The organism is Paenibacillus sp. LBL (assembly GCF_029893715.1).
In the GTDB taxonomy this organism is placed as follows: domain Bacteria; phylum Bacillota; class Bacilli; order Paenibacillales; family Paenibacillaceae; genus Paenibacillus_AQ; species Paenibacillus_AQ glucanolyticus.
The window spans coordinates 1-57,671 of sequence record NZ_JARXYU010000003.1 but is presented as its reverse complement, the minus strand read 5'-3'; the positions used below and the strand labels follow the sequence as shown (position 1 = coordinate 57,671).

The window sequence follows — 57,671 nt, the reverse complement described above, 5'->3', positions numbered from 1 at the left end:
CGTTCCCCGTCCGGTTACCGTTCCCTTCTCAATGAAAATGATCTGGTCGGCTCCCACCACCGTGGATAACCGATGCGCAATAATAATCGTGGTCCGTCCAGCCATGAGGTTCTTGAGTGCCTTCTGGACTTCAATCTCCGATCGGCTATCCAGACTGGAGGTCGCTTCATCCAGCATCAGAATCTTGGGATTTCGCAGCAGTGCTCTGGCAATCGCAATCCGCTGCCGCTGCCCGCCGGAGAGCTTCACGCCCCGTTCGCCCACATCCGTATCAAAGCCGTTTGGCAGCTCATCAATGAATCCGTCCGCATACGCCATCTCGGCTGCTCTTCTAATCTCGGTCATGCTCACTTCCCGGTCCATCCCATAACATAGGTTTTCGCGAATGCTTCCGGCGATCATCGGGCTTTCCTGTGAAACATACCCGATCAACCCGCGCCAGGAACGTAAGGAGAAGGTATCAATGGATGCCTTGCCTAAACGGATCTGACCCTTCTGCGGAAGGTAGAAACGCTCCAGCATGGAGAACAGTGTCGTTTTGCCTCCGCCGCTCGGACCGACCACGGCCGTGACCGTACCCGGCTCCATCTGAAAGCTGACATCGCGCAATACCGGCTCCTCCGGTTTGTAACCAAACGAGAGATTCTCGATGGACACCCGCTGATTCGCGTTCACGACCTCAGCACCGGCTGAGATGAGTTCTTCCTCTGCATCCAGTGTTTCCAATATTCGCTCTGTTGCTCCCTTGGCCTTCTGAAACTGGGTAAAAAACGTCGTTAACTGCGTCATGGGCATCACAATCTGGATCAGATACAGAATGAATGCAACCAGCTCGCCCGCCGTGAGTGCTCCTGTTGACACCTGAAGCCCGCCATATCCAATAACAACCACCAGCAGCATCATCAGCACAAAGGACATCAGCGGTGCGATACAGGCCGACACAACGCCTTCCTTAATACCGAAGTTGAGCAGGTTGGTAATGCCTTTATTTCCGTTCTCAAACTCTTTATCCTCCGCGTTAGAGGCTTTAACCAAGCGAATCTCCGACAAAACCTGGCTAATATTCGCCGTAAACGCAGCCGTCTCGTCTTGCATGCCAAGCGAGATTTTATACATCTTCTTCCCAAGTGGCACCAGAATCAGCGCAGCGATCGGTATGACGATAAACATCGTCAGTGTCATTTTCCAGTTAAGATATAACAACACGCCTATCGAACCGACTATCGAGATGATCCCGCTGAAGAATCCCGCCACGTGATCCGATATGAGACTTTTGATCACACCTGTATCATTCGTCATTCGACTGACCGATTCCCCTGAACGGTTATGATCAAAGTAACGGATCGGCAGCACAAGCAGCTTCTTCCACAGCCTTTCCCTAAGGGAAGCCACCATCTTCTGTCCCGTATAACTTAGCAGGAAAATCGAAACCCCGGCTGCAATCGTCTGCACGATAAACGCGACCCCAAGGCCGATGATATGCGTGCTGTTCATATCCGTTAAGGAGAAGCCGTCCACCAAGCTCTTGGTAAACATCGGAATGACAAGTCCAACCAGCGTCGAGACCACATTAAGAAGGATAGCCCCAATCAGCAGCAGCATGGGTGGTTTGGTTTCTTTTAATAGTCGAAAAAACGCCTGGGAACCTGCTTTCCTGCTCCCGGTCATCTCTTTCTGCGGTATTGTCTGAGTCGAAGCATTGTCCATCACACTCATCATGTTCTCTTCCCTTCCCCATATCCCTTTATATTGTCTATAAGGCAAGAATAAAACAACAAGTTAAACGGAAGTTAAACGGACAGCTTTCTTTGATCTAGACAACAAAAAAAGGCGGATTCCCCCGCCCCTTCTCTTAATCTATTCTTATGTACTATGAATCCCACGAGACTCAACATGAACTAGATAGTAAAAAAAGCCTTGCATTGACAAGACTTTTCTTATACTTGAATCACGGATGCAATTATTGATTCTCGAGTTCCTCTTTGCTCACCAAGTTCACGAGAGACGTAACCGCTTGCTCAGCGTCAGCTCCCTCAGCACTAATGTAAACTTCGGTACCTGAGCTGATCGCAAGGCTCATAATTCCCATGATACTTTTGGCATTTACTTTTTTATCATCTTTTTCAACAAAAATTTCGGATGAGTATTTATTCGCTTCCTGAACGAACAGCGCGGCCGGTCTGGCGTGAAGACCCGTCTTTAACCGAACGACTACCGGGTGCTTTGTCATGAAAATTACCCCCTATCTAATAAATCTGCTGCATTGAAAGCGCGATTGACATTTTATAATATTATACCATTTTACCATACAGGACACTAGAAGAAAAAAATCTTATGCATTCCGAATCTTTTCGGCCATTTCATCGATTTTGCGCAGACGGTGATTTACCCCTGATTTGCTGACGGTTCCTTTGAGAAGCTCTCCGACTTCCTTCAGATTCATATCCGGGTGAGCCAGCCTGATTTCGGCCACTTCCCGCAGTTTATCAGGCAAGTTTTCAAGGCCCAATTCCCTTTGGAGCAGCTTGATGTTCTCAATCTGACGAACGGCAGCACCAATCGTTTTGTTCAGGTTGGCGGTCTCGCAGTTGACAATCCGGTTGACGGAGTTGCGCATATCCCGCATAATCCGGACATCCTCGAACTTGAACAGCGCCTGATGGGCACCGATCAGATTCAGAAATTCGATGATTTTCTCGCCTTCCTTAATGTAGAAGATAAAGCCTTTCTTCCGTTCGATGCAGCGTGCATTCAGATGAAACTCATTAGCCAGATCCACCAGGGACTGACAATGCTCTTCATACATCGAGGCAATTTCCAGATGGTACGAAGATCCCTCCGGATTGTTCACGGACCCGCCTGCCATAAAGGCACCACGAAGATATGCCCGCTTACAACAGTTTTTATGAACGATCTGCTCATCAATGCGGGACTGAAACAGAAAGCCTTCGGATACAATGCGCAGTTCTTTGAGGATCTCCTGAACCTGGGCGGGAATACGAACGATATATACGTTATTCTTCTTCAAACGCATTTTTTTACGCACCAAAAGTTCAGTATGCGCCTGGAAATGCTTCTTAATTAAGGAATAAATACGTCTTGCAATCGCGGCATTTTCCGTTGAAATATCCAGGATTACCTTTTTGTTCGAAAGCTGAACAGAACCGTTCATCCGAATGAGCGCGGACAGCTCGGCATTTTCACAGCAGTTCTGGCTTTCGACCATCGTCAGTTCTTTCTTCGTCTGTGCCGCAAAGGACAAGGTACTCACCCCTTTCGTGTAGTCCAATCCTGCACCAGCTGAAAAATATGGTTGCTCAGCTTGTCAGCATCATGCCTTAAGTATGTTCTAAATAGCACAAGCTTATCTGCAATGAGTTTATATCCTCGGCTGGTCACCTCGTCACGATCCAGTACCACCGGCTTTGCACCCTTCTGGGCATACTTATCCTGAACCTGAGGCGGGATTTCTCCATCATTTACAATAACATAATCGAACAGATGAAGACCAATATGGTCATAAACGGCCTGCAAGTGGTCGCTCACCGTATAATTATCCGTCTCTCCCGGCTGCGTCATCACATTGCACACAAACATTTTGATGGCTTCGGACGATACAATGGCTTCTGCAAGCTTGGGAACAAGCAAATTGGGCAAAATACTGGTATACAGACTTCCCGGGCCGATCAGAATGGCATCGGCCTGTTGAATCGCCTCCAATGCCTCCGGCAGCGGCTCGACATGCTCAGGCTCCAGGGATATCCGCTTAATGCGACCCCCGGCCTCCGGGATTTTGGATTCACCCGTCACAATGGTGCCATCCTCCATCTCCGCATGCAGAATCACGGCTTCACCCGCTGCGGGGAGCACCTGTCCACGAACAACAAAAACCCGGCTCATCTCCTTGACTGCCGTGACAAAATCTCCGTGCAAATCCGTCATGGCAGCCAGGATTAGATTGCCGAGGCTGTGCCCGGCCAGTCCCGAGCCTGTTTTGAAACGGTATTTCAATATATCTGACAACAGCGGCTCCACGTCAGCGAGTGCTGTAAGTACGTTACGGATATCTCCCGGAGGCGGCATCTGTAACTCGCTGCGCAGTATGCCGGAGCTTCCTCCATCATCAGCGACTGTTACGATGGCCGTAATATCGAGCGGCTTCTCCTTGAGTCCCCGAAGCATGACGGACAGCCCGGTTCCTCCACCCATCACAACAATGCGGGGGCGCTTTCTAGCTTGCACAGCCACATTTATCACTTCCCTTAATTAATGCCGATCCCGATCAGAATCGCGGTGACTCACCGATACCGTCTCCGTTTCGCTGACCCCGAGCATTTTGCCAAGGTATTCAGCAATTGCCACGGAACGGTGCTTCCCACCGGTACAGCCAATGCCGATAATAACCTGACTCTTGCCTTCCTTCCGATACTGAGGGATCAAGAAATGCAGCATATCCAGCAGTTTGGTCAGAAAAGCTTGCGTCTCCGGCCACTTCATTACATATTCATACACATCACTGTTTTGACCTGTGTTTGGCCGCAATTGCTCAACATAATGGGGATTGGGCAGAAAACGAACATCAAACACCAGATCGGCATCGATCGGAATGCCATATTTGAATCCAAAGGATGTGATATTAACCGATAGCGTGCTGCTCTCCAGATGCGTAAAGCGTGAAATAATCTTCTCCTTCAAGCGGACAGGCTTCATGTTGCTGGTATCAATCACCTGGGTAGCTGAGTTCTTCAGCTCATCCAGCATTTTGCGCTCCAACCGGATACCGTCAAGCGGCATGCCTTCCGGAGCGAGCGGATGGCGACGGCGACTCTCCTTGTAGCGCTGAACGAGCACGGAATCCGTGGCATCCAGGAACAGAATTTCACAATGAATGGTGAAATGATCCTTAATGTAGTTCAGAGACTCCGATAAAGCGGTGAAAAACTCGCGGCCACGCAGGTCGATGACCAATGCAACCTTGCCGATCTTACCCTTCGATTGATCGATCAGCTCCGCGAATTTAGGAATGAGCACCGGGGGCAGGTTATCAACGCAAAAGAATCCAAGATCCTCCAGACTTTGTACGGCCAAGGTCTTACCTGCTCCCGACATCCCCGTGATGATGATCAGGGTGGCCATGGATGATGTGTTGCTGCCGCGGTTGGCTGCTTCCAGCATCAGCTTTCCCTCCCTTATGAGTTTAAATCAGACGATGTATGGTGAATGAATACTACGAACGTAAATGCAGACCGGCAGCTCCAACAACACCGGCATCGTTGCCAAGTTCAGCGGGAACGATGCGCACGCCGCGCTGCAGCGGTTCCGGTGTCAGCTTCGCGAATACCGTGCGAACCTCATTGAACAGAATGTCGCCGGCATTGGATACGCCGCCGCCAATAATAAAGGCTTCCGGGTTCAATACGGCGGCAACAGCAGCCATCGATTTGCCCAGGTAGTATGCTGCGCGATTTACGATGCGAATGGCAACTTCATCGCCCGCTTTTGCAGCATCAAACACTTCCTTCGCTGCAATGTTCTCAACATGCGCAAGGGAAGTGCGGTCACCGCGCTCGACAGCATCCTTCGCCATACGGATGATACCCGTTGCCGAAGAAACCGTCTCCAGACAGCCCATTTCGCCGCATCCGCATTGAATCGCTTCCAAATCCGGCACAACCGAGATGTGACCAAGCTCGCCAGCCATGCCGCCGAAGCCTTGATAAATCTTGCCGTTTACAATTATGCCGCCGCCCACGCCGGTTCCAAGCGTGTAGCATACGCAGTTCTCAACGCCGCGACCTGCACCGCTCCAGGCTTCGCCCAGTGCAGCCACGTTGGCGTCGTTATCTATTTTGACAGGCTTGCCGAGACGCTCTTCAAGCAGTGCGCGAATCGGTACATCTTTAAATCCTACATTCGGTGCCAGAATGATAATGCCTTCACGTATATTCGTAAAGCCGGCGAATCCAGCTCCAACACCAGCAAGTTGATCCCAGCTGTATGGCGATTCCTCTACGATGTGACGCACATATTTCTCAATGTTGTCAATAACCGTGTCAACGCCTTTGGCTGTTTCCGTCGGTCCCTCATACTTCTGCAGAAGATGCCCTTCTTCATTGCATATTCCAACTTTAATCGCTGTACCGCCTAGATCGACACCGACGTAGATGTTCTCAGACATGTTTCAAGCCACCTTTTTCCTTCTATATTATAGATTGCTCCTACTGTACCCACTATAATTGAAGGCACTGCTCCGGTCAAGAGAAGACCAAGGGATGGAAAAAGGGAAGCAAGCCTTTATCCACGCATATGTAAGCGGATACAACCCTCCTCCAAATCGCCCTCATTTGTTCATAATCCTACTTCCTCTCACCTTAGGTCGAAACCAACATGACAAAAGTCACTTCGAAGTGATGACATCCTGTACTAACGGGTGTTTCTTCTCTTTCGTATGATGAATTCAGATCATTTCGATACGAGAGGGTGCGATACCATGCCAGAATTCATCGGTGAGCCAGTTGCAGAACTGCGGAAGGTTACCAAGATGTTCGGAAGCAAAAAAGCCGTCAACCAAGTGTCATTTGCTATAGAAAAAGGATCCGTCACCGCGATTCTCGGGCCCAACGGAGCAGGGAAATCTACCGCTATTTCCATGATGCTCGGACTGAAAGACGCGAGCGAAGGTGAAGTTCTCCTGTTCGGCCGAAGCCCGAAGGACCTCAAGGTTCGCGAGCGGCTCGGCGCCATGCTCCAGGAGGTCAGCGTCATGGATGGACTCCGCACGCGTGAGATCATTAATCTCATTCGCGGCTATTATCCCAATCCGCTGTCGCTGCAAGACATCGCCTTACTTAGCGGGCTCACATCCGAGGAGCTTAACAAATGGGCCGTCAAAATGTCCGGCGGCCAGAAGCGCAAGCTCAGCTTTGCGCTGGCCATTGCTGGCAATCCCGAGCTGCTATTCTTCGATGAGCCTACCGTCGGGCTGGATACATCGGCACGCCGGTTATTCTGGCAGACGGTGCGCAAGCTCGCGAGCCAGGGCAAGACCATTCTGTTCACCACCCATTATCTGCAAGAGGCAGACGATATGGCTGACCGGATTCTGCTGTTCCATCAAGGTCAGGTAGTTGCAGACGGTACGCCGGCAGCCATCAAATCCAAGCTGACCCGCCGCTCGGTATCCTTTATCGTGGATGCGGATCACCGGCAGGTCAAGGAACTGCTTCATGAGGTGCCGGGTGTAACGGATGTATATGAGCAAGACGGCAGGCTGCACGCCGTCACCGACGATACGGACACAGCGCTTGCGGCTCTGTTCCGCACGGGGCTTGCCGTGCGCGATATGCGCATCGATCAGGGAAGCCTGGACGAAGCCTTCGACCAATTAACGACGAGTCAAGAGGAGGCCGTATAAACATGACAACCTGGAAACTGATTATCTTGCAGTGCCGAATGGAGCTGCTGCGCATGGTACGTAATCCGTATTATATTTTCTGGTCGCTTGCGATGCCCATACTGTTCTATTTCATCTTCACCCGGGTGGTCAATACGGGAGCGGACGACGCCGGACAATGGCAGGCGCATTATCTCATGTCCATGGCATCCTTCAGTGTCATGGGCACCGCTATCATGTCACTCGGCATTCGCCTCGTTCAGGAGAGAGTTCAGGGCTGGGCCATCTACATGCGGGTGACGCCGCTTCCCGGCAGTGTATATTTCTTCGGTAAAATGTTTGTGCAAACCGTCATGCATCTGCTTTGCATCGTCGTAATTTTTGTTGCCGGTTACCTGATGAACGGGGTGTCCCTCTCCTTCTGGCAGTGGGTGCTCAGCGGTCTCTGGATTCTGATCGCGTCCGTTCCATTCCTAGCTATCGGCACCTTGATTGGCTCCATGAAACGCGTGGACACGGCAAGCGGCGTCAGCAACGGCATCTACTTGGGGCTTGCTATTACGGGCGGGATGTGGTTCCCAATCGATGCAATGCCTTCCATCATGCAAGCCATTGGCAAATGGATGCCGTCCTACCATTTTGGCGGCGGTGCCTGGTCAATCGTGCGCGGAGAAGCGCCGGGGCTGGATAATTTCGTTATTTTAGCAGCTTATTTGGCTGTATTTATGGTAATATCCACCTATATCCGTAAAAAACAACAAGCCGACTGAAGGATAAGGTGATGGGATGAAACGCTTCCGGTTTGAAATATTTCCGCGTCATATGGGATTCTTTCCATATATGTGGCTCATCTATATGCTAATGCCGTTCTTTAACATGTTCCAGGCGGATGCCTTAAGGCAATGGATAGGATTTCCGCTGCTGGCGTTGTTTCTTGTCACGTACCGCCAGCTTTATTTTCTGGAGGGCAAAAAGCAATTCATGTACTGGCTCGTCCTCCAGATGTCCATTATCTTCATCCTGTCTGTCTGGTATCATCCAACCTATATGTATATGGGCTTCTTCACGGCTAATTTCATCGGCTGGTATGCCGATCATCGTAAATTCACGCAGGCCATGATTCTGTTCTTCATCGTCGAGGCGATTCCGCTTGCCCTTCATGTCCGAACCATGGCCCCGATGGATTTTATGATCATGCTGCCGTTCTTCCTGATCATGCTCATATCTCCGACAGGATTCCGTTCCCTGAGCAGGCGGCAGAGGCTGGAGCAGGAGCTCGCGCAAGCAAACGAGCAGATTCGCAACCTGATTAAGGGCGAGGAGCGAATGCGCATCGCGAGAGATCTCCACGATACGCTAGGGCATACGCTGTCACTTATCACATTGAAAAGTCAGCTTGTGGAGAAACTCGTCGTAAAGGATCCCGGGAAGGCCCAGCTCGAAGCCAGGGAGATTCAGAACACCTCGCGTGCCGCGCTGCGTCAAGTCCGTGAGCTGGTATCCGATATGCGAACCGCTACCCTGCCCGAGGAACTACAGGAGGCCCGGATCATACTGGAGAGCGCAGATATCCAGCTGATCTGCACGGGCAATCCGAAGCTGGAGGGAATATCCGACCTCGCTCACAATATCCTTAGCCTCTGCTTGCGGGAGGCGGTAACCAATGTGGTCAAGCACAGTCAGGCAAGCCAGTGCCGGATCGTTATCGAATCGCTGAACAATGAATGGCGTATTATGGTGGCTGACAACGGGATCGGTCTTGCAGACAAGGAACAGGGCAGCCCCGCTTCGGACAGCAATGGCCTGAAGGGCATGGCCGAGAGGCTGGCCCTCATTGGGGGTACCGTCGAAGCGAGCTCCGAACAACAAGGCACGATATTAAACATACGCGTTCCCATTGTCATCAAGAACCGGAAGGAGGACACATCCCATGAGCATCAAAGTACTGATAGCCGAGGATCAGCGAATGCTTCGCGGCGCTCTGGCTTCTTTGCTTGACTTCGAAGACGATATTGAAGTGATTGGCCAAGCGGGCGACGGTGCTGAAGCACTATCTCTGATTGCAGTGCACAAACCCGATGTATGTCTGCTGGATATCGAAATGCCCGTGCGCAGCGGCCTTGAAGTGGCGGAGGAAGTGAAGCAGCGCGGTTATTCAAGCCGGGTGATCATTCTGACCACGTTTGCAAGACCCGGTTATTTTGAGCGGGCCGTACAGGCGGGGGTTCAGGGATACTTGCTGAAGGATGAACCCAGTGAGCGACTGGCAGAAGCCATCCGCCGGGTGATGGAGGGGCGGCGGGAGGTTTCCCCTGAGCTGGTCTTCGGGACGTTATCAAGCGCAGGCGCCAATCCGTTAACCGAACGCGAACGGGAGGTGCTGCGGCTGGCTGCAGACGGAAACAGCTCTAATGATATCGCCTCGAAGCTGCACTTGTCCTACGGGACCGTCCGCAACTACATGTCCGAAATATTAAGCAAGCTGAACGCCAAGAACCGGATCGAGGCCATCACGATGGCGGAAGAGAAGGGCTGGATATAGCGTCTTGGCTGCTTTGATAAAGTTTGTACCCTCGTCTTTATAAGACGGGGGTTTTTTGAGATTCACAGTACAAACAGGCCCATTATGGTCTGTTTTTTCTTTTTTTAGTTGACACATCCTTCCACCTGGTATTATAGTATGTTGCAAGACTAACATACCGACAGGGTGATATCATGAATTCGATGTTTGACGAAGGGCAGCCGATTTTTCAGCAAATTGCAGACATGATTGAAGATGACATATTAAACGGGACTTACCAAACAGATGATCAGATTATCTCGATGTCGCAGTTCGCGAGTACTTTTCAGGTCAATCCCGCCACAGCTGTAAAAGGCATTGCCCTGCTTGTCAATGAAGGAATTTTGTATAAGAAAAGGGGGCTGGGCATGTTTGTTGCAGCGGATGCCAAATCCATCATATTAACGAAACGGCAGGATCGATTCTACAACGAGCTTGTATTGAAACTGCTGGACGAAGCGGAAAAGCTTGAGCTGACCACCGAGGATGTTATTGAAATGATCAAACAGAGGAATAGGAGATGAGCAAAATGGGCGCATTACTTACATGCTCCAACCTGGGCAAGCGTTACGGGAGTACGGAGGCAGTCCGAAATTTGGAACTGCATTTAGAGGAGAATACCATCTACGGTCTCCTTGGCCCGAACGGTGCCGGAAAGACCACGCTGCTCAACATGATGACCGGCGGAGCCTTTCCCGACTATGGCAGCATCCAGATCTCGGGCGCAACGCTGAAACGGGGAGAAACCCCGAGGGGCATCTGTTATGTAAGAGAGAAAAATTTATTCTTCGGCGGAGCAAAGGTTATTGAAGTATTGCGACTTGCATCAGCCTTTCATGAGAATTGGAACTGGGACTATGCCCAGAGCCTGCTGAAGACATTCAAGCTGAACCCTGACCAAAAAATCCGTCAGCTCTCACGGGGCATGGAATCCCTGGTTGGAAATATTATCGGCCTTGCCAGCCGCGCACCCATTACGGTATTTTGATGAACCGGTGCTTGGACTGGATGTGCTTATGCGAGAAAAATTTTATCGCGTTCTGGTTGAGGATTATGCCAATCATCCCCGGACCATCCTCCTCTCGACCCATCTGATCGATGAGATTGCTACTGTCGTTGAGAGGGTCTACATTATGGATTCCGGCTCCATTTTACTGCATGACGATGTCGATCACATCCGCGCTAACTCCCATCTGTTGACAGGGAATCAGGAGCAAATGGAGCAATTTACGAAGAAGCGGCATGTGATCTATAAAGAATCTTATGGCAAGGGCTCCATAACGGCTATATACGGGACTATCCATGAGGCTGACCGCATGCAAGCCAACAAACTCGGGATTGTCATTGACGGCTTGCCGCTGCAAAAGTTTTTCTCCTATTTAATAGAAGGAGGTCAGATCATTGAATAAGTCCACTGTGCTCATGAGAGCTTCATTTCTGCAGCTTCGACCTTATCTCTGGTCGATTCTTGGCACTATTGCCATTAGTATTCTTGCAAATGTTATCGTAAGCCTGTCTCTTGGAGATAATGGTGAGAATACGCAAGTGTCGGCGGCCAATCTTCTCACCGTGTTCCTGTTATTCATAGGCAGTGTGCTGCCAGCAGGCTTATTCAGACGGGTGATGAATTTAGGAGCTACACGAAAAGAATATTATGCTGGCATGCTCCTTGTTTACGCCCTATGGTCTGCCATCTTTGCCATGCTTAATATCATCTGGCTTCAAATCGAAATCGGCTTTATACGAAACTACGAAAACACCTTTAACATCCTCGAGATATTCGGGTGGAGCCAATTCGGTATCGTTGGCATGTTTGTCTATCAATTTGGCGCCTATCTGCTTCTTATTTCATTGCTGAATCTGCTGTTCTCCGGCCTCCGTCACGTTCTGGGCTGGGTAGTTTGGGTGGTGTTCATAGCAGCAATACCGATCTTTACATCCATCCCTTCCCTCCGGCATACACTGGCCGATGGCTTGCAGGCCCTTCTGTTTAACGATTCACTTCTGCAGGGATTCGGACTCACGCTGCTCATATCACTTGTTCTCCTTGCAGGTGGCTGGTGGTTTACGGCTAGACGTACTATCTCGTAGTCCCAATTCACATAACAGCGCGTATATTAGATCAGTCACTCTGGAGAGGAATGATAATTCACATGAAGAAGGATGCTGTTCCCCATGAGGTATTCCAGTCCTTTCTGTTATGGATGATTGCCATCGGTGCAGGCATATTCGAGATGACGGTAGCGGTCATCGACTATATTTCCACCCATGCAGGATCTGAAATCGGCGGTATTCTCATTCATATAGCCACACGATCCATGTTATTCGCTGCCCTTGTCTACATCATGTTCAGAATGCTTCGAGGAAAAAATTGGGCGCGCATCGCATTGGCCCTGCTATTAGGCGGGATTGGCCTCCTCTCCTTAACCATTGACCCCATCCAATGGCTTATGTCAGGAAATTCATTGTGGGAGGCCTTCGCTCATGCAGACAATATTTCTATACTGTTTGCATCCAGCCGAGTCCTTCATATCATCGCTGTTATTTCCGCCCTCGTCTTTATGTTCAAACCGGCGGCGAACCGGTACTTTAAAGCCGGGTTGTAAATCAATCCAGCCGCAGGTTCATCAAAGGACTCAACCGCATAACAGCCCCTGGCCTATTCAAAGCACGGGGCTGTTTTTATGTACTGCTGGATCCCTTCGAGAGTTCTTCCTCAATCAACCCCATCATTTCAAAGGCTCCGCCACTGCCATTGGACGTGACCACCAGGGTATGGCCTGTGGCCGGATAATAGGCAGACCGAAAATTCACACCTGGGTCGTATCCCATCACATGGTATTTGAACAGGTCCTCATCCTTCTTGGTGATCCACACGCCAAGCCCGTAATGCAAGCCACTGCCCGGATCATATTGATGCGGAATGAGCAGCTGCCTTGTCATGGATGGAGTGAGCAGTTTGTTTGCCAGCAGCGAACTCCATAACTTCATCATGTCCGGAGCTGTCACATATGCTCCTCCATCGGCATAGCCTTGGACCGGAATAGCATACTGATTCGTTCTCCACGTACCGTCCTTCTCATCGATATACCCTATAGCTGTATTCGCAGGCAGGCGGTCCAGCGAGAAATACCCCGAATCCAGCATCCCGCACGGCTGGAAAATACGTTGCTCGATATAATCCTGGAATGGCATGCCCGCATGCTGCTCAACGATCAGGCCGAGCACCACAAACCCTGCATTGTTATAATGAAATCTCTCGCCCGGCTGAAATTTCATGCCCTCATTCTGGAACAATGGAAGAAAATCCGTTCCGTTCCGAAAAGTATACATCGGTACGGCCTTCCACAGATCCTCAAAGTCATCCATGACCTCTTCGTCATAATAATCCGGAATACCCGAGCTATGACTCAGCAAATGATGAACCGTAATCTCCTCGCTGAAATCTGGCAGCGGAATATCCAAGCATTCGCTCAGCTTGCTGTCCAGGGACAGCTTGCCCTCTTCTATTAGCTGACAAATGGCAATAGCGGTAAACAGCTTGCAGCCTGAGGCTATGCCAAATCTTGTGCCCACCTGATTAGGCAGACGGTCAGCCCGGTTGGAATAACCGAATGCCGCTTCCCATACGATGTTGCCGTCTTTATCGTTTAAGAGCACGGCTCCTGAAAAACGAATGCTTGCCGCAAACTCTTCAATTTTATGATTATCCACCTGACCCCATCCTTTATCATGATAGGGATATTTTAACATACTCGTTCATGAGCATCCCGGAAGAAGATAATTATAACGGAATGTTCCCATCGCCCTCCCCGAATACGCTGCGAATCCAGAGGAAATCATTTATGCTTGCACGACAGCAGATTCGTGACCGTATCGCTGAACCGTTCCGGATCTACCGGCTTTAATAAATAATTCTGTGCATTCTGTTTGAATACTTCCAGAGCATAATGACCATAGGCCGTCACATAGACGATATGGACATCAGGGTCAAGCTGTGCAAGCCTTTCACCTGCCTCAAGTCCACAGAGTCCAGGCATTTCAATGTCGAGAAATACAACATCCGCCATACACAATTGCCATTGATCTATGGCATCCTGGGCCTGGGTAAAGGTTCCTGCAACCTCTAGGCGCCCATCGCGTTCGATGAGCCGCAGCATGTGCACCAATGCCGGATTCTCATCATCAATCACAATTGCTTTCATATCGTCAAATACTCCTCCTTATTCCAATCTGTTGTCGAGCTTGGTCGACAAAGGCACTTCAAAGCTGACGGACGTGCCGAATCCCAACCGACTTTCGATCTGAAGTCCTTTACCGTATAGCGTGAGCAATCGGGCGTGTATATTTCGGAGTCCTACACCCCCTGTATGGTGCGCCCCGGAGAGCAAGGAATTGACCTTGTCCGGACTCATGCCCACACCGTTATCCGTAACGGAAATCGTTATCCGTTCCTCCCGTTCATGGATCTGAATACGAACCGTTCCCCCGGAGAGCTGCCTCGTCACCCCATGCCGCACCGCATTCTCTACGATTGGCTGTATGCTAAGCGGCGGTACCAAACGGTCTAATGGGGCATGAACATCATATTCGATGGTCAAGCGATCCTCGAAACGGGCCTGCTCCAAGAATAGATAGGATTGAACCAAGGCGGTTTCCTTCTGCAGCGTACCAAGCTGATCCCTGTTCTGAAAATCAAAGCTTCCGCGTAAATAATGGCTAAGCTCGATGAGCAGCCGTGTCGCTTTATCCGGATCGGTATACAGCACGGCAATGATGGTATTCAGCGCATTGAACATAAAATGGGGCTTGATCTGCGCTTGAAGAAACGCCATCTCCGCCGAAATCGTCTGACGTACAGATCGGCGAAGCTCAAGCAGATTGCGGACTCGGGCCCGCAGCTCATCAGCATCCACCGGCTTTCTTAAGAAATCATTCGCCCCGGCCTGCAGTCCGGTACGGACGTCCTCCGGCAAACTTCGTGCGGTCAGCATCAGAATGGGCAGCTCAAAGAGTGTGTGCTGCTCCCGAACCGTTCTGCATAATTGCAGTCCGGACATCCCCGGCATCATCCAATCCGTAATCACCAGATCAATCCCTTGCCCTGAACGGATATGCTCCAGCGCCTGGACTCCATTGCTTGCTGTGAGCAGATTATAATTCTCCGCAAAGAGCAGACTCCGAAGCACCTGCAGATTCACAGGATCGTCGTCAACCAGCAGTACGGTGGGACCCTTCGGGTACGTTCTGGAGCCACTCGGATCGCTCACATGCTCCGCTGCTACCGCAACAGAAGCTGTCGCGGATTGCGCAGTGCCAATCCATGAAGTCTGGGGCGGAATTAGTGTAGATGGTAGCGTAAAGTGAAAGACCGAACCAACACCCGGCTCAGACTCTGCCCAGATCTCCCCGCCCCCCAGTTCCACCAGCTTTTTCGTAATGCTCAGGCCGATGCCTGTGCCGCTGTATTCCCGATCGGAGGCATATCCAATTTGATCATAGGATTTGAAGATGTCCACGAGACGCTCCTCTGAGATGCCAATCCCCGTATCGCTGACCGATATTCTTACATGCCCATGGATTATATCTGCAGTCACTCGCACCGTCCCTGACTCTGTGAATTTCACAGCATTGCCGAGCAGATTGTACAGAATCTGTCTTAATCGATCTTCATCGGTGTCAAGCCACGGCAAATTCTCCGGCCACTGCTGCTCCAGGCTAAGCGGCTTGCCCGCCGACAGATGTGTAACCACCTCAAGCACGGATTGTGTCACGGCTTTCAGATCAACGGGCTGCCGATGCAGCACAATCTCCCCATTTTTCAGCTTACTAAAATCCAGTATGTCGTTAACCAGCGTGGATAAACGGTTACCGGTTGACACTATCATGGACAGTTCCTTGGACTGCTTAGCGCTTAACGAACCCGAGGACCCATCCAGCAGCGACTGGGCAATATTCACAATGCCATGCAGAGGAGTCCGAAGCTCATGGGATGTATTCGCCATAAATTCGTCCTTCAAGCCATCCAATGTCAGCAATCTCCGGGAGAGCTGATCCACCTCAGTAAATGTTGTGGAGAACCGCTGGGCGAGCAGCAGCGCCTGTGTTACTACAAACAGCAGCATCTCCAGCGGCACGATGATCAAGTTGCTGTATATCCCCATCAAGTTGAGCACATGAACGGTAATCACAACCATGATGCTCAGGATGCCTATCAGCATAAAGCCGGTGTCTTCCGAGCGCCGCCAGATCCCCCGTCCCATCACCGTAGTGATATAGAGAATGATAAATACGGAGAATAGGTAAATGACCGGTTCCAATTCCGAGAAAACAACCGTCGGCAGAATGAGACCGCTCCCTACTGCAATCAGTGTTGCCGCGTTGCTCAGATAAAGTGCCCACCGGTGAACAAGACCTTGAACGGTCTCGGCAATATAGCGCAGCAAGAAATAATAGACGAATGCAGAGAAAATCATCTGAATCCGAATGAACCACTCATACGGAAGATCCGGCCATACAGCAGATAGCAGCTTCTCGCCGTGTGTCGCCACATAAACCATAGCAGACAGGCAGAATAACCCCAGGTACTGAAGCGACTTCTCATTTCGCTGCATGCGATACAGTAACAGAAAGTACATAGCCGGAATCAGAAATCCCGCCAATGTCATCAGGTCTACAAAAGCCGTGGTTTCCCGGCTCTTCATAACCGCCTGCTTGTCGCCAAATACAAGCGGAGAATAAATTCCGCCTGAGGAATAGATGAAATTCGATACCTGCACAAGGATCTCAACTTCACTGCCGTCTACTTGGGCGTATCCAACGTATGGGATATTGTTGGGAACACTCCCATCGTCCGATAATCCGGGGGAACCGCTGGCCCCAACCTCCTGACCATTCATAAAAATCCGGTTAGCCGTCCGTATGTTTCCGGTATGAATGCCGTAGATGCCCTCGGCTTCCCTTAATTGAACGACCAGCCTGAACGTCCCGGCTCCTGCTGCCCCAGGCTCACCATCTTCATCTATATATTGATTCCACTTATCGGGGACAGATACGATGCTTGTAGGAGAAGGAATCTTCTCATCCGGATGCTGCTGTTCAAAGCTTTCCGGGGTTAACAGCTGCCCTCGATAAAACTCCCATTCCCCGTTGAGCTCTACGCCGCCTTGCTCTGAGAAATCCCACGCGGTTAAATCAAGTCTGCCCTGGACGGCTTCAGGACTTACATCGGGTGTCATGATAAACCGAACAATAAACCATATGGGCAGAAGTATAACCAATGCCAATCCCGCAATCATCACACGCCGCTTCTTATTCATTGTTGACCTACTTCTCTATAGAATGTTAGGATTCTACGGATGAAACACCACTTGAGATACCCAATATATCGGCATTTGGCATAAAGATTTAAGAATCCACCTTAAACTATTCTCTGCAGACATGAAAAAACCCCTCCTGCAAGCCGTGTGGAATTCATAAATTTATGAATTCTTCGATCACGGCCTGCCGTAGGGGCATATGATATAGCGGGTTATTTGACGTTCACTCGCTTAATAAAGAATGAGGCGATTAAACCGATGATGGACGCTACAAATGCAAGCATAAAGGCATTCTGCACACCGGAGGTTAGCGCTTCTGCCATAGGATTGGTAGTCCCTGCCGATGGCACGTAACTCGCCTGGCCGGCTACCATAATACTGACAGCCACTGCGGTTCCGATGGCACCTGCTATTTGCTGAAGCGTGTTCATCACAGCAGATCCATCCGGGTAATAGGCTCTTGGCAATTGATTCAAGCCGTTGGTTTGCGCCGGCATCATGATCATCGCTACACCGATAAAGATACAGGTGTGCATGATAATAATGGTGGTCTGCGGTGTTTCCGTTGTGACATTCGTAAATAGATACGACAGAATCGTTGTGATAATAAATCCGGGAATGACCAGAAATTTTGGACCGAATTTATCAAATAAACGCCCTGTAACAGGAGACATCAAACCGTTGATGATGCCGCCAGGCAGCAGCACGAGCCCAGCCGCGAACGCAGTTAACAGCAGCCCTCCCTTTAAATACATAGGCAGCAGAATTGAAGTAGACAGAATGAGCATCATGCAGAGAAATACCATCAGCACGCCGATGGAGAACATCGGGAATTTGAACACCCGCAGGTTCAGCATAGGCTGCTTCATGCGAAGCTGACGGACAGCAAACAGAACGAGCGCAATCGCTCCAATAGCAATAGGAATGAACACGCCTGGCTCTCCCCATGACCCCGCGCCTTCACCTGCACTGCTAAAGCCAAAGACGATGCCTCCAAAACCTATGCTGGATAGAATAATGGACAAGATATCGATTTTGGGCTTGGTGATCGTTGACACATTCTGCATGTACACCAGACCAAAAACAAAAGTGAGCGCAAGCAGCGGCAAAGAAATCCAGAAGATGGATTGCCAACCGAGACGATCAACGATGAACCCTGATAATGTGGGTCCGACAGCTGGTGCAAACATAATCACCAAACCCATCAGTCCCATAACCGATCCGCGTTTATGCGGCGGAAAAATAACGAGAATCACGTTTGTCATTAATGGCAACAGCAATCCGGTCCCGATGGCTTGAATCACTCGGGCTACGAGCAGAAGCTCAAAGTTCGGAGACAGGGCGGCAACGATGGTACCTATGATCGAGAAGATAAGCGAGGCATTAAATAATTGCCTTGTTGTAAACCATTGAAGCAATAGGGCGGAGACTGGAACCAGAATACCCAGAACGAGCAGATACCCTGTGGTCAACCATTGTACCGCGTGTGCATCAATTTGAAAATCCGTCATGATATTGGTGAATGCCATATTTAATGCAGTTTCACTGAATAACCCAATGAAAGCTCCAATCATCAGCGATACCGCAATAGGTATAGGCCTAATCTTGGTTTGTTCGATAGATGTTGCTGCAAGACCTTGTTTACTCAACCCCATACTCCTCTCAAACTCTAAATTAGCACTAGACCAGTCTATATAATATGGACATTGAAATAGAATATTTTATTTATTTATTTTTTAAGTAAAATAGGGATGTATTCTGCTATAAGCTGCAGTGGTTCGCCGTTTTTGTTAGTCAGCGATCGCGTGATGGCTCCCTCAATCATGCTATTAATCACAATGCCCAGCTTCTGTGCGGATGCGGGATCATAGCCTGCCTCGATCAGCCTTTTGGCATATAAAAGCTCCCAGCCTTCGAAGGCTGCTTGACAAGCTTTCCGTAACGGCTCGCTGATCAATGAAGTCTCGGCGGCCATTAATCCGATGGGGACACCATCCAGCTCATCGGTATTGTTGAATTGTTCCGCTATGTGTCTGATATGCTCCTGAAATGCCGTCATTACATCCACATCATAGCGAAGATAAGTCTTGATATCATTCTCGATATATATCGCCATAGCTTGTACAGCTTCTATAGCCAACTGCTCTTTTCCCTCGGGAAAATGATAATAAAGCGATCCCTTAGGGGCTCCGCTCTCTTTAAGAATCTGATTCAAACCCGTGCCATGATACCCCTGCAGATGGAACAGGCGCGTGGCTGCGGCAAGTATGCTCTCTCTGGAAACATTCTTAGTACTCAAGAAATACACCCTCTACCCATTATATAGTGACTGGTCTAGATAATGCGACGATTCATTTATTGTATAAAATGTAATGCAGCAAGTAAAGACATAAAAACAGGGATCCCCTGGCCCCCTGTTTTTATAATCTTCCCTTATTCTTTTCTACCCATCAATACAGCCAGCAGAAGTCCAATCAGCATGGTTCCGATACTGGCAGCCATCATGCCAGACCCCGACGGAATGCCGGGAAACACAACAGCAATGGAACCCAGAATGAGACCGGTAATGACGGAATACGTCAAGCTCGGGTACTGATCCAGCAGATAACGAATGAGTCGGCTGCTGACCACAAAACCGATCACGGCTCCTGCTCCGATTACAGCAATAATACCAAAATTCAGTGAAGATAGGGCTGCAATCGCCGTAGAGTAAGCCCCCAGAAGCAGAAGTACAAACGATCCGCTGATCCCCGGAAGCAGCATCGCCATACTGGCCAGCCAGCCCGATAAGAAGAGGCCGATGCCGCTGGCCCAGGTCAATGTCGTTATCGGATCTGATGTGGCATCCGTTCTAAGAAAAGCCGTTGAGGCCAGCAATCCGGCTGCCACTATCAGCACAACCACATGCACGGTTTTGAACTTGGTTCGAGCCTCCGCTTTACGCAGAATCAAAGGCAGAACCCCCAGAATCAACCCTGTGAAGAAAAACTGGGTGGGCTCATAATAGCTTGTCAGCAAATACTCAATCAAGCGGCTTAATGCCAATAAAGCAGAACCGATCCCGATACCAAGCGGAATCAGAAAGCCCAGATGTTTCTTCCATTCCCTGCTGAAGAATCCACTGATAGCCTCCAACAAACGGTCATAGATGCCCAGCACAACGGCAATCGTGCCGCCGCTAATGCCCGGAATCAGGTCACTGACTCCCATCAGCACGCCCCGATACAGGTTCTTCCATTCCATAATGGCAATAATCCTCCCGCCTTACATAGTGAATCTAAACGTGATGGCCCAGCGAAGGAAGTCTTATTTGTTCTTAGCATGCAATACCAAATTGCCTACTCCGCCAATCGCAAACAGCAATGAAACGACTCCAAATCCCCATTGCCAAGAGCTTCGATCTGTAATAAAAACAACCACCAGGAACGCTATCGCAGCCAAAAAATTGAGCAGCGCAACGATCAAAAATTCCTTTTTCTTCATCATTCATCCTCTACATTCCTACAGAATCAAATCTGTCCAGTCTACTAGCCACTGAGGTGATCATATCATATTTTGGACTAGACTATGAAGTATGATGGGTTCCTTAAGCTTAAGGCACAAAAGTGACCGTCTGTTCGGTCCACAATGCATCGTGGAATGCCTTAGCAATCCCTTGCTCCTCAATACTCGACTTCAGCACATGTTTCCACTTGATCGACGCCGACCATTTCCGTTCAAACAAAAACGGGCTGATTTGGATTTCATGTTCGCTGGCCCAGGTCGCCACGACTCTTTGCCCGTCGATCGACATGTTGAAGCCCTCTCTGAACCACGGATGCTCCTGATCCTTGGATGCCCCTGGCGGATTCATGTTTACATAGAGCGAGAGGTCATCGCACAATTGCAGCAGTCCAAACTGCCTGGTCACGGTATCATCGTCAGGGAATGAAAACTGATCCCGCAGCTCTTGTTGCCGAGCCTGCTCGGCACGGTAGAAATCCGCAAAAGGCGCTTCCGTCGTATTTTTCATAAAAGACGCATAATGAAGGCTGCAGAGATACCCTGCATAAGGACTCATGGCTATGGTCTCCTCAACACCCTTGCTGTACATCAACAATTTCGGCAGTGGCGGATAATCCATAAAAGTGAACGGAGTCCGGCTCTCGTCATTCCAGATCGGCATATCATCCATCAGCAGCCAGGCCCGATCATGCTCCGCTATAGCAAGCAGCACTTCCTCCAACACAGACTCATCCATAAACAGCTCTCGGCGAAATCCCCGGGCGATCTCGCCGGAGAACCGGCCATGGTCGTCCTGGGTGGTCATGACAAAAGCATCCTCTGTCTCGCGAATGATCATCCCATCTTCTCCCTTCTGTTTCGATCCTTACCCCAGATACGCTCTGCGCTTCATGACGGCAATGATGTCCCTGGACTGTCCCTGATGCACGCTGGTATCAAAGCATGAGATCAATTCCCACCCATCAATGCCGTAGCTATTCAGTAAATCCTCGAATTCTTCCTCATTTACCTTGCCCCCGAGGAACCCCCCGGTTTTATATTTCAGCGTTTTGTATTCCCATTGATCCATGGATTGTTTCCTCCATCATCCCATTGAATTTTGACGGCCATTCAAGCCGGTATATCCGGAAGCTCGGAATCAGTTCGTGTCGCCAACATAGCAAACCGCCGAGTGCTCGGCCTGATCCATGAGCGGCTTCACCAGTGAATGCGGGTATATTCGAATCTCGTTCAATGCGGACAGATCGATCCATTCCACGCCTACTTGGTATTCATCCGGATTATGGCCCTGGAAGGTGTCACCGACATCCGCCAGACAACATTCAAAATAAAACTCCACTTGATGCACGTCCGAATCCCATTCGGCAAACTCGTGATTAGATCCTATGTATTCACGGACATGCAGTAAATCCAAAACCTCCACTTTACGCCCGATTTCCTCCTGACACTCCCTGATTACCGCTTGTACCAAGGTTTCGCCTTTCTCCTGCCCGCCGCCGGGGAACAGGTAGAACTCCCCCAGTTGGTCCAAATTTTTTGTCAGCAGAATTTGATCATTGCGCATAATTACGGCCTTGGCCGAGTTCCGAATCGGTTTCATAGGCAGTCTCCTTATCGTAACGTTTCATGTTCTATATTCTATTGTAGCAAAAATAACCCCACTGTCGCCCCCATACACCTAATTATGCATATACTTCCTTTACACAAAACAAACGAAAAAAGCCGGCATCCTTGAAGGTTTCTGCAAGAATTCCGGCTTCTTTTGCGGCTGGGGAAATGGGTCTTAGCCTGGCTATATGGCTATCCATACGATCCATAAACTAGTGCCTATATGAGCCATCCTTCATCTTCTTGCGCACAACAACCGCCACGCAAACAACAATCAGCAGGATCAGTCCCGCAGCAATCCAATCCTTGATGACTTGCCAAGGCGTGTGGGCTCCTCCGCCATACTCACCCTCATACTGAGCTAACAAATAACCTTCCGTTGTCTCTACAGCAATAGCTGTTTCGGTGGCGATTCCCTTAACGGCATAGTATTGGGTTCCCTTAGGGTAGGCATTGGAGAAATTACCGCTATAAGTCCCTTCCCTGTCCGAATAGTAGGTGACCTTTCCCACCACGTCTCCAAGTGTGGATGCTTCCACTCGATCTTCCGACATGACGTAGATCTTCCCGTCGTTTACGACAAACGAATATGCCCATGAAGCAGCCGCGGTTGAAGAACACACCGGCAGCAATAACAGCGATATCAGCCATATTTTCACATACCAATTCATGTGACGAAGTCCCACCACGGTTCACCTCAGGCATCAGGATGATGTTTCTCTTCAGAATGGGATAGTTATTCCATCACCTTGCTTCTGCCATCGACGGTAAGCTCGATGCCCGGCTCCCTTGCTCCGCCCGACATACTCATGGGAGAGTCTGGCTGCGCCACGGAACCCTCAAAGGTCTCGCTTACTTTTGTTTTGTCCCGCGGCCGAACGGCAACAACCTTACGCTCGAATTCCACCATCTTGCCTCCTATTTCAGAACTTAGCGGGCGCACCGCAACCTGCGACTCGTTGCCATAGCTGTAGATATGGATCTGGCAGTCCGCCAGAATCGTTTCGTTCCTTGTACGATAATCGCATTTGCTGTCTTTTTTGGAGTAAGATACAGAGGAGATTCCACTTGCATTGTATTTCACAAGGTACATAACTTGCTCGGATACAAATGGAAAAAGGACGATCCAAGCAACACAGCCGATCAGCACCCGGCCCATAATCTTCGGATAACGGGGACGATACATTCGGCTTACCCACGGAATTCCGACCATCAACAAGATAAGTCCTGCAATGACAGGTAAATGAAAACCATAAACGCCTTGCTGAGTCCAGGGAGGTATCCCTACCCAGCGAAACAAATCATCCCCGAATGAATAGCCCAGATGGTGATTAGATATAAACAGCAAACCAACAATAATTGCGGAAATGGAGAGGATTCTACTCTTCAACTGCTTCTCCTCCTCGCCTGATTCATTTACCACATTATAGCAAACAGGAGCTTGGGTGGTAACCCATATTAACCAGCCTTATTTATGGAGTGGTTGTCTACAATCGCAAGCCTCGTTCCACTCTTGGCTTCATGCAGCAGCTTGCGGTCGCGGTAAATCAGACATAACAGCACATGAAGAAACACAGCCCCATCAAGCAGCACTACCCCCATCACATACATGACCAGCAGGATATGGGAGCCCGCCGTATTGACGGTAATCAGCAAGACATGAAATCCGCCCCACACCACATACAGCAGCCCGTTGCGAATCATTACTTCCTTCAGCTTCAGATGCTCACCCGCCCCGCGGATTTGAACCCGTACGATCCAGGTACCCAGAGTCTGCCCCTGCATCATGTACGGCAGCACGATATAATATGCAATCACCACTATAAAATAGGCGCCTTTCAAGTTCAGCACAGTCAACACGCCGATAAGCGGCAGCACGATCGCTCCGTCCATGCAAAAAGCGATGGTCCGGCGCGTATAACTGACCCGCTTCTGCGAAAGATCCACCTTCTCGTCCAGACGATCCAGGCGAGGCAGGTGGTTTTTCATCCAACCGGCAAGCATGAATCCGACCATCCCCCCCATCGTATTCAGCAGCAGATCGTCCACATCAAACAAGCGGTAAGGATAATCATAGAAACCGTAAATGCCCGTCACCTGGGTAACTTCGAAGAACAGCGATAAGCCAACCGAGGCCACAAGACACGTAATCCAGGTCGTCCGCACGTAATAACGCAGGAACATACCGAACGGAACCACGAGAAACACGTTAAAGACAACCTGCAAGAAGGCTCTTTCCTTAAACAACAGCATGTAAGTGGACGGCTCGCGCCACACCACCTTGGTTTCCTTCAATATATCCTGTATGAAATTCAGCGGAATCCACTGCATGACCGAGACAACATTCATCGGGGCATTGTGCCGCGAGGCTGGTAAAGGAAGCAACACCAGATAGACCGCGTTCATCATGTAGAGCAAGAACAAATACAACAGAAATCCCCGGAATTTATTAAAATACCCATACTTGCGATACTGCACGATCAAAAAGGGAACTGCGCACAGCAAAGCCGCTATGGGAAAGGTTAAAAATGCATACGATATCGGAAACAGATAGGCTTCGAGCATTTTTTTCTTCACTCCCTTTGTGATGTTCTGCTTATAATGTACAGGACCAAGTTTAAATGCCAGAGTCCCCTGGGTTAAAAAGCGTTTAAAAAAACAAAAACCTCATCATCATCTGCTTCTCAATTCCTTGGCCATATTCCAATGGCAAATAACCCACACCAATAGTGTGGGCAGGATCACCATAAGCAAGACGCTATTCAATCGGTTATCCTAAAATGGCTTATATGAGTTTATAACGATCATAAGAGCAGAATGGTTTTTCATATTTTCACATCATCCATTCTCTGCCCTCCGATACACCCGTTCCGGCCTGCCTACCGTGCCATATGAAATATCGGCCACCAGCACGCCTTTCTCCACGAAATATTCCAGGTATCTTCTGGCCGTTGTACGGCTGAAGCCGCCTCGCTTGCCAAGCTCCTCTGCTGTCCACACATCTTCCGACTCCTCGATATAGGACAGAATTTTCTCACTCGTCAGTTTGTCGATGCCTTTTGGAAAATACGTCTCCCGATCCAACCGTTCTCCTGCACGCCATAACAGCTGGTCGATGCCCTGCTGATCGATCTGCTTGTTCGCGCCGCCGAGCTGCCTCATATGCTCGTAATATTTCCGGTAGGCTTTCAGCTTCTCCTGAAAACGGTCGAATACGACCGGCTTGATCATAAAATCGTAGACTCCGCCGCGAATCGCCTCTCGCACTGTATCGAATTCCTTGGCTGCCGTTATGATAATAACGTCCGTATGCGGATACCCCCGCTGAATATGCTGCAGCAAATCCAGACCCGACATGTCAGGAAAATATAAATCCAACAAAACCAGATCCGGCGCCAATATGTCCAGCTGTTCATGCGCCTGGGCCCGATCCGTTGCGATGCCAACGACCTCGAAGCCCTCCACCTTCTCTACGAACCGTTGGTTAATGCTGGCAATGCGCACATCATCCTCAATGATTGCGACCCGAATCATGGACATCCCCCCTTGTTTTTGGAATTATAACCGTGAATACCGCGCCGCCCGCAGGCACATTGTGATAAGCAATCGTGCCGTGCAGCTGCTGTACGGTACCGTTTACGATAGACAGACCAAAGCCTCGGTTGCTCTCACCCTTGGTGGAATACCCCAGATCGAACAAACGCTCCGTGCTCTCCCCGGTAACTCCGGTGCCACCATCGGAAACTTCAATACTCAATTCGTCACCCTTGTCGTGTAATCTGACCTTGACCCATCTGTTATCGGGATGTGAGGCCAAAGCCGCTTCCATGGCATTATCGATCAGATTACCGATGATGGTAACCAACTGATTACGGCTGATATGACTTGGGATATCCTTGAAGGAACTGCTCCGGTCGATTTCGACCTTTACCTTCAGCTCGCTTCCGCGATTAAATTTCCCGATCAGAATGCCACCGATAATCGGGTCCGGTATTTCCTGCAGCAGGAATTGAATCAGATTCTGGTGCACATCCGTCTCATGCGTAATCAGATCCATAGCCTCCTGATACGATTCCAGCTGGATCAGGCCGTAGATCGTATACAGCTTGTTGGAATATTCATGCGTCTGCGCGCGCAGCGCTTCCGTATACCTCTTTACCTGCGTAAGTTCTTCGGTCAGGCGCAGCAGCTCGGATTTGTTGCGAAAACTCGATACCGCCCCTACAATCCGATGCTCATGGTCGTAGATAGGCAGTCGATTCACCACAACCGCGTGATCATTAATCACCATCTCCTGATCCTTCTCCGCTTCCCCGGTTTGCATAACCTCCAGCAGTCTGGTGCCCGGGATTACATCCTGTATATACTGTCCGGCGACCAGCTTGCGCTCCTCCGGATCCATCATCATCATCGCGGTATGGTTGGCCAGGGTTACGACACCCTCGCGATTAACAGCGATAATGCCTTCATGAATCGTCTCCAGAATGGCCCGTTTCTCTTGGTATAATAATCCGATTTCCTTCGGCTCCAGACCGTGAATGGATCTCTTGACGCTGGACGAGATCCATATGGCACCGCCGCAGCCCAGGATAAGGGCAAGACTCGCTAATAACAAAACACGATTACGATACGATTGTGCTGATGTCTCAATATCTTTCATCAGAATGCCGACCGATACGATACCGATAATCTCGTTCTTATCATTATAGATCGGTGTTTTTCCCCGAAGCGAGGGCCCCATGGAACCGATGGCCTTCGAGATGATACTCATGCCCTGCAGTACCGGCCCATTATCTCCACCAACCATTTCCTTGCCAATTCGATCGGTAAGGGGATGCGCATACCGGATGCCGTCCCGGTTACCGATAACGATGTACTCCGCGTCCGTTTCCAGCCGAATTTCCTCCACAACGGGCTGAATAATGGCAGAGGGATTCTCTTCCTCGAATGCATCCTGAATGACGTCCATTTCGGCAACGGCCTTTGCAAGTTTCAATGCCGATGCGCCGATGCTCTTCTCCAGCGTATTGACCAGCAGCCGTTCAAAGCTGAAGGTCAAAGCAACAATAACGGCAAACAGCAGCGTGCCAATCAGCAGAATCAGCCTCGTCTGTAAACGCATTCAATCTCCCCCGTATGCTTGTCGATATACTCTAGATTCTGATTTTCTTATTGTATTCTAGATCACACCTCTAACATAGCCCCTGACAAAAATTGGCCGTAAATTTTATGAACAAAATTAGCGAAATGAAGCTTTTTCAACTTATGGCGCAATTCTATTCAAGCCTTACGCACGATGATAGTATTAATACACCCCTTGTAGTAAGCGCTTACAGTTTGAGCGCACTCTTGGCTAAGAACAAAGGAGGAACTTATCCATGCGTAAACAAAACGGCTTAAAAATCATAGCGGCCGCGCTTGTCCTTGCGATGAGCCTGACAGCCTGCAGCACCACCGGAAGCAGCACCGGCGATTACCCGACAAAACCCATTATTATGACGGCCCCATCAGGTGCCGGCGGTGGCTGGGATAAAACCGCTCGCTCCCTCGCCAAGGTATTAACGGAAACGAAGCTCATTGACCAGACCATGACCGTCGAGAATAAACCCGGCGGCGGCGGTACCGTATTCCTGGCGGAGTTTGTGGCAAAAGACAACGAAGATCCTTACAAACTGTTTGTCAGCTCCCCGCCGATTCTCATCAACAATCTGAAAAAGGAAGGGAACAGCCCATTTGGTTACAAGGACGTGACCCCTCTCGCCCAGATGACCAAAGACTTTGGAGCGATTGCCGTACCGGCCAACTCCAAATTCACTGACCTGCAAGCGTTAATCGACGCCATCAAGGCTGATCCCACCTCCGTTACACTTGCGGGCGGTTCTGCACCAGGCTCCATGGACCATTTGATCAGCGTTCTGCCTGCATTTAAATCCGGTGTGGATCCAAGAACCGTGAAATACCTGTCCTATGATGGAGGAGGCGAAGCCATCGCCGCACTCCTGGGCAACAATGCGGACGCCATCGGCACGGACATCTCTTCGCTAGGCAGCTATCTGAAAGCCGGTAAAATCAAAATCCTGGCCGTCACCTCGAGTGAGCGCCTCGGCGGCGACTTCAAAGATGTGCCTACGCTGAAGGAGTTGGGCCTTGACGCTGAATTCACGATTTGGCGCGGTGTATTCGGTCCGAAAGGACTGTCGGAGGAGCAGCTTGCCTTCTGGGACAAAACGCTGAAGGACCTCTCCGAGAATGAAGTGTGGCAAAAAGAGCTGGTTGCCAACGACTGGGCAAGTGAATACCGCAATGCTGCCGACTTCAAGGCATTCCTTGAAGAGCAGGAAAAAGATGTCCAGGAGCTGCTCACAGCGCTTGGCATGCAGAAGTAATACAGGGGAATGAGGGAGCGAAGGTTCCCTCTCCCTTTTCATCCTTGAGGAGGTGTCACCCTTGAACAGAACGTTTGACCGCTACGCCAGCATCGTATTCCTGCTCCTGGGCATCGGCTTCATGTGGCAGAGCGCCAAGATCAGCGCATCCGCATACGGCAGCACCGTTGGGCCTAACATATTCCCTTTTGGTCTCGGATTGGCGCTTGTACTGCTAAGCATTCGTTTGTTTTATGAAGCTTTGAAGGCAAAGCCGACAGAAAGCCAGAAGGAGAAGCTGGATTACAAGCGATTCTTTATGATTTTCGCTGCAGCCTTTCTCTACGCCTATTTCCTGGAAGTCATCGGTTATATCATCGGCACATTCCTGTTCCTCCTGTTTGCGTTCCAGACGCTGGAACGAGGGAAGTGGCTGAAATCCATTCTAATCTCCGCGCTGTTCTCCGGCGGCGTGTATGTCATCTTTGTTGTCTTGCTGGAAGGCTCCATGCCGGGCTTCCCGTCTTGGCTATCATGAGCATGGGAGGAATCTACAATGAACGTTTTGGATTATTTGGCGGATGGCTTTATGACCGCCTTGCAGTGGCATAATCTTCTCTTCGCCTTCATCGGCGTGCTGATCGGCACCTCCGTCGGCGTGCTGCCCGGCATCGGTCCGATGAGCGGCGTCGCGCTTCTGATCCCGGTGACCGCCTCCATGACAAGCGGCCTGCCAGCGGAAGCAGCAGCCACCAGCTCCATCATTCTCCTTGCTGGCGTATATTACGGGGCCATGTATGGTGGCTCTACAACCTCGATCCTGCTCAATACGCCCGGGGAGTCCTCGTCTGTCGTGACAACGCTGGACGGCTATCAGATGGCAAAACAGGGCAGAGCCGGCCCGGCACTGTCCATCGCTGCCATCGGTTCGTTTGCTGCCGGGCTCTTTGCGCTTGTGGCATTGATTCTGCTGGCACAGCCGTTATCCAATGTTGCGATTAAATTCGGCCCTGCCGATTATTTCTCGCTCATGCTGCTCGGACTCTGCGCGGTGAGCGGGCTTGCGGGGAAATCGATCACGAAGGCACTCATTATGACCGTTTTCGGCCTGCTTCTGGCCACCATCGGCATGGATACCGTATCCGGCGTCGCCCGATTCACCTTCGACATTCCAATCCTGTACTCCGGTCTGGAATTCTTGACGATTGCCGTTGGTTTGTTTGCCCTTGGTGAAGTGTTCAAATCCATCCTGGAGAGAGACTACATTGCGGGTCAAACGTCCAAGATCGGCCGTATCCTGCCAACACGCAAGGATCTGAAGGATAGCGCCGGACCGATTGCCCGAGGTTCCGTTCTCGGCTTCTTTATCGGCATTCTGCCGGGCGCCGGTGCAACACTCGCTTCCTTCTTCAGTTATATCGTTGAGAAAAAGATCAGCAAAAATCCGGAATCCTTCGGCAAAGGCAACATCGCAGGCGTAGCCGCTCCGGAGTCGGCCAACAACGCAGCATCCGGAGGCGCTATGATCCCGCTGCTGACGCTCGGCATACCGGGCTCCGGCACCACCGCCATCCTGATGGGGGCGCTCATCATGTATAACATCCAGCCGGGCCCGCTTCTGTTTGAGGAACATCCTCAAGTCGCATGGGGGCTGATTGCCAGCATGCTCATCGGCAACCTGCTTCTGCTCGTACTGAATATGCCGCTGGTCAAAGTATTTGCCAAGGTCATCCAGACCCCGGCTAAATACCTCATCCCGATCATCATTGCCATCTCCATATTCGGTGTTTATGCCGTTCAAGCGCAGATCTTCGACCTGATCCTGCTGCTCGGCTGCGGCATTGCGGGCTTCCTGCTTGCTCGTAATGACTTCCCGCTGGCCCCGCTCGTGCTCGGACTCGTACTGGGCCCGATGATTGAGAACAATATGCGCCGGGCACTAACCACATCCAACGGCGACTTCATGATTTTCCTGCAGAAGCCGATGTCGCTGACATTCCTCATCATTGCAGTTCTCTGGATTCTCGTTCCGATTCTGCTGAAGCGCAGAGGCAAAGAAGTTGTCGTGAATGAAGAAGGCTAACTATACGTATACCGATAGGTCAAGGAGGCAGTCATGAATACCAGCAAACTAGGCGGCAAAAGTGTCATTGCCCGAATCGAAATGAATACGGAAGAAGCAAGCTTTGGTCAAGTGACGGCCGCTATCTTTGAGGCTGGCGGCGACATCGTAGCCATTGACGTCATCCAGACCAGCAGTCATACTACGATTCGCGACGTCACCATCACCGTCATCGATACCGTTGACATCGACATCATTGCCGAGCGCATCCGCACCTTGCGTGGTGTTCGGCTGCAGCATCTGTCCGATCGCACCTTCCTGCTGCACCTGGGAGGAAAAATCGAGACCAAGCTGAAAGCGCCGATCCAAAACCGTGACGACCTCTCCCGCGTGTATACACCGGATGTCGCACGCGTATGCATGGCCATTCATGAGGAGCCGCGCAAGGCGTTTACGCTCACCGTGAAACGCAACACCGTCGCCGTCATCTCCGACGGCAGCGCTGTCCTGGGACTCGGCAATATCGGTCCATATGCTGCCATGCCGGTCATGGAAGGCAAATCGATGCTGTTCAAACAGCTGGCGGACGTGGACTCCTTCCCCATCTGCCTGGATACGCAGGATACCGAGGGCATCATTGCGGCGATCAAAGCCATTGCCCCTGCGTTCGGCGGGATTAATCTGGAAGATATCTCCTCACCGCGCTGCTTCGAGATTGAACAGCGGCTGCGCGAGAAGCTGGACATCCCGGTATTCCATGACGATCAGCACGGAACAGCCGTCGTCCTGTACGCTGCCCTGATCAATGCGCTTAAGGTCGTTGGTAAATCGGTCGAGGATCTGAAGGTGGTCGTCTGCGGCATCGGTGCTGCGGGCATAGCCTGCAGCAAAATACTGTTGTCGGCAGGCGTGAAGAATATCATCGGTGTTGATCGCATTGGTGCACTGACGGCAGATCAGACGTATGACAATCCGATGTGGCAATGGTACGCCAACCATACCAACCCCGATCGATTGTCCGGAACGCTGCAAGAGGTCATCCAGGGTGCTGACGTATTCATCGGCCTGTCGGCCGGGGGAATCCTGAAAAGAGAGCATGTTCAAACCATGGCGGAACGTCCTATTGTCTTCGCAATGGCAAACCCGGTACCGGAGATTCTGCCGGAAGAAGCCGAGGATATCGTGGGTGTAATCGCCACAGGACGATCAGATTATCCGAACCAGATCAATAACGTGTTATGCTTCCCCGGCATCTTCCGCGGCGCCCTGGATTGCAGAGCTTCCGCGATCAACGAGGAGATGAAGCTGGCAGCAGCGGAAGCCATCGCTTCTGCTGTCTCGGACAAGGAACGAAGCAGGCACTATATCATCCCGAGTGTCTTCAACCAGCAAGTCGTAAGCGGTATCCGGGACCTCGTCATCCGAGCAGCCATCCGGACAGGAGTAGCCCGCAGAATTCCAAGAGAATATCGTTAACGATTATCGACTCCATTCCATGAAGCGGGGAGGATTCACTAATGGGAAGCAGCATAAGGGCCATCGTGGACATTAATATGAGGGCAAATGATTTCTCATCAAGCATCGTACTCGTCCTGGGGCCGGATCATTATATTGACGTAAAAAGCATACTGGGCCTAAGCATGACGCTGTACCGCAATCAAACCTACCTTCTGTACGTTTACGGCCCAGACCAATTGGAAGCGAAAGCCGCCATGCAGGAAGTATTCGCGAAGCATCATCTTCAGCTTCAGCTGAAAGAGGATTAGAGCTTCTTATATTCCGATAAAAAGCGCCCCCGATTATGCTCGTGGGGCGCTTCATTATGTTTATAATGGTTCCTCGGATGAATTTGATTGGTGGCGTTTCCCCCTATATTCTATGATCCAGCAGTCCCGAAGCTCTCCCTCATGCAGTTCATGCTTCTCCAGCATTCTTACCTTACGGAACCCGCACTTCTCATAACAAGCGATGGCACGTTCATTCCAGGTTTGCGGATCCATCACGATACGTTCGGCCTGCCGGTGATGCACGAGATAATCCACCATGGATGATACGAGTTTCGTGCCGATGCCCTGATTCCAATAAATCGGCTCTCCGATGAACTGATCCATCCCGAACGCTATGGAACCGGCTTCAGCCTTCTCATACCCGTAATGATATAGCCCCTCTTCATCCAGGGGATAAAACTGAATGTATCCGATCGGCTTCCCGTCATATTCGATCAAACACCGAGTCTCCTCATCATCCACGTAGAAATGCTCCCTCACCAGCGCTGGGTCATGGGGATGGTCCCTTCCCCCGTAGTACTGCAGCACATCCGGGTTGGATAGCCAGAACACCAAAGATGACTCATCTCTCTCCTCCAGCTCGCGGACCGTGATCGGTCCTGCCTCGTACACCAGCATCGTTATCCACCCTTCTCCATCATGAGTCGTTCAAGATTCCTTGTTTTAGACCACATCTGCAACCATCGTGATAGAGGTACCGCTCACCCCCACCTCCTGAAATCCAAAACGTTCATATAGTCTCATAGCCGCCGCATTCCCCGGATCTACGCTAAGCGATACCTTGTGAATTCCCTTCTCCTTCATTCCCCTGAACAATTCCTTCATGAGTGCGGTCCCAATTCCTTGTCCGCGGGATTCCGGAAGCAGCGCCATCCCGAGCTCCGGGATATCATCGCTGACATAACCGAATCCCTTGTTCCCTTCATCAAAATAACGGATATGGATCGAGCCTATCGGCTTGCCGACACCATTTTCAGCAATGTAACCCAGATCGCCGGCTCTGCCCCAGTTCTCCACATATTTTTTCATGAACGGCTCTTCAAGCACGTCCCGGCTAAAAGGCTCCTCTCCTTCAGTCACGTACAGGGACTCATACAGCATATCCCGCAAGAATGCCCCGTCCTCCATTCCTGCAGCGCGAATCTGATACGAATTCATATGCATTTCCTCCTTTCTCCTCTTCTGTTAGTTGATCATGTCTGTCAGTGCAGTCCATATAGCCAATCTCTCCGCATCGAAGTGGGTACGTCCGTAATGATTTAGGAAAATATCCTTGTAGTCATCGCAACTCAGATTATATCGCAGCGTCCAGATGCCCCAATAAAGGTCATAATGAAGGTCTCCAATCCCGCCATAACCCAGGTCAACGAATCCCTCGAGGCGGAAATCCCTCATGATGATATTCGGCAGACAGTAGTCGCCATGGAGAAGCACATCATGAACTGCCGTTCCTCCCAGCTTCTCAAGATCTGACAGAGCCCGTTCCCTTCCACCGGGAAAGGCTTCAATTTTATCTGATTTGCTCATGAGGCTTTCCTGATACTCTTTCAAAAGTTCAGCAGTTCGATTCGGAAATGGACAATCCGCAGCAGATAAAGAATGGAGATAACGAAGACTCTCCCCGAATACAGCAGCCAGCTTCTTCGGATCCTCCAGATGCCCTCCGGATACACCGTCATCCCCTTGCAGCGCTTCGGTCAGCAGGTAATCGTGCCCGTTATCCTGTTCATAAGCCATGACCTTGGGAGCCAGACCCTTTCCATATAAATAATCTGACATCATTCCCTCTCTCTTTAGTTCATCCCTTTTCGCTATCTTCAAAAACATACGTTGGCTCGCTCCCTCGATGTACAGGGTCTTGGCCTGTTCCGAGGAGCTGCTGTCATAGACGGCAGCTGCCTGGATATAGGGCTGCAAGCTGACAGGCAGCGTCTTTATATCAAATGGAATACGTACTCTTTTCATAACTCCTCCATACCTGCCATCCAATCGGCCGGCCTCAGTTCGATAGAATAAAGACGTCCCCCTCGGAACGCCTTCGGATCTGTACAGTATGAATTGGCGATTCACCGGTCTAATCCTTCCCTTGCAGCCGGTATTTTTTTGTTTAACCTATTTTTGATCACCAAAACGCCCTCTTCCATCACACCTTCTGCGCAAGCATCTTGGTCATGGCATGCCGATGCGGTATGCCGGACGAGTTGCAATCAAATATCACCTCCGGGCAGCTGTGAATCAGCCAATCGTGGTAATGCATCGTCAGCTCCCCGGATCTCCAATCATAAGCGTATGGCTCATTCTCCGGAGGAGGTGCAATGAACGGCTTCTGCACAAATACATTGAGGCAATGGAGTCCCTCTGTCGAAGTGAATGTTTTGTAATTGGCAAAGATCTCTTCACGATACTCCGGTCTGATATAATGCAGCACGCCACTGGAATACAGCACATCAAACTCCGAGTCCAGACGGTAATCCGAAATATCCGCCTTGAATACGTTCACGTGAACCCCAATCTGATCGGCCAGTCTCTTGGTTTTCTCAATCCCCGCATCCGAAATGTCGAAGGCAGTGACATCATAGCCATTACGGGCAAAAAACACCGCGTCCTTCCCTTCCCCGCACCCGATGTCAAGCAGTTTGATCCTTCTTGTCGGAGGAATCATCTCAAGCACCTGATAGCAGGCTGCGCCCGGCTCCGTGCCCCAATAATAGTCCGGCGTTTTGTACTCCTCCTCATAGATGCTGAGGGATTTGCCTGTTGAGGAATAACCGAACAGCTTATCCATACTGACTTCCAGCAGCTGCGACAGCTCCGGAAGCAGTGCGACATCGGGCATGGTCTGCCCGGTCTCCCATTTGGATACCGCCTGAAACGTCACGCCCAGCTTGTGCGCCAAGGCTTCCTGGGTAAGACCGCGCTCTTTGCGGTAACGGTTGATATTTTTGGCTAACATGTCTCTCATATGTATCACGCTCCTAATAACCACATTGTAGGGGCGTTCCGGGGGACGTACAATAACTTGCTTATTGAATCCCGGAGGAATTCAACCGCAAGTTGAATATCATCCAAATACAGGAATGCGCTGTAAAGACATGTTACAATAAACCTGTTTACATTACTGATGAAATTCTTAAGGGAGAACATTCGTGAACATTAGAAAGCTCAATACCCATGAAATGCCCCCCATGGACCTGCTGTTGCTTGCGGATCCATCGCCAAGACTCGTTGAGGATTATGTGAAGCGCGGCCATTGTTATGTAGCTGAAGATGAATCGAATATGATCGGTGTCTACGTCCTGCTGCCCACCAGGCCGGATACAATCGAGCTCGTGAATGTCGCCGTGAGCGAGAATCTCCATGGCCGAGGATACGGCAAGCTGCTCGTGCACCATGCCATCGGGCAGGCCCGAATTCTTGGATATGCCACGATAGAGATCGGAACCGGCAGCACCGGCGTCGCGCAGCTGGCACTGTATCAGAAATGCGGATTTCGGATGACTGGCATTGATCGGGACTTTTTTGTCCGGCATTATGATGAAGAAATCTATGAGAATGGAATGCGGCTTCGTGACATGGTACGACTGTCACAAGATTTATAGCATGGAGGAGGGCTATGTCATGCATGCAATCATGCAATGCACCATTCGCCCATCTCCGGAATAGGCTAATGCATCATACTTAATGGAGGAAAACATTGTGAGCATAAAGCCAAACCCGAGCCATCTTGCATGGCATGAAACAATGAAGCTGCATGAAATAACCGCTTCGCAGACAAACAGCCTGATCGGCTTCAAGATGTCCATTCATAACATCAAGGATAAACATCTCCATGCACTGTATGCCGAAGCGATTAGAGACATCGAGCAGAACCTGAGGGAATTGCTGCCTTATTTTCCCGAAGCTCCAACAGGAACCCGCAGCCTTTCGGACTCGGAACTAACCGCTTTCTACGCAGGTCAGCTGCTGGGTTATGCCAAGTCCTCGATCCTCGGCTACGCTTCTGCCATTACCGAGACCGCAACGCCAAGCCTAAAAGAAACGTTCCACAAACAGATGCACAGAGCCATTGAGCTCCACACCAAGATATTCAATTATATGCTGGAGCGCGGACTGTATCCGGCTTATAACCTGAAGGAATTGCTGGAGAATGACGTGAAGAATGCCAATAAGGCATTGGGCATGTAAACTTCAGCAGCCAACGACGAAAAGCCCCCGACTGTACAGCAGGAAGCTAAGCGAGATATCGTCTCGCGCAGACTTCCTTCCGCTGTATAGCACAGGGGCTTTTTTTATCCATATACATCCTTAAGAGCAAGGGATTTATTTATTCAACGTTTCGCTCCAGTCATGCACCATGTGACCCTCCAGATACTTCTCGCAGTCCATTGCGGCCATACAGCCAGTGCCTGCAGCCGTAATCGCTTGGCGATAACGCGTATCCTGAACGTCGCCACAAGCGAATACACCTGGAATGTTGGTCTCCGTAGTTCCTGGCGTAACCAGAATATAGCCGGTTGGGTCGGTTGTGATTTGATTGCCGAGGAAGCCCGTATTCGGGGTATGCCCGATCGCTACGAACACGCCTTCCGCTTCAATCAGCTCTTCCCCGCCTGTCTCATTGTTGCGGACCTTCAACCCTTTAACACCGGTTTCGCTGGTAACCACCTCAACAGGCGTACGATCCAGAGCCCACTCGATTTTCTCATTCTCACGTGCACGATCCTGCATGATTTTGGATGCACGCAGTTCGGTACGACGGTTCACGACCGTTACGCTGGAAGCAAAACGCGTCAGGAAGCTGGCTTCCTCCATTGCAGAATCGCCGCCGCCGATAACAACGATTTTTTTCCCGCGGAAGAAGAATCCGTCACACGTTGCGCACGTGCTTACGCCGCGTCCAACATTCTCCTGCTCTCCGGGTATTCCGAGATACTTCGCGGAAGCACCGGTCGAGATAATCACGGACTCAGCCAGAAGCTCACCCATTCCCTCGACATTCACCTTGAACGGACGCTCGGAGAAATCAACGGACTCCACCCATGCACTCTTGAACTCTGCACCGAAGCGCTCCGCCTGTTGACGCATGTTATCCATCAGCTCGGGACCCATAATGCCTTGCGGGAATCCAGGGAAGTTCTCAACCTCCGTCGTTGTCGTAAGCTGGCCGCCTGGCTGCATGCCTTCGATCACAAGCGGCTTCAGGTTCGCGCGCGCCAAGTAGATGGCTGCCGTCAATCCGGCAGGTCCAGTTCCGATTACGATTGTTTTGTACATATATACAGCCTCCTTAATGGTGATGATTTCTGCTGATCACTACATCCTATTCAGGACTTGCGGAATTTTCCGTACCAAGATCTCCTAAGTATCCGAATATGGGTTGTTACTTAAATGTTTTCCGTAAATGGCCGGAAATTATCATCCGGCTGCACTTTCGTTTCACATACGCTATCAATTTGACGCGCGTAGCGGCTAACCGTGGATGGCGAAATGCCGTAACGGACCGCAACCTGTTCATAGGTCAGGGTGCGTCCACGCTTCTTGGCAGTTAAATATTCCAATGCCGCTGCCCAGCCCTCCACATTCCGAATACTCGGAATATCAGGATACAGCCGGCTGAGGAAATCGGACCAGAGATTCTCCAGCTCTTTTTTCCAGAAGGCATCTACACGCATGTCCATCGTCTGTTCGGCCTTCTCCAGCACCGCCTTCCAGGACGGCAGCCAGTCGGGCAGCACCTCGCGGATCTTGCCGCTGGACGTTTCGCGGTCATCGCGGCGTTCCTTCAGCCGATTGCTGGCGGCCTCCATCTGCTGGAGCACCAGACGAGCGGCATCCTTCAGCTCCGCATCCTCTCCCGGTTCCTGAAGGAACGATTGCAGAGCGTGCTGCACCTCTTCATCGGCAATCAATTCCAGGGTTCGGATCACTTGAAGCTTGGTCTGCGGATCGCCATGTCTCAGCGCCCAGAAGAAAGAAGAGCGAATTAGCGGATTCTGCTTCGCTTCCTCCGTCAATTTATCGCCATCATGCTCCCAGCGTTTGAACTGCTCCTCGAATGGAAGATGATAGTGGTAGCTTACCTTCATCTGGTCTGTTCCAGTCTCTTTGCGCTTCTGCAGCTGAGCCAGATAGAAATTCGGAATCACCGAATCTCCGTCCAACTTCAGCGCCTGCCGCCAGTATTTCTCGGCCCTGTCATAATCACCGCTGTTGCAAGCCGCAACGGCCGTGTAATGGTACAGGCTTGGATCGCCGCTGAACTCCTCATCCTTCAGAAGCCGGCGGAAATGACCGTACGCAATTTCATGCTGCCCCAGTATTCCCATCGTCGTAGCCAGCTTGAACACATGCTCCAGATGAAAAGGTACCGTCACTGTTAGCATGTCCATTAAACGGTCACGCTGCTCCTGATTTCCTTCATGCTGAAAGAAGATGGCCAGATTGCACAATCCGTGCAGATTGCCCGGCTCCTGATCCAGCACCTCGCCAATGGTACGCTTCGCTGTGTCGAAACGCCCCATATAATAATAAGCCAGAGCCAGATTATTGCGCGCAGCCAGAAAATCCGGGTAATCCTTGACGATCTCCTCCAATAGCTTGACCGCTTGTGCGAACTTGCCTTCCTCAAGCAGTGCCCGCGCATGCTCATGCTCGACCACGCCTTCACGACTCTTGATCCGGTTCAGCTTGGCAGGACGGTTAAGCTCATAATGAAGCAGTTCCATCATCTCTTCCGCCTCATCCAGAAACTGGCCGTTCGGATCTTCCTCCAGATAAGTGACAAGCGCCTCTTCCGCCTTCTCAAACTGTTCCATATTAGCGTAATTGTTCGCCATATAGAAATAGCATTCTGTCATCAACGGGTCCACCTGCTCCAGGATGTGAGCCAGAACATCGTTCGAAGCTTTATAATCTCCCGTCTCTGATAATATACCCGCCATATTGCAATGATTCACCGGATTATCCGGTTCATATTCAACAGCTTTGCGAAAATACTTCAGAGCCTTGTCATATTGGTAACGATCAAGCGAACGAACCGCGCGATCGAAGAAAAAATTGGCATTCATCTCGATAGATATAACATTGTGGGGGTCACTGGACCCATATGGATTACCATTCACGAAAAGCAAGGCACCTCCTTTAACTTGCTCCTCTATCCAGAACAGTATAACACAAGTTACAATGTCATTTGCAGAAAAAAGACACCAGTTTACACACCGGCGTCTTTGAATAAAGTGGCGATCGATCCGCCCTCGATAATGATATGAGATGCCTGTGCCAGCATAGGCGCAATGGACAGCACCTTCAGCCGCATCTTACAGTGATGCTCAGGGAGCGCAATCGAGTCTGTAATAACAATTTCCTCGATATGTGCATGATCAAGCCGGGTCAAAGCTTCCCCGGAGAAGAGTCCATGGGTCGCGCATACAATGGCATCTTGGGCCCCGCGCTCCTTCAGACCTTCTACCACTTGTACGATCGTTGATCCCGTATCAATCAAGTCCTCGATAATGATCGGCGTACGATCCGCCACATCCCCAATGACATGGGTGATGACCGCTTCGTTATGGGCAGGGCGCTGCTTCACCATCATGGCAAACGGCGAACCCAGGCGGCTTGCGAGCTTCTCCGCTGTCTTGGCCCGTCCCGCATCCGGAGATACAATGACAGGCTTCTCGATATTCTTAGCTTTCAGGTAATCCGTGATCAAATCCAGCGCAGTCAGATGATCCACCGGGATATTGAAGAAGCCCTGTATAGCTGGCGCATGCAGATCAATTGTGATGACTCGGTTGGCCCCGGCGGTGGTAAGCACATCAGCTACCATTTTTGCGGATATCGGCTCGCGCGGGGCCGATTTGCGTTCCTGTCTGGCATAACCGTAATAAGGCACAATGATATTAATCGTTCGGGCGGAAGCACGTTTGGCGGCATCAATCATCACCAGCAGTTCCACAAACATTTCATTGATCGGGTGAGAAAAGGACTGGAGCAGAAAGACATCGCAATTGCGGATGCTCTCTTCATAATGCACGTAAACTTCGCCACTCTGAAAGCGGGAAATTTTGATCTTCCCGAGTTCAACTCCCAACTGCTGGCTGATGCTTGCCGCCAGCGTCGGATTGGAAGTTCCGGCGAACAATCGTAGTGAACGATACATGAGGACCTCCTGACGAGAGTGGTTTATATGGTCGGCTGACGCAACGATGGTTTGAAAGCGCTATATCGTCAAATCAGGCCGTTCCCATCTCCTGCACCCGTCGATGAGGGTCTTCTGGAGAGGAAAACAGCCGTCTGCAATGAACCTGTTTGCAATTAGTGCTTGTCTTTATTATACATTGTTTTCTCCCACATTCAAAAGCACCATCTCCCGCTTCCGGTTACGGAAGGTTGCGATTTCCCGAACACCCAGCTCGGATAACAGTGCCCGTGCCTGATCCAGATGTTCACCGAGCTTCTTCGGCTGATGGGCATCCGACCCTAAAGTCAACGGGATGCCGAGTCGGACCGCTTCCTCCAGCATGCGGCGGCTTGGGAACATTTCCTCGCATGCCTTCGATAATCCGGAAGCATTCAGCTCCATGGCAGTCCCGCTGTGAGCTACGGCAGCAAGCGCTGCTTGTTCCAGAGCGATCACGTCCAGCTTCTGATCGGGACCTGGTCCATATCCGAATCGTTTAATCACGTCCAGATGGCCCATAATATCATAGAATCCGGTTGCGGCGGCTTTCTGTACCGCATCATAATATTGACCGTAGACCTCAAGCGGATCCTTGCCATCCCAGCCGTGGGTCTGGCGATAATCCGTGATGTCCCATTCTCCCAGAAAGTGTACGGAGCCTATCACATAATCCCAGGGATAGTCCCTCACGATTCGCTCGATTTGTTCTTCATATCCCTCGATATAATCGCCTTCAAGTCCGATCCGAATGTCGATTTGTCCCCTGTAACGATCCTTTAGCAGCAAGCATTCCTCCACGTAACGCGGCAGCTCGTCCATCGGCATCGCCATTTCAGGGTAATAGTCCTCTGGATTGACGTGGATCAAGGGCATGTGATCCGACAAACCCAGTTGATCCATCCCAAGCTCAACAGCGCGCCGCACATACTCCTCCAGCTGGCCTTCAGCATGTCCGCAGCGGGCATGGTGGGTATGGTAATCTATATGCATGGGCAGCCCCTCCTAATCGCGGCGCGGCCGTTCATGGCGGCGGCTCAGCTCACCCATGATCTCATCCAGCGGCAGCTTCCGTTCCTGCAGGAGCACCAGCAGGTGGTAGATCAGATCGCTGATTTCAAGTTTAAGCTCGGCATTGTCTTTATTTTTGGCGGCGATGATCGTTTCCGAGGCCTCTTCGCCCACCTTCTTGAGGATCTTATCAACGCCTTTATCAAACAAATAGGTCGTATAAGCGCCTTCCGGACGCTCGATCTCACGCTGGGCAATGACCTCTTCCAGCTCGGCAAGAACGGCAAAGCGCTCCCCAGATTCCGCCGCCGTACCCTGATTGGCAGGCTCACTCTGTTGACCCGGAACGGTAATCTCATTATGGAAGCAGGTCGTTTGACCGGTATGGCAGGCCGGTCCGTTCGGATTCACCTTCACCAAGAGGGTGTCCCCATCACAGTCATACGTCATGGAAACCACCGTCTGCACGTTCCCGGAGGTGGCCCCTTTATGCCACAACTCCTCACGCGAACGGCTCCAGAACCAAGTCTCGCCGCTTTCCAGCGTTAATCGCAGCGATTCCCGGTTCATATAAGCCATCATCAGCACCTCCTTGCTCTGTGCATCCTGTACGATCGTCGGTACCAGGCCTGCCCCGTCCCATCGAATATGCTCGCTGACCTGCTCCAGAGATAAATCTTTCAACATATCGTCGCTCACCGTATCTCCACTCCTTTTTGACTAAGATGCAACTTCAGATGAGGGATCGAGATTTCTTTATAGTGGAATATCGTTGCCGCCAGACCCGCATCCGCTTTGCCTGTTGTGAACACATCATAGAAGTGATCCTCACGCCCAGCGCCGCCGGAAGCGATGACCGGGATCCCTACCGCCGAGGATACAGCCGACGTCAGCGCCAGATCGAACCCGTCCTTGGTGCCATCGGCATCCATACTGGTTAACAAAATCTCGCCCGCACCTAAACTCTCCGCCTGCTTCACCCAATCCAGCGCCTTGATGCCGGTAGGCGTACGTCCGCCATGCGTGTATACTTCCCATTCTTCCCACGTTTCGTTGTACTTGGCATCAATCGCCACAACGATGCATTGGGAGCCGAATTTGCGCGCTCCGGCCGAGATGAGCTCCGGCTGTCTTACCGCTGCCGTATTTATCCCGATTTTATCCGCGCCTGCCCGCAGAATCCGCTTCATGTCCTCGACAGACGAAATGCCTCCCCCAACGGTAAAAGGTATGGCGATTTCTCCGGCCGTTCGGCGAACAACTTCCTCCATCGTTGCCCGGCCCTCTACCGATGCCGAAATATCCAGAAAGACAAGCTCGTCTGCGCCTTCACGGTCATAGAGCGCCGCCAATTCAACCGGATCGCCCGCATCGCGGAGATTTACAAAATTAACACCCTTCACCACCCGGCCGTCTTTCACGTCCAGGCAAGGAATGATCCGTTTTGCCAGCATGCCGTTCCCCTCTTCCCCTATATGAACTCAATTTATCGTTAATCCGAACATGCCCGATTCCAGCATTAACCGATTCGTGTAACAGCCTCATACAGATCGATGCTGCCTGTATACAGCGCTTTGCCTACAATGGCTCCGCCTACACCGTCCCCGCTGTGCGCGCTGAGCGCCAGCAGATCGTCCAGCTTTGTCACGCCGCCCGAAGCGATAACCGAACGGCCGCTGGCTTTCGCAAGCGAGACAATCGCTTCCACATTAGGTCCCTGCATCATGCCGTCACGCGAAATGTCCGTAAAGATGAAGGTTTCCGCCCCTTTGGATGCCAGTTCTTTTGCCAGCACCTCGGCCTGCACCTCGGATGTTTCCAGCCAGCCACGTGTTGCGACATATCCGTTACGGGCATCGATTCCGATAGCCACCTTATCACCGTACTTGCCCAGCACCTCTTCCGTAAAGACGCGATCCTCGATGGCAGCTGTACCGATAATGACCCGGCTTACGCCTAGTGTGAGCAGCCGCTCCACATCCGCCAGCGTGCGAAGGCCTCCTCCTACTTGAACCGGAACCTGGACACTTGCCGCGATTCTCCCAATGATATCGTGATTGATCGGTTGACCCGCCTTCGCTCCGTCCAAATCCACCAGATGAATGAATCGGCCGCCCTGCTCCTCCCACGATTTTGCCACCTCTAGCGGATTGTCATTGTATACCGTTTCTTGATTATAATCGCCCTGAACGAGCCTGACGCACTTACCTCCGCGAATATCGATTGCCGGATATATGATAAAAGAGGACATCCCCATTCCCACTTTCCTTTGGTCTATTTGGTAGCCTTACGTCGTTAAAAGCAAGAAATTACGAAGCAAACTCATACCGAGCTCCCCGCTCTTCTCCGGGTGAAACTGCATGCCGTACACAGAACCCCGGCCTACGATGGCCGTCACTGGTTGGCCATAATCGGTAGCCGCCAGCAAATCGGTCTGAACCTCAGGAAGAACATGATACGAGTGGACAAAATACACATGACCTTCCTCAAGCCCCGCAAACAGCGGATGCTCCCGCTTCTCGAACTGCAATGAATTCCAGCCCATATGCGGCACTTTATAGTCGCCACCCGCAAACCGCACAACCGATCCGGGCAAAATATTCAGCCCTTCATGATTCCCGTGCTCTTCGCTTCGGCTAAACAGGAGCTGCATGCCAAGGCAGATCCCAAGCAGAGGCTTCCCTGCGTCCGCAGCTTCCTTCATGACCGAGTCCAGCGAGGTTTCGCGCAGCTGCTCCATGGCATCTCCGAATGCGCCGACGCCGGGAAGGATAATACCATCTGCAGCTAAGATTTCATCCCGCTCCCCGGTGACAAGCGGCTTATACCCAAGCCGCTCCACCGCTTTGCCAACGCTGTGCAGGTTGCCCATGCCGTAATCCACGATTGCAATCGCCATCGATTAGAGCACTCCCTTCGTGGAGGGCACGCCGGTCACCCGCGGATCCACGCTGGTCGCCTCATCCAATGCACGGCCCAGTGCCTTAAACACCGCTTCAATCATATGGTGTGTATTGTGTCCGTAATGAACGATGACATGCAGCGTGATCCGGGCTTCCAGCGCCAATTTCCACAGAAATTCATGCACAAGCTCGGTATGGAAGGAACCGACCTGCTGCGAAGGATACTCAGCCCGATACTCAAAATGCGGACGGTTGCTGATATCCACGATGACTTGAGCAAGCGCCTCATCCATCGGTACAAACACGCTGGCGTACCGCTTAATCCCTTTTTTATCGCCCAACGCCTCGCGGAACGTCTGCCCCAGGCAAATCCCGATATCCTCCACCGTGTGGTGATCATCAATCTCGATATCCCCTTTTGCCTTCACCCGAAGATCAAAGTGACCATGCTTCGTAAACAAATCCAGCATATGATTCAGGAACGGTACATCGGTTTCCAATTCGGAGATCCCGGTGCCGTCTACATTGAAATCCAGGGTAATGTCGGTCTCATTGGTTTTGCGGCTCACGCCGGCTGATCTTGCTGCTGCATCCAAACTACTCACGATTGATTGCCTCCTCTATACGGATATCCATATTAAATGGATGACTTTTGTTCTTCTCTGCTGTTTATCGTTCATGATCAAGCCGAATCTCGATTGCCCGGGCATGACCCTCAAATCCTTCACGGCGGGCCAGCTCCATAATCTGCTCACCGTCACGCAGCAAGGCTTCTTTGCTGTAGTAGATCAAGCTGGATTTTTTAATAAAATCGTCCAGATCGACCGGCGATGCAAACCGTGCCGTACCATTTGTCGGAATGATATGATTCGGTCCCGCAAAATAATCGCCCACCGGCTCGGAGCTGTATGGTCCTAGGAAGATAGCTCCCGCATTCTCAATCTGGCCCACGATCGCCATCGGCTCCTCCGTCACAATCTCCAGATGCTCCGGCGCCAGCCGGTTAATGACTTCGATTCCTTCCCTCAGGGACTCAGTTATGATCACCGCGCCGTAACTGTCCACGGAAGCACGGGCAATATCACGTCGCGGCAGCAGCTCGAGCTGTCGCTGTACTTCAGCGGCAACGGCTTCACCCAGCTTGCGGGAAGGTGTCACCAGAATAGCGGAAGCCAACTCATCATGCTCCGCCTGGGAGAGCAAATCCGCCGCTATATAGGAAGCATCCGCACTGTCGTCGGCCAATACCGCAATCTCGCTCGGACCGGCCAGGCTGTCAATATTGACCGCACCGTACACTTCACGCTTGGCCAGCGCCACGTAAATGTTGCCAGGTCCGCAAATTTTATCGACAGGAGAGATGGTCTCCGTTCCATAAGCCAGCGCAGCTATCGCTTGTGCTCCTCCTACGCGGTAGATTTCCGTAACGCCAGCCTCCGCAGCAGCCACCAGGATATAAGGATTGATTCCATCCTGACCGCCGGTCGAAGGTGGCGTCACCATGACAATCTCGGGAACTCCCGCCACTTGGGCAGGGATGACATTCATCAGGACCGATGAGGGATATGCCGCTTTTCCGCCAGGTACATATACACCCACACGCTGCAACGGACGAATGATCTGTCCCAGTATGCTGCCATCAGCTTGAAAATCCATCCAGGAATTTCGTTTCTGCTTCACATGAAATCTACGAATGTTATCCGCTGCTGCCTGAATCGCCTTCACGAACGAAGGCTCCACATGACCGTAAGCCGCCTTGAGCTCTTCCTCCGTTACGCGAAGCTGGTCCGCAGTCAGATGGACGCGATCCAATTGCTCAGTATGCCGCAGCAAGGCAGCATCCCCTTCCGTTCGAATATCCCGCACAATCGCCTTAACGACTTCGTTCTGCTCCGGTGTGCCATAATCGGTCTCCCGCTTCAGCTTAAAATCCTGTGCTGATACAACCTTCACCTTAATCTCCCCCTATCCCGCTGCATGGTCTCTACCGTGAAACATGAGCTCCCTCAGACATGATGGCCTTGTGCAGCCGATCGCACAATGCCTGAATTTCATCATTCTTCATCCGATAGCTCACACGATTGGCAATGAGACGACTCGTAATTTCAAAAATGCTGGTCATCTCCACCAGTCCGTTCTCCTTGAGGGTCTGACCCGTCTCGACCATATCGACAATACGATCTGCCAAGCCGATGAGCGGTGCAAGCTCAATGGAACCATTCAGCTTAACCACCTCGACCTGCTGACCCTGCTCACGGAAATACTGTGATGCCACATTCGGATATTTGGTTGCCACCCGCTGAGTAATGCCCGGCTTCCAATCTGGCAAGCCAATAACCGACATCCTGCACCTCGCGATTCCGAGATCGAGCAGCTCATAAACGTCTTTGTTCTCCTCCATCAGCACATCCTTGCCCACGATACCGATATCGGCGACACCGTATTCCACATAAGTCGGCACATCCACCGGCTTCGCCAGAATAAATTCCATTCCTGCCTCCGGCAAGGAAATGACCAGCTTTCGCGTTTCATCCACATCGAGGGGAATCGGTAGTCCGGCCGAACGGAACAGCGCGGATGCTTTTTTATATATACGCCCTTTGGGCATCGCTACTTTCAACGTTTCCGCCACGTTCAAATCCTCCTAACCTTAACTTATATAAAAGATGAATCACGTCCACGTTCTATTGAAGTGTGATAATCTCCCGGTATCCTCTATGGAGCAAACTCCCCGAGATGACAGGAGCCCCTTCGTCTCCACCGTTTGCATGATCCGGAATAATTGAAGTTATAACCGTATGACCCTGTGCGCGAAGATCAGCCGCCTTAGCTAATCCTTTCTTCCGATAAGAAGCCGTGTAACGAATGAGAACAGGAAGGTCTTCCACAATCTCGGAACCCTGTACTCCATCCAATATACGGTTGGTCTTGATGGCAAAACCTGTTGCCGGAACCGCACGGCCAAACTGCTGGAGCAGTTTGTCATAACGACCACCGCTTGCCACAGGGGAGCCTAATTCCGCCGCATAGCCCTCGAACGTCATCCCTGTGTAATAGGAGAAGTCCCCGAGCATGGTGAGATCAAACAGAACATGCCTGGAGACATCGTATGCCTCCAGCACCTCCCACACCTTGCATAGATGCTCAATAGAAGCCCTGGCGAGGTCATTGCTGCTAATTTCAAGAGCTTGACCGGCAATCTCCCGGCCACCGCGCAATCTTAGAATTCCTTCTAACTGTTCTTGCTGTCCTGGGGCCAGTTGCAGGCTGGTGATGGTATTCCGGTATCCGACGTAATCCCGATTCAGCAGATCCTGCTTTAAACTTTCTTGATCTTCAGCCCGCTCAGGAAGCACCTGCTGGAGCAGACCATTAAGATAACCCATATGCCCCATCGCAATCTTAAATCTCTCGACGCCTGCCGCCTTGAGCGATTCAATGGCCAATGCAATCACTTCGGCATCCGCCTCAGGGGAATCATCGCCTACAAGCTCAACACCCGTCTGGAAGAATTCCGCTTCCCGTCCCGCTTCCTCTTCAATCGCGCGAAACACATTGGCATGGTATGACAAACGCACCGGAAGCGGCTCATCTTTCAGCAGTGATGACATGACCCGCGCTATCGGAGCCGTAAGATCAGATCGAAGCACCATTGTTGTTCCACGTTTATTAAGTAATTTAAACAGTTTTTGGTCCGACGTAGAGCTTGCTACGCCTACTGTATCGTAATATTCCATCGTTGGTGTCATGATCTGCCGGTATCCCCAGCGGTCCATGCACGCAAGCACTTCACGTTCAATCCGGCGCAGCTTGGTGACTGCATGGGGTAGATAATCACGAACACCTGCCGGTTTCTCGAAGCCTTTTGGTTTAGACATGAAGCTCCACCTCAAATCAGAAAAAGTCTTTAATATGGTAAAGTGTTACCTTGCTAATAAATTAAAGGATATTGGCTATATTACCATGAATAGATCCCGATCGTCAATGCATGGGAAATGCGTACATCTATGTATCGTTCTCTGTTTCTAACGACATTAGCCGCCCCAGGGCCAGCTTCACTTCTGGGTATAATTGTAACACAAGAACGAGCAGCAGTGGCTGGCTTGGCTTGTGATCATCTCCAGCCATGCCTTATGCGCACCCATACAAAAAGCCGCCCGATTGCCGGACGGCTTGGTTCATGATTGTTGGTATGAGATGAAATTATGCCTGCTATGATTACAGATATTACAATTACAGATCAACCGACTTCTTGCTGTCGCCTGTAACGGTATCCTTTTTTTGCGACGGCGTCTTGGGTACTTTGGATGATGGTTTTAACGAACGCGGCACGCTGCCAAGCAGCATCCAGGAGCCCGGGATCCACCGGAACATGGTTTGCACCACAAGCGCACTGACAATCAGCGCGGTTACCATACCGCCATATACCCAAATGAGATAATCATCGGTTACTGGGTTCAGCTTCAGATCGTATTCCCGATACAAGAACAGCCACAATGGATGCACCAGATATATCGCGAACGATAGCTCGCCAATCCGTGTCAGGACCTTAACGATGAGTTTCCAACCGCTATTGTACAGCCAGCTTGCCAGCTGCATCAGCACAATCGCAGAGAAGACGGTATGCAGATTCCACAGCAGCTCGTACAACAGGGAATCGTATTTGGCACCGTGCAATCGCTGATTGTACCAGATTTGCACATGAGCCAGTGCCACCGCGATCCATCCGGCCCACAACACGACCGTGCCTGCCCTTTGACCCGAAGTCTGCTTCTTCCATGAGGACGTTAACCAGCCCTTGAATTTATCGTAATTCATCGCCAAGTACGCGCCCAGCATGTAATAGGCTAGATAAGAGATAGCCAAGCTGCCTTTAAACGTATATTGCAGTTCATACTTATTCCATAAGATGAAGCCCCATTGGAGCAGGAATCCGATCGGAACCGCCCACCGCACCAGAAACCGGGACGATTTGAACAGCTTGAGGAAGATCGGGAACAGAATGTAGAACTGCAAACTGATGAATACAAAATATAAGTGCGTATAGTTCTGTCCGCGAATCAGACGCTCAAAGAAAAGCGGCATTTGTGCCCATAGATCAAACGAACTGTTCAGCAGTCCATTCTGATACATCCGAACAAAGAAGTAGAGGATAGAGAACAGCACATAAGGCAGCAGAATATACAAAAGCCGCCGTTTGTAGAAGTTCTTGATCAAATCCTTGGTCAATGGACGGTCTGCATAGTTATAGAACAACACAAAACTGCTCAGAAATATAAACGAAGGTGTGCCGTATTTAAAGAAGATATTCAAAAAATTAATAATATAATAGAACCGCGAATCGATTGCATCCACCGTTGCAAATGAAGTCGCATGTACGTGAAGCACGCCCAGAATAGCCATCGCACGATAGATATCGAGTTGCGGCAGCCTTTCCTTTTTGTTCAGCGTAGCACTCATGTCAGGCGTCGCCTCCTTTTATTTCAGCTTTTTCATAGAGTCCATGTATAAGGCGGCGGGCAAAAAAGTCCCTCAAGGCCATTACCCAGGGGACTATAGTTCGCTTTCTGTCATGTCATCCTCATCTCATTTTACAATAAATCCGACAGCTTGAGAACCTGACATGTCATATTACCTCAAATTGACTCACTTTCCGTCGATGTCCTCTTCAGCTCTCGCAATGGATTCCCGCCTACAAAGACACCTGGTGCCACATCCTTATGTACAACAGATCCTGCAGCAACAACCGCTCCATCCCCAATGGTTACACCAGGCAATATCGTTGTGTTCGCGCCGATCAGTACGTTCTCCCCAATCCATACCTCTCCTAGGCGATATTCCTTGATTAAATACTCATGTGCAAGAATGGTTGTATTGTAGCCGATCACCGAATTCTCACCGATGGTTATTTTCTCAGGAAAAAACACATCCACCATGACCATCAGTCCAAACGCAGTATGCTGACCTACCTTCATCCCGAGCATATGGCGGTATATCCAGTTCTTCATGGGCAGGATGGGGCAATAGCGCGCCAGCTGGATAAAGATGAAGTTCTTCACGCCCTTAAACGGGCTAACGGTACGGTAGATTTGCCACAGCGCGTTCGGCCCTTCTACAGGATAACGGGTAATCTTTCTGGCCATGCTGCCAAAACTCCTATTCCTCTGGAAGTCCTACGATATCGTACAGATCTCTCATATCCTTCAAAATAAAATCCGGACCATACTCCTTCAGCTTCAGTTCACCCTTCAGGGACCAGGATACTGCGGCAGCCTTAACGCCTGCCGCCTTCGCAGACTGAATATCGACTGGACTGTCACCGATCATCAACGTTGTCTCTGGGTTCGCACCCAGCCGCTCTATCGCTGTCAGAACGGGTTCGGGATGCGGTTTGGGGTGTTCTACATCATTCACCGTAACAATCGCAGACATGAAGCGTTCGAGATCGAACTTCTCCAAAGTCATCATCGTGGAGGGACGGATCTTCGTCGTTACGATGCCGAGGGTTAACCCGTGTCGATGAAGACGCTCCACGACTTTATTCACATGCGGGAATGGTCTGACCATCTCATCATGATGAAGCGTGTTGAACGAGCGGTAGGCTGTTACAAACGGGCTCACATCTTCGATGCCCCCCGAGAAAGCCTGCAGCTGCTGTTCAAGCGTTGTCCCCATATGCGGAATGATCTGCTCTCTGGTCAAAGGCCCTGGAGCCTGAGACTCGAATACATGCAGAAATGATGAAATGATCAATTCATTCGTATCAATAATGGTGCCGTCCAGATCAAACAGTACGGTTTCAATCATGCTGCAACTACTCCTTTTTGTCCTCCGTATCTGGTTTTATAACCGGAGTCTCATCCACCTGCGTTTGCTTGGCCTCCGTCTCCTGAGCTTGGGTAAGAGGGCTCTTATCAACAAGTTCCGCTGTTTCCACTGTCTCTTTATGATTTTTCGAAGAAGTTGCCGCCGGGGATTTCACTGTTTTATTCGTTTGCAGCTCCGCCTCCGGGGTTGGGCTGACTCCTGCTTTGGTGGACACGATAGGATCCAGATAACGCACATTCGCTCGACCTGTCACACGGCGTACAATAATCAGTATGATGCCTGCAATAATAAACAAGACAGACAACAGCTGTGAGATACGGATGTTTCCGTAGGCCGGATCCAGATGGCCCAGTTCAAAGCCCATCCAGGTCATCGGTGCCCATAGCGTATTGTTAATGAAGTCGGCAAGGCCGGTAGAGCCTTGAAATGCCAAACTGTCCGTGCGCACCGCTTCAATGAAGAACCGGCCAATGGAATACCAGATGAAATATCCGATGAAAAGTTCGCCGGAACGCAAGAATTTTTGTCTCCGGATAATAAGCAGTACAACAATACCAACCAAATTCCACAATGATTCATATAAGAAGGTAGGATGATGGAATACGCCTTGTACATTCATCTGATTCACAATGAAATTAGGCAGATGCAGCTCCCCGCGCAAAAATGTTTCGCTTACAGGACCGCCATAGGCCTCCTGGTTGACGAAATTCCCCCAGCGTCCAATAATTTGGCCGGCCAATAGAGACGGAGCACAGATATCGGCAATTCGCCAGAACGAGTAGCCCCTTCTGCGAACAAAGATCAGCGCGCAAATAATCGCACCGATAAGTGCGCCGAATATCGCAATACCGCCATTCCATATTTTGAACACATCGAGGAAGTTATCCTTATAGTCTTCCCACTTAAAAGCAACATAATAAATGCGTGCACCGATGATGGCAGAAGGAACGCCGAGCAAGAGCAAGTCCATAAAGAATTCCTGCGGAATGCCAAAACGCTTGCCTTCGCGAATAGCCAGCAGCAGACCCGCCAGTGCCCCAAGCCCCAAAATCAAGCCATACCAATGAACACGCAGCGATCCGATGGAGAACGCCACCGGATCGATGAGCAATGTTTGCATCACTTATAACCTCCCTAGTCCTAGTCCAAATCGTCCATATCTTCAGCGATGGTTGCCGTCAGCTTGTTCGTAAACTGCAGTGCAGCATTAAGTCCCATTTGTTTCAATCTGTAGTTCATGGCTGCTACTTCAATAATAACCGCAAGGTTACGTCCTGGACGAACGGGAATGGTCACCAGAGGGATATCCGTCTCTATAATACGCGTGGTTTCTTCATCCAAACCCAGACGGTCATACTGCTTATCCTGCTGCCAGGCCTCCAAGCGAACAACGAGGGTGATCCGCTTGTTATTCCGAACAGCCCCGGCGCCGAATAATGTCATTACGTTAATAATACCGACACCGCGAATCTCCAGAAGGTGACGAATCAACTCCGGCGCCGTTCCGTGAAGCTGAAAATCCGAGGTTTGGCGAATCTCAACCGCATCATCGGCAATTAACCGGTGTCCACGTTTTACAAGTTCGAGCGCTGTCTCGCTCTTCCCGATACCGCTTGAACCGGTAATCAGCATACCCACGCCGTATACATCACACAATACACCATGAATGGTTGTAGTCGGTGCTAATTTTCGCTCCAGGAAGCTTGTGAATCGGCTCGTTAGAATGGTAGTTGCCATGCTGCTGCGCAGAATAGGCAAACCTCGCTCATTCCCGAGCTCAACCAATTCCTCCGGCACTTCCAGCGAACGCGTAACCACGATACACGGTGTTTCCTCCGTACACAGACTACGCATCCGTTCTTTACGTTCCTCCGGTTTCAGCATCCCGAAGAAAGCTAGCTCCGTGCGCCCCATAAGCTGTACACGCTCACGCGGATGGTACTCAAAATAGCCCGCCATTTCCAATCCTGGACGATTCAGATCGTCCGTTGTAATCTGACGTTTCAAGCCTTCCTCGCCTGCGATGACCTCCAGCTGAAACTGCTGGACCAGCTCGGATACCTTCACTTTCTTGGCCATGGTCTTACCCCTCTTCTTCCGTTGTATGTTGACATCACAACACAGCCGTTACACGGCTCATCTTGGATGATATATTTCATAATCTGGTTATTTCCAAAAAATGTTTATTCAAAAAGTATTCTAATTCCACGTCTTTATCTGTCATCAACATATGTCGCCACGTTCTAAACGCCGCTTTTTCCGCATGCACGAAACACTTATGTATGCCCTGCTTTGTGCTTATCTTATCGAAAAAAGCTACTGAATGCAATTCTCTTTGCCCTTCCGATAGGGACAATAGGCTTATATCTGCTGAGAAATGAAAATAAGTACCACTCTAAATGCCTCTTTCTCCTAAAAAAACCGCCCCTTGAGGGGCGGTTTTCAAGAGAATGCCGTATACCGGAGAATTAGTCTCCCAGCAACACGTTCAATTCGGACTCTTTATCAAAGATATGAACTTTGTTCATGTCGATTGCCAATTTAACATTATCGCTTTCACGTGTAGTAGAACGTCCGTCTACACGGCCGATAACAGTATCAGTACCCAGTCCACTCAGATACAAGAGCATTTCGTGACCGAGGTTCTCAGTAACGTCAACTTTTGCATTGAAGATGGTGTTCGGGGAAGCTTCCAGGAATACTGGCTCTTCATGAATATCTTCAGGACGAAGACCCATGATGACTTCTTTACCGATCATCGATTTGTTTTTAAGAATTTGAGCTTTGCCGCCTGGAACCTGAACGTTCAGTCCCTCGGAAGTGAAGTACACGCCTCCGTTTTGTTCAGACAATTTACCGTTGATAAAGTTCATGGTTGGGGAACCGATGAAACCAGCAACGAACAAGTTGTTAGGGCTGTTGTACAGCTGTTCTGGGGAATCCGCTTGTTGAATGATACCGTCCTGCATAACTACGATACGGTCACCCATTGTCATAGCTTCTGTTTGGTCATGCGTTACATAGATACAAGTGGTTTCAAGACGCTTAACCAGCTTCGTAATTTCAGCACGCATCTGACCGCGAAGTTTCGCATCCAAGTTGGAAAGCGGCTCATCCATCAAGAAGACTTGTGGATCACGGACAATCGCACGACCCAAGGCAACACGCTGACGCTGACCACCGGAAAGAGCTTTTGGCTTACGCTCGAGCAAATGCTCAATGTCCAAGATTTTAGCTGCTTCACGTACACGTTTATCGATTTCGTCTTTCTTCACTTTGCGGAGCTTCAAACCAAATGCCATGTTTTGATATACGTTCATATGTGGATACAAGGCGTAGGATTGGAATACCATCGCGATGTCACGATCTTTAGGTGCTACATCGTTAACAACGCGGTCGCCAATGTAAAGTTTACCCTCAGAAATTTCCTCAAGTCCTGCGATCATACGCAATGTCGTGGACTTACCGCAACCGGAAGGACCTACCAATACCAAAAATTCTTTATCTTTAATATCCAAATTAACGTCAATTACAGTTGCTTTATCCGCACCTGCATACTTTTTGTAAATATGCTCTAAGCGTACACCAGCCATGTGCATTTGCCCCCTCATATGAATGTTATGAAATCGAATACAATTAATTTATAATCTTATATTACCCCATAGGCACCTGACTTGCTATACACAATCTGCACAAAAAACCTATTTCCTTTTCGTCACTTTATACAATAGAAGCGTAATTTTTACTAATACCGCATCACTGAAGCTGCGAACATCCAGACCCGTCTCCTGTTTGATCTTATCCAGACGATAGAGCAGCGTATTCCGGTGAATATACAGATGCTTGGCTGTCTCGCTCACGTTGCAGTCCAATTCAAAGAAGGACTCCAGCGTAGACAACGTCTCGCTATCCTCGAACAAATCGGTATGCCCTGCAGCATACTCCCGCAGGAACTGATTACGTTGATGCTCAGGGATACTGTATACCAAACGCTCCAGGTGGAGCCCGGTTGATAGATGGATATGTTCTTTAACCTGGAACGTGCGGCCGATTGTCATCGTCTCCCTCAACATTCCAACCGTCTGTGGCAAAGCATGAAGCGCATTAACGGCCGGTATAGCCGAGATATGGAAATCCCCGACCCATTCCGTTGAAACCAGCTCGTACAATCCCATACAGAACAGAGACAGTAAATCCTGATCGCCCTCGGCTGGGGTATCCTCTTTATCATCTGTCGTGATTCCATCCAACAGCTCTTGATTCGCAAGTATAATCCATTCTTTATCCAGAAGCGGCACCAGAATAATGTCCCCGTCAAAATAGCTTTTTAATAACCGCTGCAGCGCTTTATAACTCGGCGTCGGCGCGTGTTCGCTTTCATTAATCAGAAGGAATGGAACCATTTCCTCTGTTAAACTTGAGCGGAGCAGAAGCTCATCCGGCAATTCAGCTAACAGTTCTCCGGCTTGAAGACGTTCCTTTAACCATGAACCCAGCTGTTGAGCGCGCCGTTCATCTTCGACCTTAACGCTGCTTTTCGACACTATCCCTGGAGATGTCTCATGAATGCTCGACAATAAAAGGGTTATAAGGCCAATCTCCGACTCCGTCAGAACATTCCGATCTGCCACGATCACCCGGACAGGGTCCTGCCGATTAACCGGAATCCAAACCTCGTTAAGCGCTTCATATTCGTAGGCGCCAGCATGGGTTCGCTCTTTACGTGATGTCTCCCTTTCTCCACGGAAAATGGATCCAAGAGCCTCTTCCACATTATGATGACCGATGCGGTTGCCATGCCGCTGTGCGGCTGTCATGGATTCTTTTAGCCATGCCGCTTCTTGCGCGTTCAATGTTTTTAAACCGAGTGAGGTACCCAGGGTCTGCTCCAGCTTCTGAACGATGTGCTCCATCTCCACCATTGATGACTCCACCACTTTATCGTTTTTTTCTTATTTTAGCATATCGCCCTGTACAAACTACAATTCATTCATTGAAAGCAGATCGGTATGCAGCAAACTTATCTTCTGAAAAAACAAAAAGAGCCGTCAACAACGTTGACGACTCTTGGGATGAGCCATGAAGGACTCGAACCTTCGACACCCTGATTAAAAGTCAGGTGCTCTACCAACTGAGCTAATGGCTCTTATTACTGGTGGAGGATGATGGATTCGAACCACCGAACTCGGACGAGAACAGATTTACAGTCTGCTGCGTTTGGCCACTTCGCTAATCCTCCAGGATATAAAGGTGGCTCGGGACGGAATCGAACCGCCGACACGAGGATTTTCAGTCCTCTGCTCTACCGACTGAGCTACCGAGCCTTATGTAATTGACATAAAAATAAAGTGCGGAGTGTGACACTTCCCACTTTAATCTGTGGAAAACCAACCATTATTATTCCTATAAAGAAATAATGGCGGAACTGACGGGATTCGAACCCGCGATCTCCTGCGTGACAGGCAGGCATGTTAGGCCTCTACACCACAGTTCCGCATTGGTAAAGATGGTGCCGGCGAGAGGACTTGAACCCCCAACCTACTGATTACAAGTCAGTTGCTCTACCAATTGAGCTACACCGGCATGGTATGGTAATAAAAATGAATACATGGTGGAGGCTGAGGGGTTCGAACCCCCGACCCTCTGCTTGTAAGGCAGATGCTCTCCCAGCTGAGCTAAGCCTCCAGGTATGTATGGTAGCGGCGGAGGGGATCGAACCCCCGACCTCACGGGTATGAACCGTACGCTCTAGCCAGCTGAGCTACACCGCCATATAAAACCAATTGCATGTAAGTTATTCAAATGGCGGAGAGAGAGGGATTCGAACCCTCGCACCGCTTACGCAGTCTAACCCCTTAGCAGAGGGTCCCCTTATAGCCACTTGGGTATCTCTCCATCATAACTTGTATGCAGTTACAGAGATTGATTCCCTGAAAACTAGATACGAAACGAAATTTGCGTGTATTAGATATCCGTAGCATTACCCGATGTGGTATCGGGGTCCCCGAAAAGTATTCGGCATCCGCTTCAACGCCTTGCTTCACTTTTTGGGGTGTTTTTGGATAAGCCCTCGACCGATTAGTATTGGTCAGCTCCATGCATTGCTGCACTTCCACCTCCAACCTATCTACCTCGTCGTCTTCAAGGGGTCT

The 57,671-nt window shown here is 50.4% G+C and carries 60 protein-coding genes, 8 tRNA genes and 1 rRNA gene (1 of these 69 running past the window's edge); 16 read left to right on the top strand and 53 right to left on the bottom strand.

Annotated elements, in window-relative coordinates; all coding sequences use genetic code 11:
- The 6 genes from M2277_RS08800 to M2277_RS08775 form a co-directional block, all read right to left on the bottom strand.
- Positions 1–1,668 carry the 5' portion of an ABC transporter ATP-binding protein gene (locus tag M2277_RS08800; RefSeq protein WP_280754772.1) on the bottom strand. The gene continues 84 nt to the left of window position 1, outside the view, so 1,668 of the gene's 1,752 nt are visible here — the first part of the coding sequence; its start codon is at positions 1,666–1,668; its stop codon lies off the left edge, out of view.
- Between the two features lie 292 nt (positions 1,669–1,960).
- Positions 1,961–2,230: an HPr family phosphocarrier protein gene (locus M2277_RS08795; RefSeq protein WP_006207570.1), complete on the bottom strand. Its 270-nt coding sequence runs from the start codon at positions 2,228–2,230 to the stop codon at positions 1,961–1,963.
- Between the two features lie 102 nt (positions 2,231–2,332).
- On the bottom strand, positions 2,333–3,262 hold the full coding sequence (whiA, locus tag M2277_RS08790) for a DNA-binding protein WhiA (RefSeq protein ID WP_006207569.1): 930 nt from the start codon (positions 3,260–3,262) through the stop codon (positions 2,333–2,335).
- Between the two features lie 5 nt (positions 3,263–3,267).
- Positions 3,268–4,209 (bottom strand): gluconeogenesis factor YvcK family protein, encoded by a 942-nt coding sequence (locus M2277_RS08785; RefSeq protein WP_152825128.1) that lies wholly within the window; start codon positions 4,207–4,209, stop codon positions 3,268–3,270.
- A gap of 57 nt (positions 4,210–4,266) precedes the next feature.
- Positions 4,267–5,175 carry an RNase adapter RapZ gene (gene rapZ / locus M2277_RS08780; protein WP_006207567.1) on the bottom strand — a complete coding sequence of 303 codons (909 nt, stop codon included), beginning with the start codon at positions 5,173–5,175 and terminating at the stop codon, positions 4,267–4,269.
- A 52-nt stretch (positions 5,176–5,227) separates the two neighbouring features.
- Positions 5,228–6,178 carry an ROK family glucokinase gene (locus M2277_RS08775; RefSeq protein WP_036644252.1) on the bottom strand — a complete coding sequence of 317 codons (951 nt, stop codon included), beginning with the start codon at positions 6,176–6,178 and terminating at the stop codon, positions 5,228–5,230.
- 312 nt (positions 6,179–6,490) lie between these two features.
- Here M2277_RS08775 and M2277_RS08770 point away from each other — a divergent pair, with 312 nt between their 5' ends.
- The 9 genes from M2277_RS08770 (at position 6,491) to M2277_RS08730 (ending at position 12,559) form a co-directional block, all read left to right on the top strand.
- Positions 6,491–7,414 carry an ABC transporter ATP-binding protein gene (locus M2277_RS08770; RefSeq protein WP_006207565.1) on the top strand — a complete coding sequence of 308 codons (924 nt, stop codon included), beginning with the start codon at positions 6,491–6,493 and terminating at the stop codon, positions 7,412–7,414.
- A gap of 2 nt (positions 7,415–7,416) precedes the next feature.
- Positions 7,417–8,163 carry an ABC transporter permease gene (locus tag M2277_RS08765; RefSeq protein WP_063478272.1) on the top strand — a complete coding sequence of 249 codons (747 nt, stop codon included), beginning with the start codon at positions 7,417–7,419 and terminating at the stop codon, positions 8,161–8,163.
- Between the two features lie 16 nt (positions 8,164–8,179).
- A complete protein-coding gene (locus tag M2277_RS08760; protein ID WP_006207563.1) occupies positions 8,180–9,391 on the top strand; it encodes a sensor histidine kinase in 1,212 nt (403 codons plus the stop codon).
- Positions 9,324–9,935: a response regulator transcription factor gene (locus M2277_RS08755; RefSeq protein WP_036644244.1), complete on the top strand. Its 612-nt coding sequence runs from the start codon at positions 9,324–9,326 to the stop codon at positions 9,933–9,935. The genes M2277_RS08760 and M2277_RS08755 overlap by 68 nt, the downstream gene beginning before the upstream one ends.
- Positions 9,936–10,108: 173 nt before the next feature.
- Positions 10,109–10,477: a GntR family transcriptional regulator gene (locus M2277_RS08750; protein ID WP_006207562.1), complete on the top strand. Its 369-nt coding sequence runs from the start codon at positions 10,109–10,111 to the stop codon at positions 10,475–10,477.
- A 5-nt stretch (positions 10,478–10,482) separates the two neighbouring features.
- Positions 10,483–10,941: an ATP-binding cassette domain-containing protein gene (locus M2277_RS08745; protein ID WP_006207561.1), complete on the top strand. Its 459-nt coding sequence runs from the start codon at positions 10,483–10,485 to the stop codon at positions 10,939–10,941.
- Positions 10,942–10,969: 28 nt separating this feature from the next.
- Positions 10,970–11,362, top strand: a complete 393-nt coding sequence (locus tag M2277_RS08740; RefSeq protein WP_235187503.1) for an ATP-binding cassette domain-containing protein — start codon at positions 10,970–10,972, stop codon at positions 11,360–11,362.
- Positions 11,355–12,044 carry a hypothetical protein gene (locus M2277_RS08735; protein WP_006207559.1) on the top strand — a complete coding sequence of 230 codons (690 nt, stop codon included), beginning with the start codon at positions 11,355–11,357 and terminating at the stop codon, positions 12,042–12,044. The genes M2277_RS08740 and M2277_RS08735 overlap by 8 nt, the downstream gene beginning before the upstream one ends.
- A 62-nt stretch (positions 12,045–12,106) precedes the next feature.
- Complete coding sequence (locus M2277_RS08730; protein ID WP_006207558.1) at positions 12,107–12,559, top strand: hypothetical protein; 453 nt, start codon at positions 12,107–12,109, stop codon at positions 12,557–12,559.
- Between the two features lie 76 nt (positions 12,560–12,635).
- Here M2277_RS08730 and M2277_RS08725 read toward each other — a convergent pair whose 3' ends face one another.
- The 15 genes from M2277_RS08725 to M2277_RS08655 all read right to left on the bottom strand — a co-directional run bounded on the left by M2277_RS08725 (position 12,636) and on the right by M2277_RS08655 (position 27,506).
- Positions 12,636–13,667: a serine hydrolase domain-containing protein gene (locus tag M2277_RS08725; RefSeq protein ID WP_387801855.1), complete on the bottom strand. Its 1,032-nt coding sequence runs from the start codon at positions 13,665–13,667 to the stop codon at positions 12,636–12,638.
- Positions 13,668–13,792: 125 nt separating this feature from the next.
- Positions 13,793–14,158: a LytR/AlgR family response regulator transcription factor gene (locus M2277_RS08720; RefSeq protein WP_148248480.1), complete on the bottom strand. Its 366-nt coding sequence runs from the start codon at positions 14,156–14,158 to the stop codon at positions 13,793–13,795.
- A gap of 18 nt (positions 14,159–14,176) precedes the next feature.
- The gene (locus M2277_RS08715) at positions 14,177–17,272 is read right to left on the bottom strand and encodes a hybrid sensor histidine kinase/response regulator (RefSeq protein WP_076152936.1); all 3,096 of its coding nucleotides are present in this window, start codon (positions 17,270–17,272) and stop codon (positions 14,177–14,179) included.
- A gap of 212 nt (positions 17,273–17,484) precedes the next feature.
- Complete coding sequence (locus M2277_RS08710) at positions 17,485–18,927, bottom strand: DHA2 family efflux MFS transporter permease subunit (RefSeq protein WP_280754605.1); 1,443 nt, start codon at positions 18,925–18,927, stop codon at positions 17,485–17,487.
- A 74-nt stretch (positions 18,928–19,001) separates the two neighbouring features.
- On the bottom strand, positions 19,002–19,571 hold the full coding sequence (locus M2277_RS08705) for a TetR/AcrR family transcriptional regulator (RefSeq protein WP_006207553.1): 570 nt from the start codon (positions 19,569–19,571) through the stop codon (positions 19,002–19,004).
- Between the two features lie 134 nt (positions 19,572–19,705).
- Entirely contained in the window at positions 19,706–20,515 is an 810-nt protein-coding gene (locus M2277_RS08700; RefSeq protein WP_006207552.1) for a DUF368 domain-containing protein, read from the bottom strand.
- Positions 20,516–20,578: 63 nt separating this feature from the next.
- The gene (locus tag M2277_RS08695; RefSeq protein WP_006207551.1) at positions 20,579–20,758 is read right to left on the bottom strand and encodes a hypothetical protein; all 180 of its coding nucleotides are present in this window, start codon (positions 20,756–20,758) and stop codon (positions 20,579–20,581) included.
- Positions 20,759–20,864: 106 nt separating this feature from the next.
- Positions 20,865–21,614 carry a DUF3891 family protein gene (locus M2277_RS08690; RefSeq protein WP_280754604.1) on the bottom strand — a complete coding sequence of 250 codons (750 nt, stop codon included), beginning with the start codon at positions 21,612–21,614 and terminating at the stop codon, positions 20,865–20,867.
- Positions 21,615–21,641: 27 nt separating this feature from the next.
- Entirely contained in the window at positions 21,642–21,845 is a 204-nt protein-coding gene (locus tag M2277_RS08685) for a DUF4177 domain-containing protein (RefSeq protein WP_006207549.1), read from the bottom strand.
- A gap of 69 nt (positions 21,846–21,914) precedes the next feature.
- Positions 21,915–22,376, bottom strand: coding sequence for an NUDIX domain-containing protein (locus M2277_RS08680; protein WP_280754603.1), 462 nt, complete (start codon positions 22,374–22,376; stop codon positions 21,915–21,917).
- Positions 22,377–22,596: 220 nt separating this feature from the next.
- Positions 22,597–23,055, bottom strand: coding sequence for a hypothetical protein (locus M2277_RS08675; RefSeq protein ID WP_063478263.1), 459 nt, complete (start codon positions 23,053–23,055; stop codon positions 22,597–22,599).
- 65 nt (positions 23,056–23,120) lie between these two features.
- Positions 23,121–23,774, bottom strand: a complete 654-nt coding sequence (locus tag M2277_RS08670; protein WP_280754602.1) for a hypothetical protein — start codon at positions 23,772–23,774, stop codon at positions 23,121–23,123.
- 68 nt (positions 23,775–23,842) lie between these two features.
- Positions 23,843–24,949 (bottom strand): VanZ family protein, encoded by a 1,107-nt coding sequence (locus tag M2277_RS08665; protein WP_148248874.1) that lies wholly within the window; start codon positions 24,947–24,949, stop codon positions 23,843–23,845.
- A 273-nt stretch (positions 24,950–25,222) separates the two neighbouring features.
- Positions 25,223–25,918 carry a response regulator gene (locus tag M2277_RS08660; RefSeq protein WP_006207543.1) on the bottom strand — a complete coding sequence of 232 codons (696 nt, stop codon included), beginning with the start codon at positions 25,916–25,918 and terminating at the stop codon, positions 25,223–25,225.
- Entirely contained in the window at positions 25,896–27,506 is a 1,611-nt protein-coding gene (locus M2277_RS08655; protein WP_280754601.1) for a sensor histidine kinase, read from the bottom strand. The genes M2277_RS08660 and M2277_RS08655 overlap by 23 nt, the downstream gene beginning before the upstream one ends.
- Positions 27,507–27,762: 256 nt before the next feature.
- Between M2277_RS08655 and M2277_RS08650 the strand changes: the two genes are divergently transcribed.
- The 5 genes from M2277_RS08650 (at position 27,763) to M2277_RS08630 (ending at position 32,577) form a co-directional block, all read left to right on the top strand.
- Positions 27,763–28,770 carry a Bug family tripartite tricarboxylate transporter substrate binding protein gene (locus M2277_RS08650; protein ID WP_280754600.1) on the top strand — a complete coding sequence of 336 codons (1,008 nt, stop codon included), beginning with the start codon at positions 27,763–27,765 and terminating at the stop codon, positions 28,768–28,770.
- A gap of 61 nt (positions 28,771–28,831) precedes the next feature.
- Positions 28,832–29,287, top strand: coding sequence for a tripartite tricarboxylate transporter TctB family protein (locus tag M2277_RS08645; RefSeq protein ID WP_006207540.1), 456 nt, complete (start codon positions 28,832–28,834; stop codon positions 29,285–29,287).
- A gap of 18 nt (positions 29,288–29,305) precedes the next feature.
- The gene (locus M2277_RS08640; protein ID WP_006207539.1) at positions 29,306–30,832 is read left to right on the top strand and encodes a tripartite tricarboxylate transporter permease; all 1,527 of its coding nucleotides are present in this window, start codon (positions 29,306–29,308) and stop codon (positions 30,830–30,832) included.
- 33 nt (positions 30,833–30,865) lie between these two features.
- Positions 30,866–32,287 (top strand): NAD-dependent malic enzyme, encoded by a 1,422-nt coding sequence (locus M2277_RS08635; RefSeq protein ID WP_280754599.1) that lies wholly within the window; start codon positions 30,866–30,868, stop codon positions 32,285–32,287.
- 41 nt (positions 32,288–32,328) lie between these two features.
- Positions 32,329–32,577: a hypothetical protein gene (locus M2277_RS08630; protein ID WP_006207537.1), complete on the top strand. Its 249-nt coding sequence runs from the start codon at positions 32,329–32,331 to the stop codon at positions 32,575–32,577.
- Positions 32,578–32,637: 60 nt separating this feature from the next.
- Here the strand turns inward: M2277_RS08630 and M2277_RS08625 are convergent, their stop codons facing one another.
- The 4 genes from M2277_RS08625 to M2277_RS08610 form a co-directional block, all read right to left on the bottom strand.
- Positions 32,638–33,216, bottom strand: coding sequence for a GNAT family N-acetyltransferase (locus M2277_RS08625; RefSeq protein ID WP_006207536.1), 579 nt, complete (start codon positions 33,214–33,216; stop codon positions 32,638–32,640).
- Between the two features lie 45 nt (positions 33,217–33,261).
- Positions 33,262–33,756 (bottom strand): GNAT family N-acetyltransferase, encoded by a 495-nt coding sequence (locus M2277_RS08620; protein WP_036644214.1) that lies wholly within the window; start codon positions 33,754–33,756, stop codon positions 33,262–33,264.
- Between the two features lie 27 nt (positions 33,757–33,783).
- Complete coding sequence (locus M2277_RS08615) at positions 33,784–34,563, bottom strand: aminoglycoside 3'-phosphotransferase (protein ID WP_036644213.1); 780 nt, start codon at positions 34,561–34,563, stop codon at positions 33,784–33,786.
- Positions 34,564–34,741: 178 nt separating this feature from the next.
- Positions 34,742–35,560, bottom strand: coding sequence for a helix-turn-helix domain-containing protein (locus M2277_RS08610; RefSeq protein WP_036644210.1), 819 nt, complete (start codon positions 35,558–35,560; stop codon positions 34,742–34,744).
- 184 nt (positions 35,561–35,744) lie between these two features.
- Between M2277_RS08610 and M2277_RS08605 the strand changes: the two genes are divergently transcribed.
- On the top strand, positions 35,745–36,197 hold the full coding sequence (locus M2277_RS08605; protein ID WP_280754598.1) for a GNAT family N-acetyltransferase: 453 nt from the start codon (positions 35,745–35,747) through the stop codon (positions 36,195–36,197).
- 82 nt (positions 36,198–36,279) lie between these two features.
- A complete protein-coding gene (locus M2277_RS08600; RefSeq protein WP_280754597.1) occupies positions 36,280–36,783 on the top strand; it encodes a spore coat protein in 504 nt (167 codons plus the stop codon).
- Positions 36,784–36,918: 135 nt separating this feature from the next.
- Here the strand turns inward: M2277_RS08600 and trxB are convergent, their stop codons facing one another.
- The 28 genes from trxB to M2277_RS08460 all read right to left on the bottom strand — a co-directional run.
- Positions 36,919–37,872, bottom strand: a complete 954-nt coding sequence (gene trxB / locus M2277_RS08595; protein ID WP_006207530.1) for a thioredoxin-disulfide reductase — start codon at positions 37,870–37,872, stop codon at positions 36,919–36,921.
- A gap of 110 nt (positions 37,873–37,982) precedes the next feature.
- Positions 37,983–39,719: a tetratricopeptide repeat protein gene (locus M2277_RS08590; RefSeq protein ID WP_481857768.1), complete on the bottom strand. Its 1,737-nt coding sequence runs from the start codon at positions 39,717–39,719 to the stop codon at positions 37,983–37,985.
- A gap of 89 nt (positions 39,720–39,808) precedes the next feature.
- Positions 39,809–40,759, bottom strand: a complete 951-nt coding sequence (locus M2277_RS08585) for a ribose-phosphate diphosphokinase (protein ID WP_006207528.1) — start codon at positions 40,757–40,759, stop codon at positions 39,809–39,811.
- 171 nt (positions 40,760–40,930) lie between these two features.
- Positions 40,931–41,770, bottom strand: coding sequence for a histidinol-phosphatase HisJ (hisJ, locus tag M2277_RS08580; protein ID WP_006207527.1), 840 nt, complete (start codon positions 41,768–41,770; stop codon positions 40,931–40,933).
- A 12-nt stretch (positions 41,771–41,782) separates the two neighbouring features.
- The gene (gene hisIE / locus M2277_RS08575) at positions 41,783–42,487 is read right to left on the bottom strand and encodes a bifunctional phosphoribosyl-AMP cyclohydrolase/phosphoribosyl-ATP diphosphatase HisIE (RefSeq protein ID WP_006207526.1); all 705 of its coding nucleotides are present in this window, start codon (positions 42,485–42,487) and stop codon (positions 41,783–41,785) included.
- Positions 42,484–43,242 (bottom strand): imidazole glycerol phosphate synthase subunit HisF, encoded by a 759-nt coding sequence (hisF, locus tag M2277_RS08570; RefSeq protein WP_006207525.1) that lies wholly within the window; start codon positions 43,240–43,242, stop codon positions 42,484–42,486. Before hisF ends, hisIE begins: the two co-directional genes overlap by 4 nt.
- Positions 43,243–43,307: 65 nt before the next feature.
- Positions 43,308–44,039, bottom strand: a complete 732-nt coding sequence (gene hisA / locus M2277_RS08565; protein WP_006207524.1) for a 1-(5-phosphoribosyl)-5-[(5-phosphoribosylamino)methylideneamino]imidazole-4-carboxamide isomerase — start codon at positions 44,037–44,039, stop codon at positions 43,308–43,310.
- Between the two features lie 36 nt (positions 44,040–44,075).
- Positions 44,076–44,687, bottom strand: coding sequence for an imidazole glycerol phosphate synthase subunit HisH (gene hisH / locus M2277_RS08560; protein WP_006207523.1), 612 nt, complete (start codon positions 44,685–44,687; stop codon positions 44,076–44,078).
- Between the two features lie 3 nt (positions 44,688–44,690).
- Positions 44,691–45,296 (bottom strand): imidazoleglycerol-phosphate dehydratase HisB, encoded by a 606-nt coding sequence (gene hisB / locus M2277_RS08555; protein WP_006207522.1) that lies wholly within the window; start codon positions 45,294–45,296, stop codon positions 44,691–44,693.
- Positions 45,297–45,360: 64 nt separating this feature from the next.
- On the bottom strand, positions 45,361–46,644 hold the full coding sequence (gene hisD / locus M2277_RS08550; protein ID WP_280754596.1) for a histidinol dehydrogenase: 1,284 nt from the start codon (positions 46,642–46,644) through the stop codon (positions 45,361–45,363).
- A 31-nt stretch (positions 46,645–46,675) separates the two neighbouring features.
- On the bottom strand, positions 46,676–47,323 hold the full coding sequence (hisG, locus tag M2277_RS08545) for an ATP phosphoribosyltransferase (RefSeq protein WP_006207521.1): 648 nt from the start codon (positions 47,321–47,323) through the stop codon (positions 46,676–46,678).
- Between the two features lie 52 nt (positions 47,324–47,375).
- Positions 47,376–48,569, bottom strand: a complete 1,194-nt coding sequence (locus M2277_RS08540) for an ATP phosphoribosyltransferase regulatory subunit (RefSeq protein WP_006207520.1) — start codon at positions 48,567–48,569, stop codon at positions 47,376–47,378.
- Positions 48,570–48,924: 355 nt separating this feature from the next.
- Positions 48,925–50,151: an acyltransferase gene (locus M2277_RS08535; RefSeq protein ID WP_006207519.1), complete on the bottom strand. Its 1,227-nt coding sequence runs from the start codon at positions 50,149–50,151 to the stop codon at positions 48,925–48,927.
- A 176-nt stretch (positions 50,152–50,327) separates the two neighbouring features.
- A complete protein-coding gene (locus M2277_RS08530) occupies positions 50,328–50,834 on the bottom strand; it encodes an acyltransferase (RefSeq protein WP_006207518.1) in 507 nt (168 codons plus the stop codon).
- A 13-nt stretch (positions 50,835–50,847) separates the two neighbouring features.
- The gene (ppaX, locus tag M2277_RS08525) at positions 50,848–51,498 is read right to left on the bottom strand and encodes a pyrophosphatase PpaX (RefSeq protein ID WP_006207517.1); all 651 of its coding nucleotides are present in this window, start codon (positions 51,496–51,498) and stop codon (positions 50,848–50,850) included.
- A 7-nt stretch (positions 51,499–51,505) separates the two neighbouring features.
- Positions 51,506–52,639 carry a prolipoprotein diacylglyceryl transferase gene (gene lgt, locus M2277_RS08520; RefSeq protein WP_006207516.1) on the bottom strand — a complete coding sequence of 378 codons (1,134 nt, stop codon included), beginning with the start codon at positions 52,637–52,639 and terminating at the stop codon, positions 51,506–51,508.
- A 20-nt stretch (positions 52,640–52,659) separates the two neighbouring features.
- Entirely contained in the window at positions 52,660–53,598 is a 939-nt protein-coding gene (gene hprK, locus M2277_RS08515) for an HPr(Ser) kinase/phosphatase (RefSeq protein WP_006207515.1), read from the bottom strand.
- Positions 53,599–53,987: 389 nt separating this feature from the next.
- Positions 53,988–55,112 carry an ABC transporter ATP-binding protein gene (locus M2277_RS08510; RefSeq protein WP_006207513.1) on the bottom strand — a complete coding sequence of 375 codons (1,125 nt, stop codon included), beginning with the start codon at positions 55,110–55,112 and terminating at the stop codon, positions 53,988–53,990.
- A 108-nt stretch (positions 55,113–55,220) separates the two neighbouring features.
- Entirely contained in the window at positions 55,221–56,441 is a 1,221-nt protein-coding gene (locus M2277_RS08505) for a PucR family transcriptional regulator (protein WP_006207512.1), read from the bottom strand.
- 151 nt (positions 56,442–56,592) lie between these two features.
- A tRNA-Lys gene (locus M2277_RS08500) sits at positions 56,593–56,665 on the bottom strand.
- A 7-nt stretch (positions 56,666–56,672) separates the two neighbouring features.
- Positions 56,673–56,758, bottom strand: a tRNA-Tyr gene (locus tag M2277_RS08495).
- A gap of 12 nt (positions 56,759–56,770) precedes the next feature.
- Positions 56,771–56,843: transfer RNA gene (locus tag M2277_RS08490), tRNA-Phe, on the bottom strand.
- Positions 56,844–56,936: 93 nt separating this feature from the next.
- Positions 56,937–57,013, bottom strand: a tRNA-Asp gene (locus M2277_RS08485).
- 13 nt (positions 57,014–57,026) lie between these two features.
- A tRNA-Thr gene (locus M2277_RS08480) sits at positions 57,027–57,102 on the bottom strand.
- 26 nt (positions 57,103–57,128) lie between these two features.
- Positions 57,129–57,204 (bottom strand) — tRNA-Val (locus M2277_RS08475).
- Positions 57,205–57,213: 9 nt separating this feature from the next.
- Positions 57,214–57,290: transfer RNA gene (locus M2277_RS08470), tRNA-Met, on the bottom strand.
- 32 nt (positions 57,291–57,322) lie between these two features.
- A tRNA-Ser gene (locus M2277_RS08465) sits at positions 57,323–57,414 on the bottom strand.
- 163 nt (positions 57,415–57,577) lie between these two features.
- Positions 57,578–57,671 (bottom strand): 23S ribosomal RNA (locus M2277_RS08460); the annotation flags it as partial.

What these genes read in the sequence shown, in the direction of transcription:
- M2277_RS08795 (WP_006207570.1), bottom strand. Translation starts at nt 2,230, where the DNA reads ATGACAAAGCACCCGGTAGTCGTTCGGTTAAAGACGGGTCTTCACGCC.
- M2277_RS08785 (WP_152825128.1), bottom strand. Translation starts at nt 4,209, where the DNA reads ATGGGTGGAGGAACCGGGCTGTCCGTCATGCTTCGGGGACTCAAGGAG.
- rapZ (WP_006207567.1), bottom strand. Translation starts at nt 5,175, where the DNA reads ATGCTGGAAGCAGCCAACCGCGGCAGCAACACATCATCCATGGCCACC.
- M2277_RS08775 (WP_036644252.1), bottom strand. Translation starts at nt 6,178, where the DNA reads ATGTCTGAGAACATCTACGTCGGTGTCGATCTAGGCGGTACAGCGATT.
- M2277_RS08770 (WP_006207565.1), top strand. Translation starts at nt 6,491, where the DNA reads ATGCCAGAATTCATCGGTGAGCCAGTTGCAGAACTGCGGAAGGTTACC.
- M2277_RS08765 (WP_063478272.1), top strand. Translation starts at nt 7,417, where the DNA reads ATGACAACCTGGAAACTGATTATCTTGCAGTGCCGAATGGAGCTGCTG.
- M2277_RS08760 (WP_006207563.1), top strand. Translation starts at nt 8,180, where the DNA reads ATGAAACGCTTCCGGTTTGAAATATTTCCGCGTCATATGGGATTCTTT.
- M2277_RS08755 (WP_036644244.1), top strand. Translation starts at nt 9,324, where the DNA reads ATGAGCATCAAAGTACTGATAGCCGAGGATCAGCGAATGCTTCGCGGC.
- M2277_RS08750 (WP_006207562.1), top strand. Translation starts at nt 10,109, where the DNA reads ATGAATTCGATGTTTGACGAAGGGCAGCCGATTTTTCAGCAAATTGCA.
- M2277_RS08745 (WP_006207561.1), top strand. Translation starts at nt 10,483, where the DNA reads ATGGGCGCATTACTTACATGCTCCAACCTGGGCAAGCGTTACGGGAGT.
- M2277_RS08740 (WP_235187503.1), top strand. Translation starts at nt 10,970, where the DNA reads ATGCGAGAAAAATTTTATCGCGTTCTGGTTGAGGATTATGCCAATCAT.
- M2277_RS08730 (WP_006207558.1), top strand. Translation starts at nt 12,107, where the DNA reads ATGAAGAAGGATGCTGTTCCCCATGAGGTATTCCAGTCCTTTCTGTTA.
- M2277_RS08720 (WP_148248480.1), bottom strand. Translation starts at nt 14,158, where the DNA reads ATGAAAGCAATTGTGATTGATGATGAGAATCCGGCATTGGTGCACATG.
- M2277_RS08715 (WP_076152936.1), bottom strand. Translation starts at nt 17,272, where the DNA reads ATGAATAAGAAGCGGCGTGTGATGATTGCGGGATTGGCATTGGTTATA.
- M2277_RS08710 (WP_280754605.1), bottom strand. Translation starts at nt 18,927, where the DNA reads ATGGGGTTGAGTAAACAAGGTCTTGCAGCAACATCTATCGAACAAACC.
- M2277_RS08700 (WP_006207552.1), bottom strand. Translation starts at nt 20,515, where the DNA reads ATGGAATGGAAGAACCTGTATCGGGGCGTGCTGATGGGAGTCAGTGAC.
- M2277_RS08695 (WP_006207551.1), bottom strand. Translation starts at nt 20,758, where the DNA reads ATGATGAAGAAAAAGGAATTTTTGATCGTTGCGCTGCTCAATTTTTTG.
- M2277_RS08690 (WP_280754604.1), bottom strand. Translation starts at nt 21,614, where the DNA reads ATGATCATTCGCGAGACAGAGGATGCTTTTGTCATGACCACCCAGGAC.
- M2277_RS08685 (WP_006207549.1), bottom strand. Translation starts at nt 21,845, where the DNA reads ATGGATCAATGGGAATACAAAACGCTGAAATATAAAACCGGGGGGTTC.
- M2277_RS08680 (WP_280754603.1), bottom strand. Translation starts at nt 22,376, where the DNA reads ATGAAACCGATTCGGAACTCGGCCAAGGCCGTAATTATGCGCAATGAT.
- M2277_RS08675 (WP_063478263.1), bottom strand. Translation starts at nt 23,055, where the DNA reads ATGAATTGGTATGTGAAAATATGGCTGATATCGCTGTTATTGCTGCCG.
- M2277_RS08665 (WP_148248874.1), bottom strand. Translation starts at nt 24,949, where the DNA reads ATGCTCGAAGCCTATCTGTTTCCGATATCGTATGCATTTTTAACCTTT.
- M2277_RS08660 (WP_006207543.1), bottom strand. Translation starts at nt 25,918, where the DNA reads ATGATTCGGGTCGCAATCATTGAGGATGATGTGCGCATTGCCAGCATT.
- M2277_RS08655 (WP_280754601.1), bottom strand. Translation starts at nt 27,506, where the DNA reads ATGCGTTTACAGACGAGGCTGATTCTGCTGATTGGCACGCTGCTGTTT.
- M2277_RS08650 (WP_280754600.1), top strand. Translation starts at nt 27,763, where the DNA reads ATGCGTAAACAAAACGGCTTAAAAATCATAGCGGCCGCGCTTGTCCTT.
- M2277_RS08640 (WP_006207539.1), top strand. Translation starts at nt 29,306, where the DNA reads ATGAACGTTTTGGATTATTTGGCGGATGGCTTTATGACCGCCTTGCAG.
- M2277_RS08635 (WP_280754599.1), top strand. Translation starts at nt 30,866, where the DNA reads ATGAATACCAGCAAACTAGGCGGCAAAAGTGTCATTGCCCGAATCGAA.
- M2277_RS08630 (WP_006207537.1), top strand. Translation starts at nt 32,329, where the DNA reads ATGGGAAGCAGCATAAGGGCCATCGTGGACATTAATATGAGGGCAAAT.
- M2277_RS08625 (WP_006207536.1), bottom strand. Translation starts at nt 33,216, where the DNA reads ATGCTGGTGTACGAGGCAGGACCGATCACGGTCCGCGAGCTGGAGGAG.
- M2277_RS08620 (WP_036644214.1), bottom strand. Translation starts at nt 33,756, where the DNA reads ATGAATTCGTATCAGATTCGCGCTGCAGGAATGGAGGACGGGGCATTC.
- M2277_RS08615 (WP_036644213.1), bottom strand. Translation starts at nt 34,563, where the DNA reads ATGAAAAGAGTACGTATTCCATTTGATATAAAGACGCTGCCTGTCAGC.
- M2277_RS08610 (WP_036644210.1), bottom strand. Translation starts at nt 35,560, where the DNA reads ATGAGAGACATGTTAGCCAAAAATATCAACCGTTACCGCAAAGAGCGC.
- M2277_RS08600 (WP_280754597.1), top strand. Translation starts at nt 36,280, where the DNA reads ATGGAGGAAAACATTGTGAGCATAAAGCCAAACCCGAGCCATCTTGCA.
- trxB (WP_006207530.1), bottom strand. Translation starts at nt 37,872, where the DNA reads ATGTACAAAACAATCGTAATCGGAACTGGACCTGCCGGATTGACGGCA.
- M2277_RS08585 (WP_006207528.1), bottom strand. Translation starts at nt 40,759, where the DNA reads ATGTATCGTTCACTACGATTGTTCGCCGGAACTTCCAATCCGACGCTG.
- hisJ (WP_006207527.1), bottom strand. Translation starts at nt 41,770, where the DNA reads ATGCATATAGATTACCATACCCACCATGCCCGCTGCGGACATGCTGAA.
- hisF (WP_006207525.1), bottom strand. Translation starts at nt 43,242, where the DNA reads ATGCTGGCAAAACGGATCATTCCTTGCCTGGACGTGAAAGACGGCCGG.
- hisA (WP_006207524.1), bottom strand. Translation starts at nt 44,039, where the DNA reads ATGTCCTCTTTTATCATATATCCGGCAATCGATATTCGCGGAGGTAAG.
- hisH (WP_006207523.1), bottom strand. Translation starts at nt 44,687, where the DNA reads ATGGCGATTGCAATCGTGGATTACGGCATGGGCAACCTGCACAGCGTT.
- M2277_RS08540 (WP_006207520.1), bottom strand. Translation starts at nt 48,569, where the DNA reads ATGTCTAAACCAAAAGGCTTCGAGAAACCGGCAGGTGTTCGTGATTAT.
- M2277_RS08535 (WP_006207519.1), bottom strand. Translation starts at nt 50,151, where the DNA reads ATGAGTGCTACGCTGAACAAAAAGGAAAGGCTGCCGCAACTCGATATC.
- M2277_RS08530 (WP_006207518.1), bottom strand. Translation starts at nt 50,834, where the DNA reads ATGGCCAGAAAGATTACCCGTTATCCTGTAGAAGGGCCGAACGCGCTG.
- ppaX (WP_006207517.1), bottom strand. Translation starts at nt 51,498, where the DNA reads ATGATTGAAACCGTACTGTTTGATCTGGACGGCACCATTATTGATACG.
- lgt (WP_006207516.1), bottom strand. Translation starts at nt 52,639, where the DNA reads ATGCAAACATTGCTCATCGATCCGGTGGCGTTCTCCATCGGATCGCTG.
- hprK (WP_006207515.1), bottom strand. Translation starts at nt 53,598, where the DNA reads ATGGCCAAGAAAGTGAAGGTATCCGAGCTGGTCCAGCAGTTTCAGCTG.
- M2277_RS08510 (WP_006207513.1), bottom strand. Translation starts at nt 55,112, where the DNA reads ATGGCTGGTGTACGCTTAGAGCATATTTACAAAAAGTATGCAGGTGCG.
- M2277_RS08505 (WP_006207512.1), bottom strand. Translation starts at nt 56,441, where the DNA reads ATGGTGGAGATGGAGCACATCGTTCAGAAGCTGGAGCAGACCCTGGGT.